Genomic DNA, 55,219 nt, shown 5'->3' with positions numbered 1-55,219 from the left:
CAGGATCGCGCCGTCCATCTGGGCAGCACCGGTGATCATGTTTTTAACGTAGTCGGCGTGACCCGGGCAGTCTACGTGGGCGTAGTGACGGGTAGCGGTGTCGTATTCTACGTGGGAGGTGTTGATGGTGATACCACGCTCACGCTCTTCCGGTGCCTTGTCGATCTGGTCGAAGGCGAAAGCTTTACCACCGAAGTGCTTGGCCAGCACGTTGGTGATAGCTGCAGTCAGGGTGGTTTTACCGTGGTCAACGTGGCCGATGGTGCCGACGTTTACGTGCGGTTTATTACGCTCAAATTTTTCTTTAGACACGACGTAGTCCTTCTAGGTTAAACCCGCCTACCGTCGTAGGCGGGGAATCTTAAATTACTTGGATTTGCGCTCTTCGATCACAGCCTGAGCAATGTTGTTCGGGGCATCAGCGTACTTACCGAATTCCATTGCGTAGGAGGCGCGACCCTGAGTGGCAGAACGCAGGTCAGTGGCGTAACCGAACATCTCGGCCAACGGAACCATGGCACGAACAATCTTGCCAGACGGACCGTCTTCCATACCTTCGATCAGGCCGCGACGACGGTTCAGGTCACCGATAACGTCGCCCATGTAATCTTCCGGAGTTTCGACTTCTACTTTCATGATCGGTTCCAGCAGAACCGGGTTGGCCTTCATGAAGCCAGCCTTGAATGCCATGGAAGCAGCGATCTTGAACGCCAGTTCGGAAGAGTCGACATCGTGGTAAGAACCGAAGTGCAGACGCACGCCCAGATCCATAACCGGGTAACCAGCCAGCGGACCAGTCTTGAGCTGCTCCTGGATACCTTTGTCAACGCCCGGGATGAATTCGCCAGGAATGACACCGCCTTTGATGTCGTTGACGAACTCGTAACCCTTGCCTTCTTCCAACGGGTACATGTCGATCACAACGTGACCGTACTGACCACGACCACCAGACTGCTTGGCATGCTTGCCTTCGATGTCTTTAACGGTGGCGCGGATGGTTTCACGGTAGGCAACCTGCGGCTTACCTACGTTGGCTTCAACCTTGAACTCGCGACGCATACGGTCAACGATGATGTCCAGGTGCAGCTCACCCATACCGGCGATGATGGTTTGACCTGACTCTTCGTCAGTCCATACGCGGAAGGACGGGTCTTCCTGAGCCAGACGGCCCAGTGCCAGGCCCATCTTCTCCTGGTCAGCCTTGGTTTTCGGCTCAACCGCGATGGAGATTACCGGCTCCGGGAATTCCATACGCTCGAGGATGATCGGCGCTTTTTCGTCACACAGGGTGTCACCAGTGGTCACGTCTTTCAGACCGATGGCAGCAGCGATGTCACCTGCGCGAACTTCTTTGATCTCTTCACGTTTGTTGGCGTGCATCTGAACGATACGGCCGAAACGCTCGCGCTTGTCCTTAACGGAGTTCAGCACGGAGTCACCGGAGTTAACAACACCGGAGTAGACGCGGAAGAAGGTCAGGTTACCAACGAACGGGTCGGTGGCAATCTTGAACGCCAGAGCAGAGAACGGCTCGTCATCAGAAGCATGACGCTCGTCTTTGGTCTCGCCGTCCATCTTCAGGCCGTCGATAGCAGCTACGTCGGTCGGAGCCGGCAGGTACTCAACAACCGCATCCAGCATCGCCTGTACGCCCTTGTTCTTGAACGCGGAGCCACAGGTTACCAGGATGATTTCGTTGTTCAGCACGCGCTGACGCAGAGCTTTCTTGATCTCTTCCTCGGTCAGCTCTTCGCCGCCCAAGTATTTTTCCATCAGGTCTTCAGACGCTTCAGCAGCGGCTTCAACCAGATTCATGCGCATTTCTTGCGCCTGTTCCAGCAGCTCGGCCGGCACATCTTCGTAGTCGAAGGTGACGCCCTGATCAGCTTCATTCCAGTTGATGGCCTTCATCTTGATCAGGTCAACAACACCCTTGAAGTTCTCTTCAGAGCCGATGTTCAGCTGAAGCGGAACCGGGTTGCCTTTCAGACGGGTCTTGATGTGCTCAACACAACGCAGGAAGTTGGCACCGGTACGGTCCATCTTGTTGACGAACGCGATACGGGGAACCTTGTACTTGTTAGCCTGACGCCATACGGTTTCAGACTGTGGCTGTACGCCACCTACGGCACAGTAAACCATCACGGCACCGTCCAGAACACGCATGGAGCGCTCTACTTCGATAGTAAAGTCAACGTGGCCGGGGGTATCGATGATGTTGATACGGTGCGGTTGGAACTGTTTACCCATACCGGACCAGAAAGCAGTGGTCGCGGCGGAGGTGATGGTGATACCACGCTCTTGTTCCTGTTCCATCCAGTCCATGGTGGCAGCGCCATCGTGAACTTCACCGATTTTGTGGCTTACACCGGTGTAAAACAGTACACGCTCGGTAGTAGTAGTCTTACCGGCGTCAATGTGAGCGGAGATACCGATGTTACGATAACGCTCAATGGGGGTTGTACGAGCCATTGTCATCCTCTTACTAAGGCGCTTGTCCCTAGATAATTAAAGGTGCGCAGAGCCCAAAGACCCTGCGCAAGCGGATTACCAGCGGAAGTGAGCGAAAGCCTTGTTCGCTTCAGCCATACGGTGTACGTCTTCACGTTTCTTGACAGACGAACCCTTGTTCTCAGCGGCATCCAGCAGCTCGCCAGCCAAACGCTGAGCCATTGATTTTTCACCACGTTTACGAGCGGCATCAACCAACCAGCGCATTGCCAGGGCATTGCGACGTACCGGACGAACTTCTACCGGCACCTGATAGGTTGCACCACCGACGCGACGAGATTTAACCTCGACCGCCGGACGAATGTTATCCAGAGCTTCTTCGAATACGGCCAGGTGCTCTTTGCCAGATTTGGTGGCAATGATGTCCAGGGCGCCATAAACAATGGCTTCTGCAACAGATTTCTTACCGTCAACCATTACTACGTTGACAAATTTAGCCAGCAGCTCTGATCCGAACTTGGGATCTGGCAGGATTTTACGCTGACCAACAACACGACGTCTTGGCATTTCAAATTCTCCGTAACTTCAGGGATTACCCAAAACTAGAAAGCTATCTAACTAGAAACGAATTAACGTTTGGCCTTACTTAACGGAGAACCATTAAGCTTTAGGACGCTTCACGCCATACTTGGAGCGAGCCTGCTTACGGTCTTTAACACCGGCACAGTCCAACGCACCACGAACGGTGTGATAACGAACACCTGGCAAGTCTTTTACACGACCGCCACGGATCAGAACAACAGAGTGCTCTTGCAGGTTGTGACCTTCACCGCCGATGTAGGAGGTGACTTCGAAGCCGTTGGTCAGACGTACACGGCACACTTTACGCAGTGCAGAGTTAGGCTTCTTCGGGGTGGTGGTATATACACGAGTGCATACGCCACGCTTCTGAGGGCACGCTTCCAGCGCCGGCACGTTGCTTTTCACAACGAGCTTGATGCGTGGCTTGCGAACCAACTGGTTAATAGTTGCCATCAAAAGGCTCCTGATAATGACTTCATAAACGTGTGGAAAATCCTCCCCGCAGATACGGGGACGCGAAATTTTATGCCCTGTTGTCTGGGGAGTCAAGATTTATACAATTTGCGTCACAAAAGGGCAATTCGGATCCGTTTGATTTCACGACATCACCTTGAATTTTCTTGGAAATGTGCTTCTCAACCACCCCAGGTGCGCGGGGAACCTTTTTGCGCAATCAGTGCCACCAGACCCGCCATATCGAGCACATTGCCCACCCGATGCAGCAAACCGCGGGCTTGCAGATCTTCCTGCATCACATACAGCGGGATACCCGCCAACCGCTCTATCCACTGGGGAGCCGATGCCGCAATCACGGCATCCTGCATCAGTACCAGCTCATCCTCGGGCTGAAGGTATGAGAGCGCCTCTGCCAGAGCCTGACTCTGAAAGGGAGAGTTCAATATCAGATGCAACATGGAGACCTCAAAAGCTGATGTGAGTCGAACATTGTGCCCAGCGCCGAGCCAGTTCCTGGCGCGGCAGACTCTCGACGGGGATCAGCAGATCATCCACTGTCACGCCACGCTCTGCCAGCGAGTCAGCACAAACATAGACCTCTTCGATGTCGTAGAGTTCCAGCATTTTGAAGGTGGGGGCGTAGTGGCGCTGCAAAATGGCGGCAGGCTGCTGCTCCTTGAGCAGTTGCAGCACACCGTCCCCAATCAGGAAGAGGGCCAGCTCATCGGTCATGGCTGAGGTGGCCAGCAGGGCATCCAGTCCTTCCCGGCCGGCGGCATGGCCATGGGGACCACGACTGCATATAAAGGCGATTTTCTTGCTCATGACTCCCCCTAGAACTGAACCAGTCGATCGGCAGTGAGCGCAGCCTCGGCCAACTGGCCCAGACCACTCAGACAAAATGGCGGTTGCAGATTGAAGTGCACCAGCCCCGCCCCCTTGGCCTCCTGCTCATCGAGCACACCGCGCCGCATGGCGGCGGCGACACAGACGTCGATACGGATCCCCTGCTCTTCTGCCAGCTCTCGCCACAGACGCACCAGGTTAGTCTCATCGGATGCAGGCAGATGCAAACCGTTGCCGTTGCAGACCCCGTCCTGATAGAAGAACAGGTGGGACAAGGTATGTCCCTGCGCCAACAGGGTGCGGGCAAAACGATAGGCGGTGCTGGCCGATTGGGTGCCATAGGCAGGCCCCGTGACCAGGATGGCAAAACTCAGACTCATAGCAGGACTCCTGTGCTGACCCAGTCCATTTTACGCCAAAAACAAAAAAGCCCCTGCCAGGAGGGGCTTGATTCGATCTGTTGATCAGAGATGGGCAATCGCCTCGACCTCGACCAGCACATCTTTCGGCAGACGAGCCACCTCCACGCAGGAGCGGGCTGGCGCCGCATCGCCAAAGTAGCGGGCATAGACCTGGTTGAAGGCAACGAAGTTGTTCATGTCGCTCAGGAAGCAGGTGGTCTTGACCACTTTGCTGGCATCGGCACCGGCAGCGTGCAACACGGCAACCAGATTCTTCATCACCCGTTCGGCCTGCTCTTCGATGCCGCCGGCCACGATCTCCATGGTGGCAGGATCGAGCGGGATCTGCCCGGAGGTGAAGATCATCTCGCCAACCTTGGTAGCCTGAACATACGGACCAATCGCGGCAGGCGCCTTGTCGGTTGCAATCACTTCTTTAGCCATTCATCTATCCCCTTCTGGAATGAGTTACTCGTTCTCGTCTTCACCCTGCTTGCGCTGTCGGATGTAAAGATAAACGGTATGTTTTGAAATATTGAGTTTGTCCGCCACCAGATTGATCGAATCCTTGATGTCGAAAATGCCCTTCTCGAACAGCTGGGTCACGATGAAGCGGTTCTTGGCATTGTTGGCCACGGTGGGATCGCGATTGATCTCGTCGATGGTGTTATCCACCGTCTGGGCAACCAGCTCTTCCACGCTGTTGGCGAAGGTCTCTGGTGACTGACGCGCCGCCTGCTGGGGCGTCGGGAAAAATTCGGCCACGAACTCGTGGAAAGGCGCATTGATGTGCAGGTTGATGCAGATCAGCCCCACCACTTGCCGCTCGCTGTTGCGAATGGCGATGGTGCTCGACTTCATCAACGCACCGGTACGGCTGCGAGCGAAATAGCTCTGGGTGTAATCCTGGCCGGTGCTCTCGATGTCCTTGAGCATGCGCAGGGCGAGATCGGTGATGGGCGCCCCGAGGGTGCGTCCGGTATTGAAGCCGTTGGCGATCTTGATCACCGACTCGTGCAGATTTTCCAGGGAGTGGAGTACCACTTCACAATGCTTGCCGAACAGCTCGGCCAAACCATCGATGAGCCCATCGTATGAGCGCAACAATTCCCTGTCTTCATCTGTAAAAGTGCGGCTGATCAGCTGTTCTTCGGGAAGCATGGCTTCCTCGATACCGACAGTCATGTTCTACCCCTGTAATAACCATTCAACTTTCCCGAGTTTTAAATTGCAGGGGAGTAAAGTCAACTTTTTTTGATTTTTTACTCTACAACTTTGCTCTGGATCATCCTGAAACCCGCGCTGCGTCTACCTTTGCCGAGGAATTGGCCAACAAAAAGGGCTCCTTGAAGGAGCCCTTTTCAATCACGGATGACGAGTTACTCTTCGTCGAAGCTACCGGCTGCGTTCAGCAGATCCGCCAGGTTCTGCTCCGCTTCATCAGCGGTCACCTGCGGGGTACCAACAGCACGAGCTGCGGCAGCACGCTGGTTGATCCGGCTATGGTGGTAGGCAAAGCCGGTACCAGCCGGGATCAGACGACCCACGATGACGTTCTCTTTCAGACCACGCAGTTCATCACGCTTGCCACCTACGGCGGCTTCGGTCAGAACGCGAGTGGTTTCCTGGAAGGAAGCCGCGGAGATGAAGGACTCGGTGCTCAGAGATGCCTTGGTAATACCCATCAGTACATGACGGTAGGTCGCAGGGGTCTTGCCCTCGGCAACCAGCTTACGGTTGGCAATCTTCACACGAGCCACTTCGACCTGTTCGCCTTCGATCAGATCGGTATCGCCAGCGCTCAGGATCTCGCACTTGCGCAGCATCTGACGAACGATGACTTCGATGTGCTTGTCGTTGATCTTAACGCCTTGCAGACGGTAAACGTCCTGCACTTCGTTGGCGATGTAGTTGGCGACCGGGCTGATACCGCGCAGACGCAGGATGTCGTGAGCAGACTCAGGACCGTCCGCCAGCACTTCACCCTTCTCAACTTTTTCACCTTCGAACACGTTCAGGTTACGCCACTTCGGAATCATCTCTTCGTAGACGTTGCCACCATCGGTCGGGGTGATGACCAGACGGCGTTTGCCCTTGGTCTCTTTCCCGAAGGAGATGGTACCGGAGATCTCGGCCAGAATTGCCGGTTCCTTCGGTTGACGTGCTTCGAACAGATCCGCAACGCGCGGCAGACCACCGGTGATGTCCTTGGTACCGCCGGACTCTTGCGGGATACGCGCTACCGCGTCACCCACTCCCACGTTGGCACCATCTTCCAGGTTCACGATCGCCTTGCCCGGCAGGAAGTACTGGGCGGCTACATCGGTACCCGGGATCATCACGTCTTTGCCGTTCAGGTCGACCAGTTTAACGGTCGGACGCATCTCTTTACCGGCGCTCGGACGCTCGTTGACGTCCAGAACAACGATAGAAGAGAGACCGGTCAGCTCGTCGGTCTGACGAGTGATGGTCACACCATCGATCATGTGTTCGAACTGCAGGCGACCTGCCACTTCGGTGATGATCGGGTGGGTGTGCGGATCCCAGTTGGCAACGGTCTCGCCAGCACTCACGGCCTGGCCGTCCTTCACTTCCAGCACGGAACCGTAAGGCAGCTTGTGGCTTTCCTTGGTACGGCCCATGTCGTCCATGATGGTCAGTTCGGTAGAACGTGAGGTGATAACCAGTTTGTCATCGCTGTTGTGAACGAACTTGGCGTTCTGCAGCTTGATGGTACCTGTGTTCTTGACCTGGATGCTGCTTTCAGCAGCGGCACGAGATGCAGCACCACCGATGTGGAACGTACGCATCGTCAGCTGGGTACCCGGTTCACCGATGGACTGGGCGGCGATAACACCGACAGCCTCACCCTTGTTAACCAGGTGACCACGGGCCAGATCACGGCCGTAGCAGTGAGCACAGTTACCGAAGTCGGTTTCACAGGTGATGGCAGAACGTACCTTCACACGGTCAACGGAGTTACGCTCCAGCAGGTCACACAGCTGCTCGTCGAGCAGGGTGTTGCGAGCAACCAGGATCTCGTCCTCGGTACCCGGCTTGATGACATCTTCTGCCACCACACGACCCAGCACGCGCTCACGCAGCGGCTCGACCACGTCGCCACCCTCGATCAGCGGAGTCATCCACAGACCGTCGGTAGTGCCGCAATCGTCCTCGGTGATCACCATGTCCTGCGCCACGTCTACCAGACGACGAGTCAGGTAACCGGAGTTCGCAGTCTTCAGTGCAGTATCCGCCAGACCCTTACGAGCACCGTGGGTAGAGATAAAGTACTGCAGTACGTTCAGACCTTCGCGGAAGTTCGCGATGATCGGGGTCTCGATGATGGAGCCATCCGGCTTGGCCATCAGGCCACGCATACCGGCCAGCTGACGGATCTGGGCGGCGGAACCACGCGCACCAGAGTCGGCCATCATAAAGATGCTGTTGAACGAGGCCTGCTCTTCTTCTTCACCCAGCGAGTTGACGTTACGCTCTTTGGACAAGTTCTCCATCATGGCCTTGGAGACGCGCTCGTTGGCGCTGGCCCAGATATCGATAACCTTGTTGTAACGCTCGCCCGCAGTTACCAGACCTGACAGGAACTGGTCCTGGATCTCGGCAACTTCGGCTTCGGCTGCTGCAATGATGTCTTTCTTGGCATCCGGGATGACCATGTCATCGATACCAACGGAAGCACCGGACAGGGCCGCGTAGTGGAAACCGGTATACATCAGCTGGTCAGCGAAGATAACGGTGTCCTTCAGGCCCTGCTTGCGATAGCAGGTGTTCAGCAGACGGGAGATGAGCTTTTTGCCCAGCGCCTTGTTGGATACGCACTTGATCCAGTTCTGCGGATTGGCATCCAGATCAGCCTGCTCGGCAGCAGTCAGCACCTTCGGCTCGTCGATCAGGGCGTATTCCATGCCTTTCGGCAGGATCAGGCTCAGGATCGCACGACCAACGGTGGTGTTCTTCATCTCGGTGTGTTCACGCAGAGAACCGTCTTCCTGACGCAGGTATTCGGTAATACGTACTTTCACACGAGCATGCAGATCGGCCAGGCCGGCGCGATATACTTTCTCGGCTTCTTTCGGGCCGGCCAGCACCATACCTTCGCCTTTGGCGTTGATACGGGCACGGGTCATGTAGTACAGACCCAAGACCACGTCCTGAGAAGGAACGATGATCGGCTCACCAGAGGCAGGCGACAGGATGTTGTTGGTAGACATCATCAGCGCACGCGCTTCCAGCTGGGCTTCCAGGGTCAGCGGTACGTGGACCGCCATCTGGTCACCATCGAAGTCCGCGTTATACGCAGCACAAACCAGCGGGTGCAGCTGGATTGCCTTGCCTTCGACCAGAGTCGGTTCGAATGCCTGGATACCCAGACGGTGCAGAGTCGGTGCACGGTTCAGCAGAACCGGGTGTTCGCGGATCACTTCGTCCAGGATATCCCAAACGACAGCTTCCTCGCGCTCCACCATCTTCTTGGCGGCCTTGATAGTGGTCGCCAGACCGCGGGTTTCCAGCTTGCCATAGATGAACGGCTTGAACAGTTCCAGAGCCATCTTCTTCGGCAGACCGCACTGATGCAGACGCAGAGTCGGGCCTACGGTGATAACGGAACGACCGGAGTAGTCGACACGCTTACCGAGCAGGTTCTGACGGAAACGACCCTGCTTACCCTTGATCATGTCGGCCAGGGATTTCAGCGGGCGCTTGTTGGAACCGGTGATGGCACGACCACGACGGCCGTTATCCAGCAGGGCATCGACGGACTCTTGCAGCATACGCTTTTCGTTGCGCACGATGATGTCCGGAGCAGCCAGATCCAGCAGACGCTTCAAGCGGTTGTTACGGTTGATCACGCGACGGTACAGATCGTTCAGATCGGAAGTCGCGAAACGGCCGCCGTCCAGCGGTACCAGCGGACGCAGGTCCGGCGGCAGCACAGGCAGCACTGTCATGATCATCCACTCCGGCTTGTTGCCGGACTGCAGGAAAGCTTCCATCAGCTTCAGACGCTTGGTGGTCTTCTTGCGCTTGGTCTCGGAGTTGGTTTGATCCAGCTCCTCACGCATGGTTTTGACTTCACCTTCCAGATCGATAGCGCGCAGCAATGCCAGGATTGCTTCGGCCCCCATCTTGGCGTCAAATTCGTCGCCCCACTCTTCCAGCGCATCCAGGTACTGCTCTTCAGAGAGCATCTGGCTGCGTTCGAGGTTGGTCATGCCCGGCTCGATTACGACGAAAGATTCGAAGTAGAGCACGCGCTCAATGTCGCGCAGGGTCATGTCCAGCAGCAGACCGATACGGGACGGCAGGGACTTCAGGAACCAGATGTGGGCAGTCGGGCTGGCCAGCTCGATGTGGCCCATACGCTCACGACGGACCTTGGTCTGGGTCACTTCAACGCCGCACTTCTCACAGATCACACCACGGTGTTTCAGGCGCTTGTACTTGCCGCACAGACACTCGTAGTCCTTCACCGGTCCGAAGATACGGGCGCAGAACAGACCATCACGCTCCGGCTTGAAAGTCCGGTAGTTGATGGTCTCAGGCTTTTTGACCTCACCGAATGACCAGGAGCGGATCATGTCAGGAGAGGCCAGACCGATCTTGATACTGTCAAACTCTTCGGTCTTGGTCTGAGCCTTCAAAAACTTGAGTAAGTCTTTCACGTGTTTCCCCTGTCAGGAGTCTAACCTCGGCGCCCCGGCTGCCAAAACAGCGGGGCGCCCACGTCAATTCTCGAACAATAAGAGCGAGCTCTTACTCTTCGTCCAGCTCGATGTTGATACCCAGAGAGCGGATTTCCTTCAGCAATACGTTGAAGGATTCGGGCATGCCCGGCTCCATACGGTGGTCGCCATCCACGATGTTCTTATACATCTTGGTACGGCCATTCACATCGTCAGACTTGACGGTCAGCATTTCCTGCAGGGTATATGCCGCACCGTAAGCCTCCAGGGCCCACACTTCCATCTCACCGAAACGCTGACCACCGAACTGAGCCTTACCACCCAGCGGCTGCTGGGTAACCAGGCTGTAAGAACCGGTAGAACGCGCGTGCATCTTGTCGTCGACCAAGTGGTTCAGCTTGAGCATGTACATGTAACCAACGGTTACTTTACGCTCGAAGCGGTTACCGGTACGGCCATCGAACAGATCAATCTGACCTGATTCCGGCAGATCGGCCAGCTTCAGCAGGGCTTTGATTTCGCGCTCTTTGGCACCATCAAAGACCGGAGTAGCAACCGGCAGACCCTTACGCAGGTTACCCACCAGGGTACGTACGTCGTCGTCAGACAGTTCGGCGATGTTCACTTGCTGGGTGTCCTTCTCGCCCAGGTCATAGACCTGTTGCAGGAAGTTGCGCATCTCGTGCAGCTCGCGCTGCTCTTTGACCATGCGATCGATCTTCTCGCCGATCCCCTTGGCCGCAAGGCCCAGGTGCACTTCGAGGATCTGACCGATGTTCATACGGGATGGTACGCCCAGCGGGTTCAGTACGATGTCGACCGGACGGCCGAACTCGTCATGAGGCATATCCTCGACCGGACAGATCTTGGAGATAACACCCTTGTTACCGTGACGGCCCGCCATCTTGTCACCCGGCTGGATGCGACGCTTGACTGCCAGATAAACCTTGACGATTTTCAGTACGCCCGGCGCCAGATCATCACCCTGGATAATCTTGCGACGCTTGTTCTCGAACTTCTTGTCGAACTCGGCTTTCAGCTCAACGTGCTGTTCAGCGATCTGCTCCAGTTCGGTCTGCTTGGCTTCATCTTCGATGGCCAGTTCAAACCACTTGGAACGATCGAGCTTGTTCAGACGATCTTCGCTGTAACCGGCGGCCAGCAGCAGGTTGCGGGAGCGGCCGAAAATACCGTCTTCCAGGATCTTGAACTCTTCGGTCAAGTCCTTCTTCGCTTCCTTCAGCTGCATCTCTTCGATTTCTTTGGCGCGCTTGTCTTTTTCCACGCCATCGCGGGTAAAGACTTGCACGTCAACCACGGTACCGTACACACCGTTCGGTACACGCAGGGAGGAGTCCTTCACATCGGACGCCTTCTCACCGAAGATGGCGCGCAGCAGCTTTTCTTCCGGCGTCAGCTGGGTTTCACCTTTCGGGGTTACCTTACCGACCAGAATATCGCCGCCCTTCACTTCGGCACCCACGTAGACGATACCGGACTCGTCCAGCTTGGACAGAGCGGCTTCACCCACGTTCGGGATGTCAGCAGTGATCTCTTCCGGACCCAGCTTGGTGTCACGGGAGATACAGGCCAGTTCCTGGATATGGATGGTGGTCAGGCGATCTTCCTGAACAACACGCTCGTTCACCAGGATCGAGTCTTCGAAGTTGTAACCGTTCCACGGCATGAACGCGACGCGCATGTTCTGACCCAGCGCCAGTTCACCCAGATCGGTGGACGGGCCGTCAGCCAGTACGTCGCCAGCCATGACCGGCTCACCCAACATCACGCAAGGACGCTGGTTGATACAGGTGTTCTGGTTGGAACGGGTGTATTTGGTCAGGTTGTAGATGTCGATACCGGCTTCGCCTGGCATCAGCTCATCTTCATTGACCTTCAGGACGATACGGGAGGCATCGACATAGTCGATTACGCCGCCACGCTTGGCCACTACGGTTACACCGGAGTCAACGGCCACAGCGCGTTCCATACCGGTACCGACCAGCGGCTTGTCAGCACGCAGAGTCGGTACAGCCTGACGTTGCATGTTTGAACCCATCAATGCGCGGTTCGCGTCATCGTGTTCCAAGAACGGGATCAGAGCAGCGGCCACAGATACGATCTGCTGCGGGCTCACGTCCATATACTGGATCTGGTCGGCGTTCATAAAGGTGGATTCACCTTTGTGACGGCACGGGATCAATTCATCTTTCAGACGGCCATCTTCGGTGGTCGCAGCGTTAGCCTGTGCGATCACGTACTTGCCTTCTTCAATAGCAGACAGGTAGTCCACTTCGTCGGTGATCACACCGTCAATGACCTTACGGTACGGGGTCTCGAGGAAACCGTACTCGTTGGTACGAGAGTACACGGACAGAGAGTTGATCAGACCGATGTTCGGACCTTCAGGAGTCTCGATAGGGCACAGACGACCGTAGTGGGTCGGGTGTACGTCTCGGACTTCAAAGCCGGCACGCTCACGAGTCAAACCGCCCGGGCCCAGCGCGGAAATACGACGCTTGTGGGTCACTTCGGAGAGCGGGTTGTTCTGGTCCATAAACTGGGACAGCTGGCTGGAACCAAAGAACTCTTTGACTGCGGCGGAGATCGGCTTGGCGTTGATCAGATCCTGCGGCATCAGGGTGTCTAGGTCGCCCAGGGAGAGACGCTCCTTGACCGCACGCTCGACACGCACCAGACCGACGCGGAACTGGTTTTCAGCCATTTCACCGACAGAACGGATACGACGGTTACCCAAGTGGTCGATATCGTCCACTTCGTCGTTACCGTTACGGATGTCGATCAGGCGCTTCATCACATCGACGATGTCGTCTTTGGTCAGTACACCAGCGCCAGTCTCGTCTTCACGACCCAGACGGCGGTTGAACTTCATCCGACCTACGGTAGACAGGTCGTAACGCTCGGCGGAGAAGAACAGGTTTTCGAACAGCTGTTCTGCAGCTTCGCGAGTAGGCGGCTCGCCCGGACGCATCATGCGATAGATCTCGACCAGCGCTTCCAAACGGTTGGAGCTGGAGTCGACACGCAGGGTCTCGGACATGTAAGCACCGTGATCCAGTTCGTTGGTGAACAGAACCTCGAAATGCTTGAAGCCGGCTTGGGACAGGTTGGCGATCGCTTCCAGGCTCAGCGCCTGGTTGGCGGTCACGACCATCTCGCCAGTTTGCGGATGTGCGTAGTCCTTGGCAGCAACTTTGCCAACAACATACTCAACCGGTACCTCAATCTGGGTAACGGCATCTTTTTCCAACTGACGGATGTGACGCGCAGTCACACGACGACCGGTCTCAACCACCACGGCGCCATTGGCCACGATGTCAAAGGTCGCAGTTTCACCACGCAGACGCTCCGGCACCAGATCCATCATCAACTTGCCATCTTTTACTTCAAAACCGATGGTCTCGAAGAAGGTGGCCAGGATTTGTTCGGAAGTGAAGTCCAGGGCGCGCAGAATAATGGATGCTGGCAGTTTGCGACGACGGTCGATACGGACAAACAGGTTGTCTTTCGCATCAAACTCGAAGTCCAGCCAGGAGCCACGGTAGGGGATAACGCGAGCGTTATACAGTACCTTACCGGATGAATGAGTTTTGCCTTTATCGTGGTCGAAGAAGACGCCCGGGCTGCGGTGCAGCTGGGAGACGATAACCCGCTCGGTACCATTGATAACAAAGGTGCCGTTCTCGGTCATGAGCGGAATTTCGCCCATGTATACTTCTTGTTCCTTGATGTCTTTGACGGTGCCGGCAGCTGCTTCACGGTCGTACAGAACCATACGAAGCTTGACACGCAGCGGCGCGGAGTAGGTCACTCCACGGATCTGGCATTCTTTTACGTCAAATACCGGCTCACCCAGGCGATAGCTGACATACTGAAGCTCAGCACTACCGGAGTAACTGGTGATCGGGAAAACGCTACGGAAAGCGGCCTCTAGGCCATATTCACCTTCCGGGTCAGCCTCGATGAACTGCTTGAAGGAGTCCAGCTGAATGGACAACAGATAAGGCGTGTCCAGTACCTGGTCTCGCTTACCGAAGTCCTTACGAATGCGTTTTTTTTCGGTATAAGAGTAAACCATAGGGTTCCTCAGCTCGCTGATAAGTGACCCACTCTGTCCCGCGGGACAGCTCTGTCTCAACACCGTTTTGTGTTGGCCCGGACGAAAGAAGACAGTCCGGATTGCTGGTGCACCGAGAGTCGTAAACGGTGTGAAATGCTCTCAGTCTACAGCGCAAAAAGGCTGGTGAACAAAAATTCACCAGCCCTAGCCTGTTTTATCAGGCTAATCTACATAAATGCAGATTATTTGATCTCAACAGAAGCACCGGCAGCTTCCAGCTCTTTCTTCAGAGCTTCAGCTTCGTCCTTGGACACGCCTTCCTTCAGGTTAGCCGGAGCAGCTTCTACCAGATCTTTGGCTTCTTTCAGGCCCAGACCGGTAGCGCCACGAACGGCTTTGATAACGGCAACTTTGTTGGCGCCAGCAGCAGTCAGAACTACGTCGAACTCGGTCTTCTCTTCTACTGCTTCAGCAGCAGCCGGGCCAGCCATTACGGCAGCAGCGGCAGAAACACCGAACTTCTCTTCCATAGCTTCGATCAGCTCAACAACTTCCATTACGGACATGGAAGCAACGGCTTCGATGATTTGGTCTTTAGTGATAGACATGACAAAAATTCCTGATGTTGAATAAACTCAAACAGCCTAAATAGGCGAGAATCAAGCAGCAGCTTGTTTCTGGTCGCGAACAGCAGCGATAGTACGAACCAGCTTGCCAGCAGAGGCTTCTTTCATAGTCGCCATCAACTTCGCAATTGCTTCTTCGTAAGTCGGCAGCGTGGCCAGACGATCAATTTGTGCTGCGGCGATAAACTCACCGTTAAAAGCGCCAGCCTTGATTTCGAACTTTTGGTTCGCTTTGGCAAACTCTTTGAACAGACGAGCAGCAGCGCCCGGGTGTTCGTTAGAGAAAGCAATCAAGGTAGGACCGGTAAATGCGTCGTTCAGGCACTCGTATTCGGTACCTTCTACCGCGCGACGCAGCAGGGTGTTACGCACAACGCGCATGTACACACCGGCTTCACGAGCGGTTTTACGCAGGACGGTCATCTTGTCTACAGTTACACCGCGAGAATCGGCAACAACTGCAGAAAGAGCGCCTTTGGCAGCTTCGTTGACTTCAGCAACAATTGCCTTTTTGTCTTCGAGTCCCAATGCCATTGGCTTAACTCCTGGATTGAATCCGGGTCTATTGACCCAGTACTGACACATCCCCCCTACCTTTACAACAGAGGGGAACGATGCGGTAGCAGGATTCCAGAAGAGAAAGAATCTTTCTCGCTGGGTTTCCGGCACCGTCTACGCAGGAAACATTAAGGCTTTGCAGCCTCCTGCGGTCTTGGACGGAGGTCGAAACCCCCAACCAATCAAGGCGCAAAATTATAGATTAAATTTTGCGCCTTGTAAAACCCATCAATTAGGCCTGAGCTTCCAGAGAAGCTTGGTCTACGGCAACACCGGCACCCATGGTGGTGGAGATGCTGACTTTCTTGATGAATTGACCTTTGGCGGAAGAGGGCTTGCCTTTTTTCAGGGCAACCAGCAGAGCTTCCAAGTTTTCTTTCAGCTGAACTTCGTTGAAAGAAACCTTACCCAGAGTGGTATGGATGATACCATTCTTGTCGTTACGGTAACGAACCTGACCAGCCTTGGCGTTCTTGACAGCTTCGGCAACGTTAGGAGTTACAGTACCAACTTTCGGGTTCGGCATCAGGCCGCGCGGGCCCAGGATTTGACCCAGTTGACCAACAACGCGCATGGCATCCGGGGATGCGATAACTACGTCGAAGTTCATCTCGCCTTTCTTAACCAGATCGGCCAGGTCATCCATACCTACCAGGTCAGCACCGGCAGCTTTAGCTGCTTCGGCGTTGGCACCTTGGGTAAATACGGCAACGCGTACATCACGACCGGTACCGTGCGGCAGTACAGTAGCACCACGTACGTTCTGGTCAGATTTACGAGCGTCGATACCCAGGTTGACAGCAACGTCAACGCTTTCAACGAACTTGGCGGTAGCCAGTTCTTTCAGCAGGGCAATGGCTTCGTTGATGGAGTACTCTTTGGTACCGTCAACTTTTTCGCGAATAACGCGCATACGCTTGGAAAGTTTAGCCATTGTCTTAATCCTCCACTACCAGACCCATGGAACGAGCGGAGCCTGCGATGCAACGTACTTTTGCATCCAGATCGGCACCAGTCATATCCGGCTCTTTGGTCTTGGCGATTTCTTGCAGCTGGGCAACGGTCACCTTACCAACCTTGTCTTTGTTCGGCTTGGAAGAACCAGACTTGATGCCAGCAGCTTTCTTCAGCAGGAAGGAAGCAGGCGGAGTCTTGGTTTCGAAGGTGAAGGAACGGTCGCTGTAAACGGTGATCACGACCGGAGTCGGTGAACCTTTTTCCAGCTTCTCTGTACGAGCGTTGAACGCCTTACAGAATTCCATGATGTTAACACCGTGTTGACCCAGTGCAGGACCAACGGGAGGAGACGGGTTGGCTGCACCAGCAGCAACCTGCAGCTTGATATAAGCTGTGACTTTCTTAGCCATTAGGAAAATACCTCAAAAATGGGTTCTAGCGCCTCGGAGACTTGCTCCTGCAAACGGCTCCCCAACTAATAAAGGGGCAGCGAATTATAGAGATATTCGCTGCCCCTGACAACCGTTAAACGTACAGAATTCAATCAGCCCTTTTCAACCTGACCAAAATCCAGTTCAACAGGAGTAGAACGACCGAAGATCAGTACAGAGACCTTCACGCGGCTCTTCTCATAATCGACCTCTTCAACGGTACCGTTGAAGTCGGCAAACGGACCATCGGCAACCCGCACCATTTCACCCGGTTCAAACAGGGTTTTCGGACGCGGCTTGTCGTGGGCATCCTGCAGACGGTTCAGGATGGCATCGGCCTCTTTGTCGGAGATCGGTGCCGGACGGTCGGAAGTACCGCCGATGAAGCCCATTACGCGCGGTACGTTACGCACCAGGTGCCATGTGGTTTCATCCATGATCATCTGGACCAGGACATAACCCGGGAAAAACTTGCGCTCACTCTTGCGCTTCTGGCCAGCACGCATCTCGACCACTTCTTCGGTCGGGACCAGTACCTCACCGAACATGTCTTCCATGCCATGCATCTTGATATGTTCGCGCAGGGACTTGGCTACACGGCCTTCATAGCCGGAAAAAGCCTGCACGACATACCATCTCATACGTTGTTCACGTTGTTCAGTCATGGCTTATCCTTACACACCGGTAATCAGGTTGACCAACCAGACCAAGGCACCGTCCAGAACGAACAGCAGCAGCCCCATCACGGCGGTCACCGCCAGCACAATCAGGGTTGTCTGAATGGCTTCCTGACGGGTCGGCCATACGACCTTGCGGACTTCCAGGCGAGACTCACGGGCGAATGCCAGTGTTGCCTTTCCCTTGGTGGTTTGCAGGGCTACTGCACCAGCAGCAGCAATGACAACGACCACACCCAGGGCGCGGACGGCAGCGACAACATCGTTGAGCAGGTAATTACCCACTACAGCGGCCGCCAGGATAATGAAAACCAGGCCCCAAAGCAGGGTATCCTTGCTTCCGCCCTGGCTCTCAGAACTAACACTCATACAACCCACCTGTATCTGACGTAACCAAAGACACAAAAGCCCCGTACGAGACGAGGTATATGGCAGGGGCGGCAGGACTCGAACCCGCAACCATCGGTTTTGGAGACCGCTGTTCTACCAATTCGAACTACGCCCCTGCATAAGAAAGCCCCTATTATAGGGGCTTTGCTTTATTTATGTAAGCCAAAGATTAAGCGATAACTTTAGCTACAACACCAGCACCTACGGTACGGCCACCTTCACGGATAGCGAAACGCAGGCCGTCGTCCATCGCGATCGGCGCAATCAGGGTAACAACCATCTTGATGTTGTCGCCCGGCATTACCATCTCTACGCCTTCCGGCAGTTCGATGGTACCGGTCACGTCGGTAGTACGGAAGTAGAACTGCGGACGGTAGCCTTTGAAGAACGGGGTATGACGACCACCTTCTTCTTTGGACAGCACGTACACTTCAGATTCAAACTTGGTGTGCGGCTTGATGGTGCCAGGCTTGGCCAGTACCTGACCACGCTCTACGTCTTCACGCTTCACGCCACGCAGCAGTGCACCGATGTTCTCGCCTGCACGACCTTCATCCAGCAGCTTGCGGAACATTTCAACGCCGGTACAGGTGGTCTTGGTGGTATCTTTGATACCCACGATTTCCACTTCTTCACCAACTTTGACGATACCGCGCTCTACACGACCGGTAACTACAGTACCACGGCCAGCGATAGAGAATACGTCTTCGATCGGCATCAGGAACGGCTGGTCAATCGCACGCTCCGGCTCCGGAATGTAGCTGTCCAGGTGGCCAGCCAGTTCCAGGATCTTCTCTTCCCACTGAGCTTCGCCTTCCAGCGCTTTCAGTGCAGAACCACGGACTACCGGCAGGTCATCACCCGGGAAGTCGTACTCGGACAGCAGTTCACGAACTTCCATCTCGACCAGTTCCAGCAGCTCTTCGTCATCTACCATGTCACACTTGTTCATGAACACGATGATGTACGGAACGCCTACCTGACGACCCAGCAGGATGTGCTCACGAGTCTGCGGCATCGGGCCGTCAGTCGCTGCTACTACCAGGATCGCGCCGTCCATCTGGGCAGCACCGGTGATCATGTTTTTAACGTAGTCGGCGTGACCCGGGCAGTCTACGTGCGCGTAGTGGCGGGTAGCAGTGTCGTATTCTACGTGGGAGGTGTTGATGGTGATACCACGCTCACGCTCTTCCGGTGCCTTGTCGATCTGGTCGAAGGCGAAAGCTTTACCACCGAAGTGCTTGGCCAGCACGTTGGTGATAGCTGCAGTCAGGGTGGTTTTACCGTGGTCAACGTGGCCGATGGTACCCACGTTAACGTGCGGTTTATTACGCTCAAATTTTTCTTTAGACATGATCGTCCCTCTAAACTAACGCTGAGTACGCGGTGGCAAGCTAACCACAGAACAGTTTATATGATGGATTTGAATCTGGTGGGAAAGAGAGAGGTACTGATGGCTGGTTCGCTTGCCGAACTCACCCTAGGGTGCGGCTCTGCTAACGCCTGAGCCATATCAGCATCTTGGAGCGGGCAGCGGGAATCGAACCCGCATCATCAGCTTGGAAGGCTGAGGTAATAGCCATTATACGATGCCCGCATTTCTCTAACCCAAAGAACTCAAACCGCAGAGAAATATGGTGGAGGGAGAAGGATTCGAACCTTCGAAGGCAGAGCCGTCAGATTTACAGTCTGATCCCTTTGGCCGCTCGGGAACCCCTCCAGATGCCAGATTGTCACAACGGTAATTCTGCTTGCACCCGTTGTGTTTATCGCTTTTGCACGGCAAATAGACGACAGACAGTCAAGCGTCGCGCATTTTATTGTAAGGTTTTGGGGGATGCAACCATTGAACCCGGCAAAATATGCTTTATTGCTGGGAAGTTTGCAAAAAAGCGGGGGCAAACAAGCCAATCCTGCTGCGTCCCTTGTCGCTCCCCCACCCTTGGTGTATGGTCGCCGTGCCCAAGAAACAGTGATGACACCATGACGACAGAGCATAACCCCTATCTGCAATTCACCCGCGAACAATGGGCGTTATTGCGCGATTCGGTCCCCCTGACCCTGACCGAACACGATCTGCAGACCCTGCGCGGGATCAACGAGAAGGTGTCATTGCGGGAAGTGGAAGAGATCTATCTGCCTCTCTCCCGCCTGCTCAATCTCTATGTCAAAGCCAAACAGCGTCGCAGCCGGGTGCTGGAGCAGTTCCTCGGCCAGTCCCGCGGCAAGGGCACCTATATCATCAGCATTGCCGGCAGCGTGGCGGGGGGCAAAAGTACCACGGCCCGTATTCTGCAGGCCCTGCTGGAGCGCTGGCCGGAACATCCGCGGGTGGAGCTGGTCACCACCGACGGCTTCCTCTATCCCAACAAGGTACTGGAAGAGCGCGGCCTGATGCGCCGCAAGGGGTTCCCGGAATCCTACGATATCCGCCATCTGGTGGAATTTGTCGCCAATATCCGCGCCGGTCACGAGAAGGTCGAAGCGCCGGTTTACTCCCACCTTATCTACGACATCATTCCCGATGAGAAGAAGGTGGTGGAGCAGCCGGACATCCTGATCCTGGAAGGGCTCAATGTGCTGCAAAGCGGCATGGATTACCCTCAGGAGCCCCATCGGGTCTTCGTGTCGGACTTCGTCGACTTCTCCATCTATGTGGATGCCGATGCCGAACTGCTGCGTACCTGGTATATCGAACGCTTCCTGAAATTCCGCAGCGGCGCCTTCTCGGATCCCGACTCCTACTTCCATAACTACGCCAAACTGGCGGAGAGTGAGGCGACCCAGATCGCCAGCAACATCTGGCAAGACATCAACTATCTGAATTTGCAAGAAAATATCCTGCCAACGCGTGAGCGAGCCAACCTGATCATGACCAAGGGCCATGAGCACGCCATCGAGCAGATCAAACTGCGCAAATGATGACAGCCATTGCCGGATAACGAAGAGGGGGCCCGCAGGCCCCCTCTTCTGTTTGGCATCATGAGCGGCCTTGCTGACCCTCAATCCCCCCGGCGCAGGGAGAGTTCGCCACCCAGATAGAACTTGGTGCCCTCCTCCGTCTCCAGCCGCAGGGCGCCGCGATCGTCGATGCCACGGGCGATGCCGCGGATCTCCTGATCTCCCATCAGCAGGCGCACCGGGCGACCGGCAAAGTGATCGAGCCGATTCCACTCATCGACAACGCTTGCCAACCCCTGTTGCTCAAAGGTGTGCAGCGCCCGCTGCAGATGGACGATCATCCGGGCCGCCAACTGATTGCGATCGACCAGCTCGGGATTGATGTGGCGCAGCTCGGCCCAGGCCTGATCGATCTTCTCACCTTCGCGGGCAGGCATCGCCAGATTGAGACCGATGCCGATCACCAGATGACAGCTGGCCCCGGCGCTACCGCTCATCTCTACCAGAATGCCCGCCAGCTTGCGGCCCTGATAGTAGAGGTCGTTCGGCCACTTGAGCTCGACCCCCTGATAACCAAGGGACTCCAGCGCTTCAACCACTGCTACGCCGACCGCCAGACTGAGCCCCATGGCCGCCGCCATGCCTTGTTCGAGTCGCCAGTACATGCTGAGGATCAGCTGGCAACCAAACGGAGAAATCCAGGGTTTGCCACGACGACCGCGCCCAGCTGTCTGACACTCGGCCAGACAACTCTCGCCGGAGCGCAGCTCATTAACCCGATCCAGCAGGTGTTGGTTGGTCGAGCCAATGACCGGAAAACAGTGCACCGGCGCCATCGGGGCCAGTGCCTGCAGTTGCGCCTCGTCATAGAGCTCCATCGGCACCGCCAGCCGGTAACCCTTGCCGGTCAGGCTAAAGAGATCCAGCCCAAGCTCCTTGAGCGCCGCCATGTGTTTGCTCACCGCCGCCCGGCTGATGCCGAGCTGCTCGCCCAGCTGTTCGCCGGAGTGAAACTGGCCGTCACTGAGCAGGGTGATCAGGGTCTGTCTGATGGGAGTCAACGTCATGAGAGCACCTCATCGAGCCAGGTTTCACCGTGCGCCCCCATAAATCGCACCTCGTGCTCCAGCACCACGCCAAACGTCTGCTCCACGCTGTCGCGGACATGGGCCGCTAGCGCGATCAGCTCCATGGCACTGGCGCCCCCCAGATTGACCAGCACCAGCGCCTGCTCCTGATGAACAGCGGCGCGGCCGATGGCGAAACCTTTCAGACCACACTGATCGATGAGCCAGCCTGCCGCCAGCTTGGCCTGCCCTTCTCCGGCCGGATAGCAGGGCATCTGCGGATAGCGCGACTTGAGCGACTCCGCCAGCGCGGCAGGCACCACCGGATTTTTGAAGAAGCTGCCGGCATTGCCGAGCACGGCGGGATCCGGCAGCTTGGCCATGCGGGTAGCACAGACGGTATCGAAGATGGCCTGCGCCGAAGGCGCGTCACCGAGCGCCGCCAGCGGGCCATAACCCAGCACCGGTTGCCACGCCTTGGGCAGTTTGAGCCCGACGGCGGTGATCAGGTGGGAATCCTGATACTCGTGTTTGAAGATGCTGTCGCGATAACCGAAGCGGCACTCTGCCGCCGCGATCCGTTCAATCTCGCCACTCTGCCAGTTGAACGCCTCGACATAGGCGCAGAAGTCGGCCAGCTCAACGCCATACGCACCGATGTTCTGCACCGGCGCTGCACCGACCGTACCGGGAATGAGCGCCAGATTCTCCAGCCCGAACCAGCCCTGTTGCAAGGTATGGCGCACCAGCTGATGCCAATCTTCACCGGCCGCCACATGGAGCAACCAGTGATCGCCACCATCTTCAGCGGTAATCCCCTTGAGCCGGTTGAGCACCACCAGACCGAGAAAATCGGTGGTGAAGAGCATGTTGCTGCCGCCGCCCAGATTGAGGCGCGGCAGCTGGTTGAGCTGCGGATCGGCACGCAGGGTCGCCAGATCGGCAACCTGCTCCACCTCGGCCAGCCAGAGGCAGTACGCATCGAGGGCAAGGGTGTTGAGCTTCAACAAGGAGGCGTTGGCATTCAGTTTCATCGGTCTATCCCGGCTTGGTGCAAGGGCGCAGTCTACCTCAAGTTACCCCATGACGAAAAACCCGAGCCCTTTTCGGGGGAATAGCAGTGGTTTAGAGTAAGCGACTTCAACTGCTGAGGAACAACTCATGAACAACCAGTTTGCCGTCATCGGCCTGGGCCTGTTTGGCAGCGCCCTGTGCGAAGAGCTGCAACGGCAAGATGCCGAAGTACTGGCCATCGATATCGACGAGAGCAAGACCCGGCAAATAGCCGCCCTCTGCAATCACGTTATCGTGGCGGATGCCACTGACGAGGCCACCGTGGCCGAGCTGGGACTGGCCAATTTCGATATCGTCTTCGTTGCCATCGGTGACAACCTGGAGACCAGCATCCTCACCACCCTCGTCTTGAAAGAGGCGGGCGTGAAGAAGGTGTGGGTCAAGGCGCGCGACAAGTTCCACGCCAAGATCCTGCAGAAAGTGGGCGCCGACAAGGTGATCAACCCGGAGTGGGACATGGGCCGCCGGGTCGCCCAGAGCATGCTGGACAACCGGCTGTTCGACTATCTGGAGCTGGGCCACGACATGGTGCTGACCGAGTTCGTGATCGGCCTGCAACAGAACGGCCGGGAACTGGGCGACTTCCACCTGCTGCAACAGAGCGATTTCCAGCTGCTCGCCATCAAGCGTGGTGATGTGCTGCACAACGTGCTGACCGGCAAGATGGAGCTGCAACTGGGCGACATCCTGATCCTGGCGGGCAACAAGCACGCTATCGACCACTGGCTCGAAACCCTATGATCAACTGGCGCAGCAGCTACGCCTTCGCCCTCCATCGGGAGCAGGACTCTCGCTGGAGCGAAGCCCGGCTGATCCTCGGCAGCTTTCTGATCATTCTGCTGATTGGCACCATCTTTCTGGTGCAACCCTCCAGCCACAATGGCGAGGTCACCTTCGTCAACGCCCTGTTTACCGCCACCTCGGCCATCAGCGTGACAGGTCTTGGCGTGGTGGATACCGGCACCGCCTTCACCCTGCAGGGACAGATTTTCCTGCTGATGCTGATGGAGATCGGCGGTCTGGGCCAGATGACCATGACCCTGCTGCTGATCGCCATCTTCAGCAAGCGGGTCGGTCTGCGCCAGCAGGTTCTGGCCAAGGAGGCGCTGGGACAAGAGGGCTCGGTCAACATCATTCAGCTGGTCAAACGGATCGTCCTGTTCGCCTTTATTGCCCAGCTGATCGGCACCGGCATCATGGCGATCCGCTGGGTGCCCGAGATGGGGTGGGTGCACGGCCTCTATGTCAGCTTCTTCCACGCGGTATCAGCCTTCAACAACGCCGGTTTTTCGCTGTTTGCCAACAACCTCATGGACTATAGGGACGACCCCATCATCAGCCTGACCATCGCCGGCCTGCTGATCCTGGGGGGGATCGGCTTTACCGTCATCGTCGATCTGGTGCGCAACCGCCGCTGGCGCAAGCTGAAGCTGCACAGCAAGCTGATGTTGCTGATGACCCCGGCGCTGCTGCTGGCCGGTACCCTGATGTTCTGGCTGCTGGAACACAACAACCCGGGCACCCTCGGCAAGGCCGGTATCGGTGGCCAGCTGCTGGCTGCCTTCTTCCAGTCTGCCAGTGCCCGTACCGCCGGTTTCAATACCATAGATATCGGGCTGATGACCCCGGCGGCGCTGCTGTTTCTGATGATGCTGATGTTTATCGGTGCCGGTGCCACCTCCACCGGTGGCGGTATCAAAGTCACCACTTTCGCGGTTGTGCTGCTGGCGACCAAGGCGTTTCTGACCAAACGACCCCATGTCACCGCTTTTGGCCGCACCCTGTCGCCCCAGATCGTGACCCGATCGCTGGCCATCATCATCGTCAGCACCATGGTGCTGATGCTGGCGATGTTCCTGCTGATGGTGACCGAGGATCTGCCGTTCGACAAAATCATGTTCGAGACCATCTCGGCATTTGCCACCGTCGGCCTCTCCACCGGCATCACCGCCTCCCTGAGCGAGCCGGGCAAGCTGATCCTGGTGCTGGTGATGATCTGCGGCCGTCTCGGCCCCCTGACCCTGGCCTTTATGCTGGCCCGCCCGGTCGAGACCCGCATCCGTTATCCGGAAGAGAACGTCTATACCGGCTGACCAGCCATGAACACGGGGCAGCCACTGGCTGCCCCGTTTTTTTATTCGGCTTGTTGCTGCGCCTTGAGCCAGCGCCCCGGGCTCACCCCCAGCTCCCGCTCGAATGCCCGACCAAAGGCAACACTGCTGCTGTATCCCGCACCCAGCGCCACCTGCACCATGGGCTCCCCCGCCAGCAGTTGCTGGCAGGCGCGCGCCATACGCCAGCGGGTCAGATAACCCAGCGGCGCTTGACCGACCCGCTCCTGAAACCTCGCGGCAAAGCGGGCCCGCGACATGCCGGCCTCCCGCGCCAGCGTGGCCACCGTCCAGGGTTCATCCCCACGCTGATGCATCACCGAGATTGCCTTGGCCAACTGGGGATCGGAAATACCTGCCAGCATCCCCTGCTGACACACCCCTTGCTCGACCAGATGACGCAGCAGCAGGATCAACAGTACCTCCAGCAAGCGGGAGATCAGCGGATCCTGCCCGTAGCGGGGGTGAAACACCTCGTCAAACAGCTGACTCAGCACCGGCGTCAGGGCAGGCAACTCACGTAGCGGCAGCACCAGCGAGCCCGGTAATGCCAGTTGCAACGGCGATGCGCCCCCCTTGCCGAATGCGACATTGGCGCACACCAAATCACAACCCCCCAGCGTTCTGGGTTCAAGCTTGTGGGGACGTTCCCGAGGGAACAGGATCAGGGTCGGCTCCTCGAGCAGCAAGCTGGTTCCCCCCTCTTCACGCAGCATGACGGCACCGCTGCGCAGCAGATGAAGATGTCCGCCACTCGGATAATCATCACTGGAGGAGTTCTGGCACAGGTTGCCGGCGAAGAAGATCTTGGCTTCGGGGGAGGCATGAACCAACAGGGCAGAGAGCGGATCCATATTTGAGACGAATGGTATTTATTTGCAGACGATGAGTGATAAACCGTATCACGAATGACGGCACATTGTCTCCCGTACCTTCACTACCACAGGAGAAGATCATGAGCCGTATCCAACCAGTATCCCAACCGCAACCCGCAGCCGCCCAGACCCTGACCACCCTGCGCCGCAATCTGGGCATGGTGCCCAACCTCTACGCCACCCTGGCCCACTCGCCAGCCCTGCTCAATGGCTTCCTGGCCTTTGCCGAGGCGCTTGGCAAGGGGCGCCTCACTGCCCCACAACGGGAGTTGCTGGCACTGGCCATAGGTCAAGCCAACGCCTGCCAATACTGTTTGTCTGCCCACACACTACTGGCGGGCAAGGCCGGATTCTCGGCCCAGGAGATCCGGGCTGCCCGGCTCGGCCAGGCCTCGGCTCCCCTTGATCACGCCCTGCTGCAACTGGCAACGGCGCTGGTCAGTCAGCGCGGAGTGATCAGTGACGAGCAGCTTGCTAGCGCCCGTGCCGCAGGCGTAGATGACGAGCTGCTGCTGGAGGTGCTCGGCCAGGTGGTCGTCAATACCCTGACCAACTATGGCAACCACCTGGCAGCGACCGAGATCGACTTCCCGCCCGTCACTCTGACCCCTTAAACAAGGAGCCCCCCATGCAGCAACATGACAAAGGCTTTCTGGTCGCCCTGGCGGGCGTGGTATTGACCCTGCTCTGGATCGGCGTCTTCAAGTTTACCCCGACAGAGGCAGCCGCCATCAAACCACTGGTAGCCAGCCACCCCTTGATGAGCTGGCTCTATGGCCCCCTGTCGGAACAGAGCGTATCGAACCTGATCGGGGTGGTCGAGATAGTGATCGCCATCGGGCTGGTCGTGGGTCTGTGGCAACCTCGCATCGGTTACTGGTGCAGCATGGGGGCTATCGTCACCTTCCTGGCGACGCTGAGCTTCCTGCTGACTCTGACAGGTGTCTGGAAGATGGTTGACGGCGTGCCAGTCACCGAGTTCTTCCTGTTCAAGGACCTGGTGTTTCTCGGTGTGGTTCTGCACTACCAGCACAGGATCCGTGCCAGCTTGTCCACTCAGGCAGCCTGACAACAATGCCTTTGGCGCCCAGGATGGGCGCCTTTTTTCGTTATGCAGCCCTGGTCTGGCGCTTGCTGGTCGTCTTGCGCGGTCGGGGCCCGCCAGTCGTGCTGGCTGCCGGACTCTTGCGTTTGGTAAAACGCCGCTTGCCGGCACCCGGCGCCTCCTTGGGCAGGGTGCTGAAGCTGGCGCCGGAGTCCTGCCGCGCCCTCTCGATCAAGCCGTTGAGCTGCTCGGTGAGCGGCCCCATAAACTGCTGGTAGCTGCCGTGACGCTCGGCGATCTGGGCGAGGCTCTGCTCCCATAGCGCCGTCATATCCGGCGTGGTGGCGGTGGCTGGCAACGCCTGCACCAGCGCCCGCCCGGTCGGGGTCGCCTTGATGCTCTTGCCCTGGCGCACCAGAAAGCGGCGCTTGAACAGCAGGTCGATAATGCCCGCCCGGGTCGCTTCTGTGCCGAGACCATCGGTGTCGCGCAGGGTCTTGCGGATCTCGGGATCCTGTACATAACGAGCGATGCCGGTCATAGCCGCCAGCAGGGTGGCATCGGTGAACGACTTGGGCGGCTGGGTCATCTTCTCCTGCAGTTCGCCCCGCTCGCACAGCAGTTGCTCTCCCTCTTTCAGGGCAGGCAGCGTGCCCGCCTTCTCTTCGTCGTCATCCTCCTCCACCCCGAGCAGCGCCTTCCAGCCCGCCTTGAGAATGCGCCGCGCCTTGGCCTGAAACAGGCCACCGGCGATGCGCAGCAGCACCTTGCTGTCGTTGTATTCGAACGGGGGATAGAACTGCAGCAGATACTGGCGGGCAATCAGGCCATAGAGCTTCGCCTCGTCGGCCCCCAGCGTGGCGGGGTTGCCCTGCTTCTCGGTGGGGATGATGGCGTGGTGGGCATCCACCTTGCTGTCGTTCCACGCCTTGCTGCGGATCTTGCCATCAGCCTCGCTCACCGCCTTGGCCAGTGCAGGCGCTGTAGCGGCGATGGCACCGCGCACCTGCTCGGACCGCTTGAAGTGGTCGGTCGGCAGATAGCGGCTATCGGAGCGCGGATAGGTGATGAGCTTGTGGCGCTCGTAGAGGCTCTGGCAGATGTCGAGCACTCGCTTGGCATCCATGCCGAAGCGCTTGGCGGCATCGATCTGCAGGCTGGAGAGGTTGTAGGGCAGCGGCGCCGCCTGCTTGCGGGCCTGCTCCTCCACCGATTCGACCTGAGCGGGCTGGCCGTTGATCCGGCTCACCACCTTGTCGGCCAGCGCCCGATTGAGAACCCGCCCCTCCTCATCCTGCCACGGCAGGCAGGCTTCCGATGGCAGCCACTTGGCGGTGAAGCGCTCGTTACTATCGGTCAGAAGATGGGCCAGCACCTCGTAGAAGGGTTTGGGGACGAAGGCCTCGATCTCGAGATCCCGCCGCACCACCAGCCCCAGCAGCGGGGTCTGCACCCGACCGACCGAGAGCAGCTCGCTGCAACCTGCCTTGCGCCCGAGCAAGGTATAGGCGCGGGTCATGTTGATGCCGTAGAGCCAGTCGGCCCGACTGCGGGCCAGCGCCGAGACCGCCAGCGGCACGAACTCCTTGTTGTCCCGCAGCTTCTCGAGGGCACGGCGCACCGCAGGCGGGTTGAGATCGCTGATGAGGCAGCGCTGCACCGGCTTGGTTTTCGGGTAGCCGAGAAAGTCGATCACCTCGTCCACCAGCAACTGCCCTTCCCGGTCCGGGTCACCGGCGTTGACCACGCAGTCCGCCTGCTTGATCAGCCGTTTTATGACGGTGAGCTGGGTTTTGGTCTTGGGTTTGGCCACCAGCTGCCACTGGGCGGGGATGATGGGGAGATGCTCCATCCGCCACTGCTTGAAGGCGGCGTCATAGGCATCGGGCTCGGCCTGCTCCAGCAGATGGCCGATACACCAGGTGACCACATCCCCTTGGGCTGTTTCGATAAAACCGTCGCCCTTCTTGTGGGGCTTGGGCAGGGCATCGGCAATGGCGCGGCCCAGCGTGGGCTTCTCGGCGATAAAGAGTCGCATCGGTGGCTACCTGCAATACTGTATATGCAGACAGTATACAACTGCCACCGCGAAAGCCCAACTGCCCCTACTCGTCGAACGGGTGATCGTGGATGGCGGCAAACAGCCGCGCCTGATTGAGCAGCGGCGCATAGTGGAAGGCATTTTCGCCATCTTCCGCCAGCAGGTAGTCGGTCAGCTGTTCGCGCACCGCCTCTTGCAGGGTCTCCAGCTTCCACGGCTTGGCGAGGTAGTAGTGCAACCCACCGCGATTGACCGCTTCGACGGTGGCCTCCAGCCCGGCTTGTCCGGTCAGCAGCAATTTGCGGCTGGCACGGGTGGAGGCTCGCCGGTTCAGCTCTACCAGAAAATCGACCCCCAGGGTTCCCGGCATGATGTGGTCACAGAGGATCAGCGCCAGCTTGTTGCCGTCGCGCTCCCACTCCTCCACCACCGCACGCGCCTCATCGACGCTCTCAGCCGCCTCCAGCTCGAAGTGGGAACGGAACGGGGCGAGATCATGGATCACCGCATCCAGCACCTCCCGCTCATCGTCCACACACAGGATCAGATAGTGTTTGTTCATTGCTCCTCCTTGGCGACATGGTTTGGCACGCCGCGCGATTGATGCTGGCCACCGCTCAGGCCGCATGCTCCTTGTTGTGATGAGGTTCGCCCCCGTAACCGGCCTGCCCCATGCCATCCAGCGGCAGACAGACCCGCATCCGGGTGTAGCGGCCCGGCGCCGAGTCCACCTCAATCCGGCCGTGGTGCTGCTGAACTATCTGCAGCGAGACGCTCAGACCGATACCGAGGCCGAAATGGCCCTCCCGCTTGGTGGTGAAGTTGAGATCGAAGATCCGCTGCCACAGCTCGGGCTCGATGCCGCAACCGCTATCCTCGATCTCCACCATGACCCACTCGGGATCCAGCAGCCCGGTGCGGATGGTGAGTCGCCCCGAGCAGCTCATGGCATCCAGACTGTTGGCGATCAGGTTGGTCCACACCTGTTGCAGGGCGATGGGGTGACAGCGCACCAGCGGCAACGGCTGGTACTCCTTGCAGAGCTCATGATGCTTGAGGCGGTTTTCGAAAATCATCAAGGTATCTTCCAGCCCCTCGTGCAGGTCTACCAGCGAGGGCTCGGCCCGATCCTGCCGGGCATACTGCTTGAGGCTCTTGACCAGATCGCCGATGCGACGGGCACACACTTCGATATTGCGCAGGAAGCTGCCGGTCTGCTGGAACAGCTCCAGCCGGGAAAGCAGCGCCTCCCGCTCGTCGGCAGTGCGGCTGGCAAACCAGCGCTGCCAGTTCAGCTCGTCATCCAGATTCATCTGCACCGCCAGCCGTGCCTGCTGACGATCGCCAAAGCGCCCCTCCGCCAGCCGGGTCTTGTCACGGATCTCGCTGGTCGAGACCGGCTGGGAGGAGAGCGCCTGACAGAGGGTCTGGTTGCCCAGACCCTTGATGGGGGCAGGTAGTTCGAGATTGACCAGATCGGGGATGGCGGCCCGCAGGGTCTCGCTACCGCGGATAATGGCCGCCACCGGGTTGTTCAGCTCGTGGGCGACACCTGCCACCAGCTGACCCAGCATCGCCATCTTTTCGCTCTCCACCAGCTGGGCGTGAGCGGCATCAAGGGAGTTGAGGGTCTGTTGCAGCCGCATCTCGGTACGGATGCTGTTTTGCAGGCGACGGTTGAAGTGACGCAGCAGCAGGTTGGTAAAGGAGGGGAGCAGTTCGCTGCGCGCCTGCATCACCCGGGAGAATTGCAGCTTGTCGAGCTTGATAACCTCGGCACCGGTCAGAGTCACGCCGGTGGTGAAGGCGGGTTCGCCGGTCACGAAGGACATGCCCCCCACCAGCGAGCCGGTACGGTAGTGCACCACCTCCTGATCGATCCCCTGCTCGTCCCGCTTGCGCAGCACCACCTCCCCCTTGGCGATAAACCAGAGGAAGCTGTTGGGCTCCCCCTCGCGGGTCAACACATGGCCCGGGCTGTAGTGGCGGCAGACCCGCTCCTCGTCATTGCCCTCGAAAAACTGGTAGAGGCCGTCGATCACCACCCGCGACAGCTCTTCATCGCTGCAGTGGGTGTAATCCATAAAGCCCTGCCGATAGGCTGCCAACTGGCGATCGACATGGGCTCGCAGCAGCTTCTGGTTGTCGAGCACGGCAGCATAGCTCAGCAGGTCAGCCTCGGGACGCTGCAATACAAAGTGGCTCGCCTGCTCGATCACCGCCCGGCGCAGGCTGCCATCGCGCCAGGGGCGTTGCAGGTAGTAGTCGAGACGACCGAGGTTGACCGCCTCGATGATCGATTTCATCTCCGGCTGGCTGCCGAGCAGGATCTTGCGGCACGCCTCGTGACGGCTGCCGAGGCGGATCAGAAAATCAGCCCCTCGCCCATCCCCCAGCTCGCTGTCACACACCACCACGGCGGGTGGCTGCCCCTTGCGATCCAGCTCGTCCAAGGCCAGCTCCGCCGACCCCTGACCGACCACCACCACCAGCGCGAAATGGCCGAGCAGCGGAGCCAACTCCTGTTCGAATTCGGCCAGCAGTTGCACGTTGGCGGCGACACACAGCAGCGAGAAAGGGCTCATCAGCGACACTCCGTTGAGGCTCACTGCTCACTATATCAGCGAATCTTGTGGGGTTTTGCGAGGGGGCTAACAGCTGTCGCGGAAAGTGCACAAATAGATAAAACAGAAAACAACTGAATTTAATTCGACAATTAAATCAATAACAAAACAAAAGACAAAATGTGACAACAATCAAAAATATAAACCATGATGGAGGTCAACGCCTTATCCCTATCATTACTACTACTATTGGACTAGTACTATGTAGGTAATTATTGACCGTAGGAAAACGCCGCCATGATTGGAAAACTGATAAGAAAAACCTGGTTCTGGCTCCTGCTGCTCGGGGCCCTGCTGGGTGTCGCGGCACTGGGTGTCACCGTGACCGTGCTGCACAAGACCAGCTCCACCGAATTCTGCGTCTCCTGCCACTCCATGCAGACTCCACTCGCCGAGTATCAGGGCAGTGTCCACTTCCAGAATACCAAGGGGATCCGCGCCGAGTGCGCCGACTGCCACATCCCGGGCGACCCCACCTCCTACCTGTGGACCAAGATCCGCGCCGTGAAGGATATCTATCACGAGGCGATCGGCACGCTGGATACCCCGGAAAAGTATGAAGCCCACAAGCTGCGGATGGCCCAATCCGTCTGGGACGAGCTGAAAGCCAACGACTCCGCCACCTGCCGCAGCTGCCACAGCTACGAGGCGATGGACATTCTGGCCCAGCGCCCCAATGCCCGCGCCGAGCACCCGGTCGCCATCAAGGAGGGTCAGACCTGTATCGACTGCCACCGCGGTGTCGCCCACATCATGCCTGACATGAGCGGCCTGGCTGCCGCCGGTGCCAGCGAGCTGGCGCAGGCTGCGGCCCAGACTCCGGCCAACGTCACCACCCGCTACGCCATCGCCACCACCCCACTGTTCCTCGATGCCGCCGCCAAGACCGACGAAGGCACCCTGATGCCCTCCACCAAGGTGGAAGTGCTGGCCAACGAAAACGGCCGCGCCAAGGTGCAGATCGAAGGCTGGCAACAGGATGGTGTGAGCGAAGTATTCTACGCCGCACCGGGCAAACGGATCCTTAGCGTACTGGTCGGCGATGCCGCCAAGAAAGCGCTGGTCACCGGCCAGAGCGAAACCGACAGCGCCACCAACCTCACCTGGCATCAGGTCAAGCTGACCGCCTGGGTAGACCAGAGCCAGCTTATCGGCGATCAGGGCAAGCTGTGGCAATACGCCTCCACCCTGATGTCCAACAACTGTACCGGCTGCCACGGCCTCACCGCACTGGATCACTTCAATGCCAACCAGTGGATCGGCGTCATCAAGGGGATGGAATCTCGTACCTCCCTGACCCCGGAACAGGCTCGCATGTTGACCCAGTATGTCCAGAAACACGCCAGTGACATGAGCGCGGCCCACTAAGGCTGGCACAGAGGAAAACCGTTATGACTTTTTTCAATGACAAGAAGACCAATCTGTCCCGCCGCAACCTGCTCAAGGGGCTCGGCGCCTGCGCAGCCCTGCCCCTGCTCGGCGGCATTTTTCCCAAGAGTGCGCTGGCGCAAGCCATCAGCACCGCATTGAGTCAGTTCCCGACCCTGGTGCCCGCCCAGAAGGGCATTCTGACCGGCGCCCACTGGGGGGCTTTCGAGGCGATCGTCGAAGATGGCCGCATGGTGCGCGTCCAGCCGGTGGCCGATGATCCGGCGCCGAACGATCTCATCGACATGGCGCCGTTCCAGGTGCACGCCAAGAACCGCATCAAATACCCCATGGTACGCAAGAGCTGGCTGGAGCATGGCCCGGGCGCCAAGCCGGAGCTGCGCGGTGCCGACGAGTGGGTGCGAGTGAGCTGGGACAAGGCGATCGAACTGGTGGCCGGTGAAATCCAGCGCGTGCAGAGTGACTTCGGCCCGCAGGCGATCCACGCCGGTTCCTACGGCTGGAAGAGCGTCGGCATGTTCCACAACAGCCGCACCCTGCTGCACCGCCTGATGAACCTCTCCGGCGGCTTCACCGGTTATGCCGGTGACTACTCCACCGGTGCGGCTCAGGTGATCATGTCCCACGTGATGGGCTCCATCGAGGTGTACGAGCAGCAGACCGCCTGGCCCAACGTGGTGGAGAACGCCGAACTGGTGGTGCTGTGGGGGGTCAACGCTCAGGTCACCCTGAAGAACAGCTGGAACATACCGGACCACGAAGGTCAGGCCGGTTTCATGGCGCTGAAAGAGAAGGGCACCCGCGTCATCAGCATCGACCCCATCTACAACGAGACCGCCAAGCTGGTCGGCGCCGAGTGGATTGCCCCGAACGCCTACACCGACGTGGCCATGATGCTGGGTGTAGCTCACACCCTCTACAGCGAGAAGAAGCACGATCAAGCCTTCCTCGATCGCTACACCGTCGGCTTCGACAAGTTCCTGAACTACCTGCTCGGCAAGGATGACGGCCAACCGAAGAGCGCCGAATGGGCGAGCAGCGTCTGCGGCGTCGATGCCAAGGTGATCCGCCAGCTGGCTCTCGACATGGCCACCAAGCGCACCATGATCATGGCCGGTTGGGGGATGCAGCGTCAGCAGCACGGCGAACAGCCGAACTGGATGCTGGTGACGCTGGCCTCCATGCTGGGCCAGATCGGCCTGCCGGGCGGCGGCTACGGCTTCAGCTACCACTACTCCTCCGGTGGCAGCCCCACCGCCAAGGGCGGCATTCTGGCGGGTATCTCCGCCGGTAACGCACCGAAGAACAGCCCGGCACCGATCCCGGTGGCCCGCATCGCCGACTGTCTCGCCAACCCGGGCAAAACCATCGACTTCAACGGCCGCAAGGTGACCTATCCGGACATCAAGCTGGTCTACGTGGCGGGCGGCAACCCCTTCCACCACCATCAGGACACCAACAACCTGCTGCAGGCGTGGCGCAAACCGCAGACCGTGATCGTTCACGAGCCCTACTGGACCGCCACCGCCAAGCACGCCGATATCGTGCTGCCGGTCACCACCAGCTACGAGCGCAATGATCTGGAGATGGGGGGCGACTACTCCCAGCGCTATGTGTTCCCGATGCACCAGTGCGTGCCGCCGCAGTTTGAAGCCCGCAACGACTTCGACATCTTCAGCGCCATCGCCGCCAAGCTGGGCGTGCAGGAGCAGTACACCGAAGGCAAAGACGAGATGCTGTGGCTCAAGCAGATGTACGACGGCATGGCAGCGCAGGCCCGCGGCGCCCGCGTGGCGCTGCCGCCGTTCAACATGTTCTGGGAATCCAACAACTACATCCGCTTCCCAATCCCCGAAGCGAACCGCCAGTGGATCCGTCACGCCGATTTTCGCGAGAACCCGCTGCTCAACCCGCTCGGCACCCCGTCCGGCAAGATCGAGATCTTCTCCAACACGGTAGCCGGGATGGGTTACGCCGACTGCGCCGGCCATCCCAAGTGGTATGAGCCCAAGGAGTGGGTGAAGAGCGAGGTGGCGGCGCGCTATCCTCTGTCGCTCAACACCTCCCACCCGACCCAGCGGCTGCACTCCCAGCTCGACAACACTCCGCTGCGAGACAAGTTCGCCATCGCCGACCGCGAGGCGATCATGATCCATCCGCTGGATGCCAAGGCTCGTGGCATCGCCCAGGGGGATCTGGTGCGTGCCTTCAATGAGCGCGGCCAGATCCTGGTGGGCGCCCTGCTCTCAGAGGATGTGCGCCAAGGGGTGGTGCGGATCTGTGAAGGGGCCTGGTACGACCCGGCCAAGCCGGGCGAAGCGGGCAGCATCTGCAAGAACGGCAACGTCAACTGCCTCACCTTCGACGAAGGCTCGTCCAGTCTGGCGCAAGGCAACTGCGGCCACATGGCCCAGCTGCAGATCGAGAAGTACACAGGCCCTGTGCTGGCCAACACTGCCCACGCGGTACCGGCCAACGGCTAAGGCGATTGCCACCCAATAAAAACGGCGCCATCAAGGCGCCGTTTCTTTATCTGTCTGCCAAAGCGCAGGCATGGTCGGGACGGGTTTAGAACTCCCCTTCCTCCATATACTCCTGCGCGCACTCCACCAGTTGTGGCCACAGCTCTTCCGGCACCCAGGCGTCCGGGTCATCTTCGTCCCCGTCGTACTGGCTCCAGAAATAGCGGCGCAGGCCGGAGGCAAACTCGTCGCTGATCTCGGCCAGCTCCGAGAGCGGCCCCAACCAGGCGATGCGACGCAGGCCGGAGGCGAGATCGTTGATGGCATCCATCAGGGTGCGATCGTCGAAGCTCTGCTCCACCAGCAGGGTGAAGCGCTCGCGCGCCTGCTCGGTCTGCTCCTCGTCCAGCTCGCCCACATCGGCCAGCAGGTCGACAAAATCTTCCAGAAGGAACGCGATCAGGCCATCCCTGTCTTCAAACCACTGGATCTGGGCGCCCTTGACACCCAGCACAGAGGCATCAAACGAATCGTCAAGGTGACACAGTGCCCACGGATCGTCGGTCATGCTTCTCTTCCTCAGGCTAAAACAAATGCCATATGTTATGCCTAGCTCTCGACTCTTGCCACCTTGGGCAACGAGAGGGAGGCGGCCAGACCGCCCAGTTCGGCGCGGCCCATGATGAAACTGCCCCGATAGGCTTCCGCCAGATCGGAGACGATGTTGAGACCCAGGCCCGAGCCCGGCACCTTCTCGTCGAGCCGCACCCCGCGCAGCACCGCCTTGGCGATCTGATCCTCGCTCATGCCGGGGCCGTCATCCTCGATACGCAAGGTGATCCAGCCCCCCAGCTCGGCGCTGGAGATGCGCAGCTCGCTGGCAGACCACTTGAAGGCGTTCTCCAGCAGGTTGCCCACCATCTCGTCGAAATCCTGCTCTTCTACCCCGACCGCCAGATTGGCGGGCACTTGCAGATCCACTGTCTTGCCCGGATAGAGGCGGGAGAAGGCGCGGCAGATATACTCCACCCGCGCCCGCACCGGGGTCGAGACCCCGAGGATCTTGGCGGCGCCAGTCACCCGCGCCTTGCCGAGGTGGTAATCGATATGGCGCTGGATCTGGTCGAGCTGCTCGCCGATGGCGGCCTGATCCTCCGGCGGCAATTGAGCCACCTGATTGCGCATGATGCTGAGCGGCGTCTTGAGGGCGTGGGCCAGATTGCCGGTGTGGGAGCGCGCCCGCTGCAGCAGCTCGCCGTAGTGGTGCAGCAGCCGGTTGATATCCTCCACCAGCGGCTGGATCTCCAGCGGATAGCGCAACCGGAACCCCTCCTGATGACCCTCGTGAACCCGCCCCAGTTCGCGGCGCAGCAGGTGCAGCGGCCGCAAACCGTAGACGATCTGGAACATGAAGCCGAGCACCAGACCGGCGGCGGCAAAGCCGAGACCGAGGAACAGGCTAATCCGGGTCTTGTTGAGGGTCTGGGTCAGGGCGCTACTGTCCTTGGCCATCACCAGAGTGAACACCCGATCCGAACCGGGCAGCAGCACGGTGCGGGTCATGATCAGCAGCGGCTCCTTGTTGGGCCCCTTGCCGACGAAAAGGTCAGGATCGCCAAACGCCGACTTGAGGCCGTCGCTCTTCAGGTTGGTATCCCACAGGGAACGGGAGCGCCCCACCACATCGCGGCCCAGCTCCAGCTGCCAGTAGTAGCCGGAGTAGGGTTGATTGAAGCGGGGATCGGAGAGGGAGCCGGTGACCACCGGCAGGCCGGTTTTGGCCACTTCCAGCCGGGAGAGCAGATCATAGAGCTGCAGGCGTAAACCGTCGGCCTCCGCCTCCTGCCAGTAGTTGCGCATCATGGTCTGCAAGCTGAAACCGGTGGCGAACAGAAACAGCCCGCACCACACCAGCGCGATGGCGACCAGTCGCCCCCGGAGGGTTCTGACCAGCCTCATTCGTTGATCCGGTACCCGAGGCCGCGCACTGTCTCAATCAGATCGGGGTTGGTTTTCTTGCGGATCCGGCCGATGAACACCTCCACGGTATTGGAGTCGCGGTCAAAATCCTGAGCGTAGATGTGGTCGATCAGCTCGCTGCGCGACACCACCTTGCCCCTGTGCTGCATCAGGTAACCCAGCACCCGGAACTCGTGGGCAGTCAGCTTGATGGGAGTCCCTTCGTACCACACCTGCGACGCCGCCATGTCGAGCCGCACTCCGCCGATCTCCAGAATGGAGCTGGCGTTGCCTGCCGCCCGGCGCACCAGCGCATGGACTCGCGCCACCAGCTCGGCCACCTGGAACGGCTTGGTGAGGTAGTCATCGGCACCGGCGTTGAGCCCCTCGATCTTCTCGTGCAGCTGGCCACGGGCGGTCAGCACCAGCACCGGGGTATCGATCCCCTTGCTGCGCCACTCTTTCAGCACGCTCAGGCCATCGCGCCCCGGCAGGCCGAGGTCGAGAATGATGGCATCGTAAGGTTCGGTCTCGCCGAGAAAACCGGCCTCGTTGCCATCGTGGCAGAGGTCGGTGACAAAGCCGGAGAGGCGCAGCTGTTCGGCCAGCTGACCAGCCAGAATTTTTTCGTCTTCAACAATCAGAATTCGCATGAACAGGCTTCCACACAGGGGTTATTCATCATCCTCGACCGGGGGCTTTGGCGGTTCGAACAACCGCTCCAGATGGTGGCCCTTGGCCCACACCAGCTCAAGGTTGTCAGCCCGATAGGCCACCTTGATCACGCTGTTTTCCCGATCGATGACTCGCAGTTCATAGAGCCAGATACCATCCTCTTCCCCCAGATCCACCCGCAACACCCGCACCGGCAATCTGGCCGCCACCTCCATCATTTCATGGAAGGGCCGAACCCGTCCCTCATGGACAGCTTGCTGCAGCATGGCTTCATCAGGCGTGACCGCCTGTGCCAGCAACGGCAGCAATAACCCAAGCAGAGGGAGCGCTCTATTCATGGATGATTCATCTCCAAAAACCTAACATAATGGCGTTTATAGTCTGCCAGCCATGAATCCGGAATGAATATGATCCCGCGCAGTTTCCTGCTAATCCTTTGTCTGTTGAGTGCCACAAGCTGGGCGGCCCAGAGCCGTCTCGACATGGCCGGGCTGGTCAAACTCCTGCTGGCGCAAGGGTATCACGACATTCGGGAAGTGGAGCTGGAAGGGGACAAATTCGAGGTCAAAACCCTCAATCGCCAGGATCAGAAGGTGCATCTCATCGTCGATGCCTACACCGGCGAGATCAAACAACAAGAGGCCGATTAGGCCTCTTTTGCATTCCAGCGTCCCCGCATGGGGCGCAGCAGCTTCTCCCGTCTCGGCCAGAGCAGGGCGCAGGCCAGCAGCAGGTAGATGAGGGGCTCCCCCCAACCACTCTTGAGCGACCACCAGTAGTGCACCGGCACCAGCAGGGCGATGGCATAGACCCAGTTGTGCAGCTTCTGCCATGCGGCACCCATGCGGCGCTGCAATGCGGGCAGCGAGGTGATGCTGAGGGCGGCCAGCAGCAACAACGCTACCATCCCCACTACTATGTAGCTGCGCTTGACCAGCTCGCCGCCAATCAGGCCCCAGTCAAACTGCAGATCCAGCCCCAGCCACGCCATGAAGTGGAGCAGCGCCCAGGCAAAACACCAGAGCCCGAGGGGGCGGCGCAGCTTGATGAGCTGCCCCTGCCGCCAGCGCTTGGCCAGCGGCGACACCAGCAGGGTGAGCAGCAGCAGGTTGAGCGCCCCCTTGCCGAGGTAGTGGATAAGCTCGGGCACCGGATCGCCCCCCAGCAGACCTGCCGGAATGGCAAAAACCAGCCAAAGCAGGAAGCCGAGGGAGCCCAGATGCACCAGCGCCCGCAAACCGCTGATATGGGCTGGTTTCAATCTCAGTACCATTGGCGCAGATCCATCCCCTGATAGAGCGAGGCGACTTCGTCACCATAGCCGTTGAACATCAGGGTCGGCTGACGCTTGGCGCCAAACACTCCGCCCTCACCGATGAAACGCTCGCTTGCCTGACTCCAGCGCGGGTGATCCACCTGCGGATTGACGTTGGCATAGAAGCCATATTCGTTGGGAGCCAGCAGGTTCCAGGTGGTCGGCGGCATCTCCTCTACCAGCCGGATCGAGACGATGCTCTTGATGCTCTTGAAGCCGTACTTCCACGGCACCACCAAGCGAATCGGCGCGCCATTCTGGGCGGGCAGGGTCTTGCCATAGAGCCCCATCGCAAGGAAAGAGAGAGGGTGCATCGCCTCGTCGATACGCAACCCCTCCACATAGGGATACTCGATGCCGCCTCCCAGACTGGAGGCCTGCCCCGGCAGCTGTTTCGGATCAAACAGGGTTTCGAAGGCAACAAACTTGGCACGACTGGTGGGCTCGGCACGGCGGATGATCTCCGCCAGCGAGATGCCATTCCAGGGCAGTACCATGGACCAGGCTTCGACGCAGCGCAGCCGGTAGATCCGCTCCTCCAGCTCGCTCTTGTTGATGAGGTCCCACACATCGAGGGTAAAGGGCTTGGCCACCTCCCCCTCCACCTTGAGGGTCCAGGGTTCGGGCTTGAGGTAATGGCCGTTGCGAGCCGGGTCGGACTTGTCGGTGCCGAGCTCATAGAAGTTGTTGTAACTGGTGGCCTTCTCTTCCGGTGTCAGCACCAGATTGGCCGGGCGCTCGGCAGGCTTGCTGTTGAGCGGCTTGGTGGCTAACTGGGGAGCATCCTCTTTACCGCGCAGCAGGTCGAGTACACCGGCCTGAGTGGGGAAAGCGAGGGTGGCGGCGCCCAGACCCAGTCCCTTGAGAATAAGGCGGCGGTCCTGATAGACGGCTTCCGGGGTGACATCCTGTTCGGTGAGGGGGTGGACGGTACGACGCTTGATCAACATGAAAAACTCCCGGGGCTGAGTGAGGCAGTATGGATAAGACCCGCCCCGGCAGATTTTTATTTCACACAAATTTACATCATGTGGTGCAGGGGCAGTGCCTTGGCCATGGTGCCGACCAGAAACAGGACTACGAACACCAGCAGGGGAACGATCACATTTGGCGCCATCAGACTCACTCCATGAGCAGGACAGGGCCTTCAACTATGGCCGACTGTCAGGCCGGTCACCAATGAATTTTTTTCGCGAGCGCAAGCGTATTCCTGAGTTGAAAAGGGTGATGAAGATCACACACAATTCGGCCCCCGCTTGCCGCCCCGATTGCCGGGGGTAGGCTGCCCATTTTGCGAAGCCAACTGAAGAGTCGCCCCATGAGCCCACTGATCGCCATCGCCATCACCACTGGAATTCTCTCCGCCGTCTGGGGCTGGATTGCCGTCGCGTTCGGCCTTATCTCCTGGGTCGGCTTTCTCGGCTGCACCAGCTATTTCGCGTCAAGCGGCGGCTACAAGGCACTGCTGCAGACCATCTTCTGCAACACCAGCGGCATGCTGTGGGCACTGCTGCTGATCCATGGCGACAGTCTATGGGGAGCGGGTGTGGCGGGTTATGTGATGACGGGGGTGGTCGCCACCCTGATGTGCGTACAGGCCAAGCAGCAGTGGCTCGGCTACATTCCCGGCACCTTTGCCGGTTGCTGTGCCACCTTCGGGGCGGCTGGCGAGTGGCGGCTGATCCTGCCCTCCCTCATCATTGGCGCCTTGTTCGGTTACCTGATGAAGGCGAGCGGCCTCTGGCTCTCCCATAAAACTCAAAAAGCCGATGCCGCTCCGGCGGTGGTTGATCCCGCCTGATTTATCCCTTCGATTTGAAGTTTGCAGCTTCGATACCGTGCCGATTCAATAACTTGTAAAAATCGGTACGGTTTCTGCCCGCCATGTTGGCCGCCAGGGTCACGTTGCCCTCGGTGGTGCGCAGCAAACGGATCAGATACTCCTTCTCGAATTCGGCCCGCGCCTCGTTGAACGAGGGGATGCCGCCGCCACCGCCGCTCAGGGCGGACTCCACCATGGAGACCCCGATCACCGGGCTGCAACAAAGGCTGGCGAGCTGCTCCACCACGTTGCAGAGCTGGCGCACGTTGCCGGGCCAGGCCGCGGCAGCCAGCATCGCCAGCGACTCGGGCGAAAATCCCATGGCGGCGCAGTCACTGTGGCGGCTACGGTAATCGTCTAGCGCCTGACGGGCCAGCAGGGGGATATCCTCGCTGCGGGCACTGAGAGACGGCAAGGTGATATTGGCAACGTTGAGACGGTAGAAGAGATCTTCCCGAAAACGCCCCTCCTCCATCGCCCTGACCAGATCCTGATGGCTGGAGCTAAGCACCCGCACCTCCGGCGTGCCCTGACCATACTCCTCCATCACCTGCAGCAGCTTGGCCTGCAGGGATTCGGAGAGGCTGCCAATCTCGTCGAGAAACAGGGTCGCCCCCTTGGCCTGCTCGAACAACCCTGACTGGCCATCTTCACCAAACAGCTGCAAGTCGAGTGACGCCCACGGAATGGCGGCACAGTTGATGGTATGGAGCGGCTTGTCGCGCCGCTGGCTGGCCTGATGCAGCGCCTGCGCCATCGCCCCCTTGCCGGAGCCTGACGGCCCCATGATCAGCACCGGTACCTCCATGGTGGCAATGCTGTGAGCCTGGATCAGCAGCTGCTCCAGCTGGGGATTGCGGGTCAGGATCAGCGACTGCCACTCCTGCTGCTGTTTCGGCCGGGTCAGGCTCAGCGCATGTTCGATGGTGGCGAACAGCTCATCCTTGTTGATGGGTTTGGTCAGAAAGCTGAAGACCCCGGAGCGGGTCGCCTGAATGGCGTCCGGGATAGTGCCGTGGGCGGTCATGATGATCACCGGCAAACCCAGCCACTGGGCCTGGATCCGCTCGAACAGCGCCAGACCGTCCATGCCGGCCATCCGCAGATCGCTCAGCACCAGATCGGCCCGTTGCTGACGCAACCGGTCGAGGGCTCCTTCCGCGCTGTCGGCGGTATCCACTTCATAACCCTGACTGCGCAGCCGCATGCTCATCAGTTTGAGCAGGCTGACGTCGTCATCCACCAACAGGATCCGGCTCATGGTATTACCTCACGATTCTCGTTCAGCTTGCGCTGGTTGAGCTGGTCGTCGATAGCGGTCAGCTGCTCGATCTGGCGGCGCAGCCGCTGGATCTCCTGACTCTGGTCATCGCGACGGCTGTCGCGAGCCAGCAGCTGTTCGCCGAGGGCGATCCAGCTGCGTAAAAATGCCTGCGCATCGAGACCCAGTTCGGGCAGCATCTGCTTCAGGCGCGCCAGACCGGCGGTGCGATTGGCCACCGATTCGGCGGGGTGGGAGTACACCATGGCCAGACTGACCCGGCTCTCCAGATCGTCAGCCCCTTTCAGACGCTGACGCTCCTGCACCCGTTGCTGGGGGTGACTGGCCAGCAGCCAGTCGGAGTATTGCAGACGCACCTGCATCTCCTTGTTGGCAAACTCCATCCGCTTGGCAAAAGCGATATCGGAGGACTCCCGCTCTACCTGTTGCGGCAGCAAGGAGCAACCCGCGAGCAGCCCTGCCATCAGAGCTGGAAATACGCGTTGTATCTTCATAGTCCTCATTTCAACGTCAACCTGAAACAGACATCAGCCTGTTCATCCTCTACCAGAACCAGTTCCCCCCCCAGGCTGTTGGCAGACTCGCGGGCGATGGAGAGGCCCATGCCCGAGCCTTTCAAGAGACCTTGCCGCACAGTACTGCCCTGCTCGAAGGGTTCAAAAATACGTTGCTGATCGGCCACGGGGATCTTGGGCCCCTCGTTGGCCACTTCCAGCCAGCTTATCTGTTCATTCTGCCCTGCCCTGATCCAGATATTGCCCCCGCTGGCGCCGTAACTGACGGCGTTGGAGAAGAGGTTATCGAGGATCAGCCGTAGCCGGTAGGGCTCCGCCCACAGGGTAACCGGCACGGTCGGCAAGTGTACACGGATCTGCTTGGACTCCAATGCCAGCCGGTACTCTGCAGAAAGTTCCGACAACATCGGCAGCAGGGGGACGGGCTCCAGTTCGAAGGCCTCCTGCTGACTGAGCCGGTTGAAGTCGAGCAGCCGCTCGATCAGGGTCTGCAAACGCCGACTGTTCTCGTCGAGCATCTGGCAGATCTCCAGCTGATCCGGCGTCAAAGGCCCGACCAGCTGCTCGCAGAGCAGATCCGTCCCCTCCCGCAGCACCGCCAGCGGGGTCTTGAGCTCGTGAGAAACATGACGCAGGAACTGGTATTTCTGCAGCTCCAGCTCCTTGAGTTTGTCGTGCAGCCAGACGATCCGCTCCCCCAGCAATACCAGCTCGGCAGGGCCGTCAACCGGCTTGGGATCGGGTTCGACCCCGGCACCCAGACTCAAGATGCGCGACTCAATCTGTCGTACCGGGTGGATGATAAGGTAGGTGAAGATAAAGACCATCAGCAGGCTGAGCGCCGCGACCGCTCCGCTCACCCACCAGAGCTCGCTGGTCAGTCCGGCGATGGTGAGCTGCACCCGATCCATGTGTTCGTCAACCCGGCTGCGGGTGACTATTTCGAGCTGCTTGTTGGCATCGTTGAACTGCTCGAGCTTGTCCCCCGCTGCCGCCGCCCGGGCCAGCGCGGCATCCTGCAGGCTGTCGAGCCAGGCCAGCCCCTGATCGAGCCCGCTGTAAAGCTGGCCGTCGGTGATGGAGTTGCGGTGTTCCGCCAGCAACACCCGATAACCATCGAGTTGCTGCTGGTAGCTGGTGAGACTGCGGCGATCCCCCAGCACCGCGAAACGGCGCAAGGTGCGTTCGATATCGATGGCTTGCGCCGTCAGCAGGGTGGCGCGGCGGGTATCCTTGACCGCCCGCTCCATCTCGTCGCTGGTGAGCTGACTGAGGTGGGCAAGGGAAGTGCTGTTGTGCCAGATCATGCCGCCCAACGGCATCAATACCAGCACAAATCCCATCAATACCACCTGCAGCAGGGAGCGTGGGCGAACCTTGGTCATCATCTCTTCTCTTGCATTCTCACCGGTGCGCCAGCATAGCCGCACAGCCCCAAAAAACAAAACCGGCCAACAGGCCGGTTTGTATTATCTGGATTGTGGTGATTCACGCCAACGCGACAGAGGCCAGACAGATAATCATGATCATCGCCAGCGCGCCCGAGGCGGTCAACAGCGCCCATTTCAGCTCCACACTCATGCAAACCTCCTTTCTGCCAATCAGTGCCGGATCACAATAGATAAGACAATGTTAAGCCATAGTTAATCCGATAACCGTGAGCTGCGTATACATTTCAGATGAGCCCAACCCCGGGAAGGTGAGCATGTTCTATCTGTGTAGCATTGGATCCAATATTGACCCGCACATCCATGTCAGCCGGGTGCTGGCCGAGCTGCTTGCGAACGTCGGCCCCCTGCGGCTGAGTTCGGTGATCCGCACCAAGCCGGTGGGAATGCACTCCAGCCACGACTTTCTCAACTGCCTGCTGGTGGTGGAGAGCCCGCTCGATGCCGCCAGCCTCAAGCAGTACTTTGTCGCCCTTGAAGTGGCTCACGGCCGGGATCGCAGCGATCCGCTCTGCAAGGTGCACGACCGGCCGCTCGACATCGATATTCTGGCCAGCAACAGGAGCGGTGACTTTGCCTCGGCAGAGGTCGATTCCTATCTGGCGGAGCTGCTGGCCGAGCTGTACGGTCATGGCGAGGTGCATGACCCCAAGGTGGCGCTGCAAGTGACGCTCCCCGCCCCGTCGGGCAAGCTCAAACCCGGCAAAGGCTTGCTGACCCGGCAGGTCGGGCTGGAGCCGCTGGTGCTTGGCAAACTTTCAGAGAGTGGCCAGCGCGCGCCCGCCATCTACCTTGATGCTGGCCCCCGTCATATAACTGTTCCCCATCAGTAACTGCACCGCCTGCCAGATGGGCTCCAGCCCTCCCTCCCGCGCCAGCGGTGTTTTCGCCAACACCTGCTGGCGCCATGCCTCGTCATGCTCGTCGAGAAACAGAATGGGGCCCGGCTCTATGGTGTTGACCCGCACCGCAGGCGCCAGCTCTCGGGCAAAGCTCATGGCCAGCGAATGGGCTCCCGCCTTGGTGGCCACATAGCTGGCAAAACGGGGGGCCGGGGCATGGATATAGATATCGGTGATGTGAATGATGCTGGCGTTGGGATTGCTGGCCAGCCGGGGGGCCAGCGCCCGGTTTAGCTGGAAGGGGGCCGCCATGTGTACCCGGTAGAACTGCTCGAACTGGGCCAGTTGCGCCGCCGGATCAGTTGCCTGCGGCTCGAAGGCCGAGGCGTTGTGGATCACCAGCGTCAGATCCTGATGCGCAGCCAGCACATCGATCAGCTTGCCAACGTCCTCTTCCCGGCCAAAATCCGCCTGCACCAGCTCGACCCCCAATGCAGCCAGCGTGGCCAGCTCCGGCCGCTCTCTGCGATAACTGCCCGTCACCTGCCAACCCGCTGCCACCAGCTGTTCACAGAGATAAAATCCGAGTCGACGGCCGCAGCCCGTAACCAATGCACGCATACGATCTCCTTTCCCTTTCATGGTCTTGCATGAACGAAGCCCGCCTGCCAGCGGATCACCGCCGATGGCTTGTGCCTATCAATCCCTGCGGCACAAGCCATTGGTCGCGGGCCACCCACCCGCGTCATAGTGGCGGCATCCCCCTCTTGCGGAGTCACCACCATGCTGAAAGTACACCACCACATGGGTCGCCTGACCCACACCCTCACTGCCGGACTCGGCCTGGCCGAGGCGCTGGATCGCCTGCATCAATCGGGTCTTGGCGGCCTGCCGGTGCTGGATGAGCAGAAACGGCTGATCGGCTTTCTCTCTGAACAAGACTGCATTCCCAGCCTGCTCACCGGCAGCTACCACTGCGATACCCGCACCAGGGTGGAGGATCTGATGAACCGCTCGCCCCTCTCGGTCGGGCCGGATGAGAGCATTCTGGATCTGGCTCGCCAGATGGCCGATGCCAAGCCCAAGATCTACCCGGTGCTGCAACAGGGCAAGGTGATCGGCATCATCAGCCGCCGTCAGGTGATGCAGGCCCTCAACCAGCAGATGAAGGTGTGCCAGCAGACCTAGATCTGGTAACGCCCCTTGTCACCGATATCGAAGTGCAGGGGCATCCGCCACTTGGCCAGCGCCAGCAAGGTCAACAGGGCCCCGCATACCAGCGCCACCAGTGCGGCGGCCCACTCCACCCGCAACCACTCCAGCAGCCATAACGCCGGCAGCAATACAGGCACCAGCTTGATGCCGGGAATGGCGAAACAAAACTGCTCCTTGAACGCCAGCCCGGAGAGGGTCGCCAACGCCGCCCCCAGCACCAGCGCATCCGGCGCCCCTACCGCAGCCAGGGCCAGTGCGCCCCAACCAAACCCCTGCAGAATCAGGCGAATCCGCTTGTCGTAGATATGCAGCGAGAAGCCGCAGATTGCGCTTGCCACTGCAAGTGACATCAACCATTGTGCCGACGGGAGCAGTGCCATCCCGCTCAGCAGCGCCGCACCGCGGTAAAGCAGCAACAAGGCTGCCGCACTCAAGCCAAGGCGGTAGAGCGAGACGATCAACTTGTCGATCCCGTCCAGCGGGCTCTCGATTTCAGGATTTGCCATAAACAGTCGCTTCTAACGGATCAGGTGCCATCCAATATACTGGAATCAGGTCTTGGAATATCTTCAAACGGGCTCAGGAGACGTAGTTTGCGTGTGATCCCCCTGTTTTGGTTGCTGTTTCCACTCGGATTGCCCGCCAAAGAGCTGGTGATCTGCGGCACCATGGAGCCCCCGCTCAAGTTTCTCGATGCCGATCAGAAACCCCGCGGACTCGATATAGATATCGTCACCGCCATCTTCGACAAGCTGGAGACGCCCTTTCGGATCGAGCTGGCCGACTCCGGTGCCCGCCTCACCCGCAATGCCGAAACCGGCGCCTGCGATCTGGTGATGACCCACTCCTACAAGGCAGAGCGGGAGAGTTATCTCATCTATCCCCAACAGGCCCATCTTCGCCACAGCTGGCACTTCTTCGTGCGCAAGGCGGACCTGATGAAGATCCGCTACGAAACGCTGGCCGATCTCAAACCCTGGCGCATCGGCGTGACCAAGGATTTCTCCTACACCCCTGAACTGGCAGCGGCCATGACCGACCCGGCCTATCAGTTCCAGGAGATCACCATGAACCAGCTGCAACTGCGCAAACTGCTGGCCGGACGGATCGATACCGTGCCGATGCCGCTGGTCACCGCCTTCACCCAGATCAAGGAAGAGGGGCTGACGGGAAAGATCGATTACCTGCCCAAACCGCTCAAGAGCAGCCCCTACTTCAACACCTGGGCCCGCGCACGGGCGGATGCACAGACCCCAGCCCTGATGGCCGCCTACGATGCCGAACTGCTGCGCATGAAGCGAAACGGCAGCCTCAAGGCCCTCTACGACAAGTACGCCATCCCCTATATCGAACCCTGATCAGGGGTCAGGGTTTCGCACGGGAGATGGATCTCTACACCCTACCCCTTATACAACCCACCTCAAGGCTTCACGTCCCGCAGGATCGGATTCTGCAGCGAAATCAGGGTTTCAGTGGACTGGATCTCGTCGATGGTCTGGATCTTGTTGATCAGCACTATCTGCAGCTCGTCGATGGAGCGGGTCATCACCTTCATGAAGATGCTGTAGTGGCCCGTGGTGTAGTAGGCCTCCACCACTTCGTCCAGCGCCTGCAGCTTGGCCAGTGCCGAGGGGTAATCCTTGGCACTCTTCAGATTAATCCCGATAAAGCAGCAGACGTCGTAACCCAGCTTCTTGGGGTTAACCTGCACCCGTGTCCCCTCGATGATCCCCGCCTGTTTCATCTTCTCCACCCGCACATGGATGGTGCCCGGGCTGACCGCCAGTTGTTTCGCAAGTTCGGCGTAAGGGATTCGCGCATTCTCCATCAGGGCGGTGAGGATGGCCTGATCGAGATTATCGATCCGGTAATTTTCCGGCATTTTTTTGCCCTCCCGTTGACGATACCTCATTAAATAACGGCTTATTTTGAAGAAAAAAACACATAAAGCCTATTTCTATTATCGAATATTGAATTTGGTTGGCAATCTGTTGAAGAATCACCACATCCAACGGGGTTTGAAACAGGAATTCAGCATGAAACAGCACTACATTCGCAGCCAACAGCAGATCAGCTTCGTCAAAGAGATGTTCTCCCGCCAACTCGCCCAGCAACTGGGTCTGATGGAGGTACAAGCCCCCATCCTGAGCCGGGTCGGTGATGGCACTCAGGACAACCTCTCTGGCCACGAGAATGCAGTGCAGGTCAAAGTAAAAACCCTGCCGGAGCACAGCTACGAAGTGGTCCATTCACTGGCCAAATGGAAGCGCCAGACCCTGGGTCGCTTCGGGTTCGGCCCGGGTGAAGGGATCTACACCCACATGAAGGCACTGCGTCCGGACGAGGATCGCCTCACCCCCATCCACTCCGTCTACGTGGATCAGTGGGACTGGGAGAAGGTGATGCCGAGCGAGCGCCGCGATCTCGCCTATCTGCAAGAAACCGTGCGCGGCATCTGGGCCGCCATCAAGGCCACCGAGCGCGCGGTCTGCGCCGAGCACGAGCTGACCCCCTTCCTGCCGGCGGAGATCCAGTTCCTGCATAGCGAAGAGCTGCTGGCCCGTTACCCGGACCTCGATGCCAAGGGGCGCGAGCGCGCCATCGCCAAAGAGCTGGGCGCCGTGTTCCTGATCGGCATCGGCGGTGCCCTCTCCCACGGTGAGCGTCACGATGTGCGTGCCCCGGACTACGACGACTGGAGCAGCCACAGCGAGCTGGGTCTGGCGGGTCTGAACGGTGACATTCTGGTGTGGAACCCGGTGCTGCAAGACAGCTTCGAGATCTCCTCCATGGGGATCCGGGTCGATGCCGAGGCACTGCGCCGCCAGCTCGCCATCACCGGCGACGAGGATCGCCTGCAGTATGACTGGCATCAGGATCTGCTGGCCGCACGGATGCCGCAAACCATCGGTGGCGGCATCGGCCAATCCCGTCTGGCCATGCTGTTACTGCAAAAAGAGCATATCGGGCAGGTTCAGGTTGGTGTGTGGCCAGCCGAGATGAAAGCCGCCATCCCGGGCATGCTGTAAACGCGTTGATTTCATCGGTCTGGCCTGCGCGCAGTGGCTCGCGAGTCAGCCCTGAAGGTGTGTGGCGGTGCGGACTGAACGAGCGCAGTCCGGACATGCTGTAAGTCGCGTGGTCATCCCTGATGACCCGCGGCGAAACCGGGGCTTGCCCCTGCGACCCGCTCAACCCACGCAAGGTCGCGTCACTACATTCCTCCCGGCAATCTTCGGATTGCCGTTTTTTTTGCGCCCGAATCCCCGCAACCAGATATGACAACGCCAGCCCGAGGGCTGGCGTTGCAAACATCGACACGAGATCGGTTACTGGGTCATGGTCAGGCCGTTGCTGTCGGCCCCCAGCACCAGTTTTTTGCCCGGCACGATGCGGCCGGAGAGCAGGGCCTGCGCCAGCGGGTTCTCTACCTTCTGCTGGATTGCCCGCTTGAGGGGGCGTGCCCCGTAGACGGGGTCGAACCCTGCGTGAACCAGCTTCTCGAGCAGCGCTTCGCTCACCTCCACCTCGTAGCCCTGAGCCTCCAGACGGCCCATCAGGCTCTTGAGCTGGATGCGGGCAATGGACTTGATGTGCTCCTCGCCGAGGGGGTGGAACACCACTGTCTCGTCGATCCGGTTGATAAATTCCGGCCGGAAACTGCGGGTCAGCACATCCATCAGCATGGCCTTCATCTCGTCGTAATCCTTCTCGGAGTGGTGCTCCTGAATCAGATCCGACCCGAGGTTGGAGGTCATGATCACCACCGAGTTACGGAAATCGACGGTCCGACCCTGGCCATCGGTCAGGCGGCCATCATCGAGCACCTGCAACAGGATGTTGAACACATCCGGATGCGCCTTCTCCACCTCGTCCAGCAGGATCACCGAGTAGGGACGACGGCGTACCGCCTCGGTCAGATAACCGCCCTCTTCATAACCCACGTATCCGGGAGGCGCCCCCACCAGACGGGCCACGCTGTGTTTCTCCATGAACTCGGACATATCGATCCGCACCATGGCATCCTGGGTATCGAACAGGAACTCCGCCAGCGCCTTGCACAGCTCGGTCTTGCCCACCCCGGTGGGCCCCAGGAACAGGAAGGAGCCGATGGGGCGATTCGGATCGGAGAGACCGGCACGGGAGCGACGAATGGCGTTGGAGACCGCATCGACCGCCTCTTCCTGACCAATCACCCGGCTGTGCAGCTGCTCTTCCATCCGCAGCAGCTTGTCGCGCTCCCCTTCCAGCATGCGGGCGACCGGAATACCGGTCCAGCGGGCCAGGACGTCTGCAATCTCCACGTCAGTGACCCGGTTGCGCAGCAGGCTGGTCTCCTGCATCTCGGCTTGAGTGGCGAGATCCAGCTGTTTCTCCAGCTCGGGAATGCGGCCATATTGCAGCTCGGACATCCGGCCCAGATCGCCTGCGCGGCGCGCCACGTCAAGATCCTGACGGGCCTGCTCCAGCGCCGCCTTGATATGCTGGGTACCGGCGAGGGCAGCCTTCTCGGCCTTCCACACCTCATCCAGCTCGTTGTATTCCCGATCTTTTTCGCCAATCTCCTGATTGATCAGCTCCAACCGTTTGCGGCTGGCGTCATCGTCCTCCTTCATCAGCGCCTGCTGCTCCAGCTTGAGCTGGATGATGCGCCGCTCGAGGCGATCGAGCGCCTCGGGCTTGGAGTCGATCTGCAGCCGGATGCTGGCCGCCGCCTCGTCGATGAGATCGATGGCCTTATCCGGCAACTGGCGATCCGCGATATAGCGGTGTGACAGCTGGGCCGCCGCCACGATGGCAGGGTCGGTGATCTGCACATGGTGGTGTAGCTCGTAACGCTCCTTCAGACCGCGCAGGATGGCAATGGTGTCTTCGACTGTCGGCTCTTCCACCAGCACCTTCTGGAAACGGCGCTCCAGCGCGGCATCCTTCTCGATGAACTGGCGATACTCATCCAAAGTAGTGGCGCCGACGCAGTGCAGCTCGCCCCGCGCCAGCGCAGGCTTGAGCATGTTGCCCGCATCCATGGCCCCTTCGCCCTTGCCGGCGCCGACCATGGTGTGCAGCTCGTCGATAAAGAGGATGACGTTGCCCTCCTCCTTGGCGAGATCGCTCAGCACGGCCTTGAGCCGCTCTTCAAACTCGCCGCGATACTTGGCCCCGGCCACCAGCGCCCCCATGTCCAGCGACAGCACCCGCTTGTTTTTGAGCCCTTCCGGCACTTCGCCGTTGATAATGCGCTGAGCCAGCCCCTCGACGATGGCGGTCTTGCCGACGCCGGGGGCACCGATCAACACGGGGTTGTTCTTGGTGCGGCGTTGCAGCACCTGAATGGTACGGCGGATCTCGTCATCGCGGCCGATCACCGGGTCGAGTTTGCCGATTTCGGCCCGCTCGGTCAGATCGATGGTGTACTTCTCCAGCGCCTGACGGTTCTCCTCGGCGTTGGCATCTTCCACCTTCTTGCCGCCACGCACCTTGTCGATGGCCGCTTCCAGTTTCTCTTTGGTCAGCCCCTGGGCGCGCAGCAGCTCACCCAGCGTTCCCTTGTCGTCGAGGGCAGCCAGCACGAACAGCTCGGAGGAGATGAACTGATCCTTGCGCTGCTGGGCCAGTTTGTCGCAGACGTTGAGCAGGCGGCCGAGGCCGTTGGAGAGCTGCACGTCCCCTTCCACGCCGCTGACGCGCGGCAGGCGATCCAGCTCCTCACCGAGACGGGAGCGCAGGGCGTTGATATCCATCCCGGTCAGAGTGAGCAACGGACGGATGGAGCCGCCATCCTGATTGACCAACGCGGTCATCAGGTGAACGGGTTCGATAAATTGGTGGTCACGACCCAGCGCAAGAGACTGGGCATCGGAAATAGCAATCTGGAATTTGCTGGTAAGGCGATCGAGGCGCATTGCACTCCCCCTTCAAACAGGCAGACGCCGCTTGCGCGGCAAACAACATAACTTTCTGAGATGAAAGATGAGGCCCGCACGGGCTATTTCAAGGGCTGTGACTGGTTATTTTTTCTGCAAGACGGGACAAGAACAGGATCCCCGCCTCTCTCATACGGATCTGTTCTTGAGAGAGACGGGCTATTACTTGGCGGGTGATTGCTTAGCGGGCCAACCAGATGAGGGAGGCCATCCGGCCGGTCTGACCGTCGCGACGATAGGAGTAGAACTGCTCGCTATCGCTGAAGGTGCAGTATTCGCCGCCATAGACGGCGGTAACGCCGGCACGGGCGAGGCGCAACCGCGCCAGCTGGTAGATATCCGCCAACCATTTGCCGTCGTTGGGCGAAGGGACGAACGCCGCTTCTGCTTCAGCCTGCTCCGCCATAAAGGCCTCACGCACCTCGCCACCCACTTCAAATGCAGTGGGGCCGATGGCCGGGCCAAGCCAGGCCAGGATCTCGCCCGGCTCGCAACCCATGGCAGCGATGCTCGCCTCCAGCACGCCCTCTTTCAGGCCACGCCAGCCAGCATGGGCGGCGGCCACCACGGTACCGGCCCGATCGCAAAACAACACTGGCAGACAGTCGGCGGTCATCACGATGCAGGCCAGCTCCGCCTCATGGGCGCAGGCGGCATCGGCATCCGGTGCTTGCAGATAATGGCTGCTGACCGGATGAACCACGGTGCCGTGCACCTGATTAAGCCAGTTGAGGGGCCCCGGGATGGCGGCCGCCTGCTGCAAGCGGGCGCGATTGGCCTCGACTCGCGCCGGTTCGTCACCCACGTGGGCGCCCAGATTGAGACCGGCAAAGACCCCTTCACTGACGCCGCCATCCCGGGTGGTCGACAACGCCCTGACACACGCCGGGGCTGGCCAGTCGGGTTCGATCCATTTCATCTGTGACTCCTTCAATTCACCGATATAAAAACGGGGCTCCTGTAAGGGAACCCCGATTGGCATCTATTCGGGCCGGATGACGCCAGAAACCGACGCAGCAGGCCCTATCACTTCAGTTCCAGACTAAATCATCCGGATTGGCGAGAGTATCCGCGCGCAGCACTTCCATCAGCTCCACCATGTCTTGCGGTGTAGCTGAGTGCCACTGCATCACTTCCCCCGTGATGGGGTGAGCCAGTTGCAGCATGGTGGCATGCAGCGCCTGACGGTTGAAGTTACGCAGTGCCTGGGTCAGCTCGGGGGTCGCGTTGCGCAGCGGGCGCAGACGACCACCATAAGCGGGATCGCCCACCAGCGGGTGCTTGATATGCGCCATGTGGACACGGATCTGGTGAGTACGACCGGTCTCAAGACGCAGACGCAGACGGGTGTGGCCACGGAACTTCTCGTGAACCCGGTAGTGAGTCACGGAAGGACGACCATTGGGCACCACGGCCATATGGGTACGCTGGGTCGGGTGACGGCCGATGGGCGCATCAACGGTGCCGCCGGCGGTCATGTGACCGATGGCGATCGCTTCGTACTCACGGGTGATCTGGCGCGCCTGCAGCGCTTCCACCAGATGGGTCTGGGCCGGAACGGTCTTGGCAACCACCATCAGACCTGTGGTGTCTTTATCCAGACGGTGCACGATACCGGCACGGGGCACCTCGGCAATGCCGGGGTAGCGGTGCAGCAGGGCGTTGAGAATGGTGCCATCCGGCGTACCGGCGCCCGGGTGAACCACCAGTCCGGCCGGTTTGTCGATCACCAGAATGTGTTCATCTTCATAAACGATGTTGAGCTCGATATCCTGGGCATCCCAGCGAGTATCATCTTCCAGCTCGACATTCACATGCACCTGCTGCCCGGCCAGAATCTTCTCGCGCGGGGTGTTGGCAACCTGACCGTCCAGGGTCACTCTGTCCTGTAAAATCCACTCCTTGATGCGGGTGCGGGAGTAGTCTGGAAACAATTCGGCCAGGGCCTGGTCGAGTCGCTGCCCGAATTGGTGATCCTGGAATTCGCCTGTCAGTTCAATATGCTGGCTCATGTATGGTCTCTTGAGCGGGGGGTATCAATTCGAAATAATCCGGGTATTCTAGCTTTTCTTTTAGCCAAGCATAACGGATACTTTGCCAATTTCGTGGAAATGGACCGGATGTTGTTGATGGGAAAGAAGTCTCACCTGCTGATGTCGCTCGCCTTGGTCGCTACCTTGATCACAGGCTGTTCCAGCACCAAACCCAAGGTACCCGACGAACCGCCGGAGACCCTGTACCAGAAAGCACGCCTCAAACTGGACGTTGGCAATTACGTGCAAGCCACTGAATTGCTGGAGGCTTTGGACTCTCGCTACCCGTTCGGCGCCTACTCCAACCAGGTGCAACTTGACCTCATCTATGCCTACTACAAGCAGGATGATACCGCTCAGGCGATCGCCAATATCGACCGATTTATCCGCCTCAATCCGGCGCATAAAAATATCGATTACGTCTTCTATATGCGCGGCC

Annotated in this window: 54 protein-coding genes and 3 tRNA genes (2 of these 57 only partly in view); 14 read left to right on the top strand and 43 right to left on the bottom strand. The window is 59.2% G+C overall.

Features of this window, described 5'->3' with window-relative positions:
- From tuf (I6L46_RS18510) to I6L46_RS18410, 21 genes are all read right to left on the bottom strand, one after another.
- Positions 1-312, bottom strand: the 5' portion of a protein-coding gene (tuf, locus tag I6L46_RS18510) for an elongation factor Tu (protein WP_074042664.1). 873 nt of this gene lie to the left of the window's left edge; the window shows 312 of its 1,185 coding nt (coding positions 1-312); its start codon is at positions 310-312; its stop codon lies beyond the left edge, outside the window.
- 54 nt (positions 313-366) lie between these two features.
- Positions 367-2,472 carry an elongation factor G gene (gene fusA / locus I6L46_RS18505; RefSeq protein ID WP_216976656.1) on the bottom strand — a complete coding sequence of 702 codons (2,106 nt, stop codon included), beginning with the start codon at positions 2,470-2,472 and terminating at the stop codon, positions 367-369.
- 75 nt (positions 2,473-2,547) lie between these two features.
- The gene (gene rpsG / locus I6L46_RS18500) at positions 2,548-3,018 is read right to left on the bottom strand and encodes a 30S ribosomal protein S7 (protein WP_040067654.1); all 471 of its coding nucleotides are present in this window, start codon (positions 3,016-3,018) and stop codon (positions 2,548-2,550) included.
- A 93-nt stretch (positions 3,019-3,111) separates the two neighbouring features.
- Entirely contained in the window at positions 3,112-3,486 is a 375-nt protein-coding gene (gene rpsL, locus I6L46_RS18495) for a 30S ribosomal protein S12 (RefSeq protein ID WP_005306278.1), read from the bottom strand.
- 182 nt (positions 3,487-3,668) lie between these two features.
- The gene (gene tusB / locus I6L46_RS18490) at positions 3,669-3,947 is read right to left on the bottom strand and encodes a sulfurtransferase complex subunit TusB (protein ID WP_204384624.1); all 279 of its coding nucleotides are present in this window, start codon (positions 3,945-3,947) and stop codon (positions 3,669-3,671) included.
- 7 nt (positions 3,948-3,954) lie between these two features.
- Entirely contained in the window at positions 3,955-4,314 is a 360-nt protein-coding gene (gene tusC, locus I6L46_RS18485; RefSeq protein WP_005341830.1) for a sulfurtransferase complex subunit TusC, read from the bottom strand.
- An 8-nt stretch (positions 4,315-4,322) separates the two neighbouring features.
- Positions 4,323-4,715 (bottom strand): sulfurtransferase complex subunit TusD, encoded by a 393-nt coding sequence (gene tusD / locus I6L46_RS18480; protein ID WP_216976654.1) that lies wholly within the window; start codon positions 4,713-4,715, stop codon positions 4,323-4,325.
- Positions 4,716-4,799: 84 nt separating this feature from the next.
- Positions 4,800-5,180, bottom strand: a complete 381-nt coding sequence (locus I6L46_RS18475; protein WP_005339904.1) for a RidA family protein — start codon at positions 5,178-5,180, stop codon at positions 4,800-4,802.
- A gap of 24 nt (positions 5,181-5,204) precedes the next feature.
- Entirely contained in the window at positions 5,205-5,921 is a 717-nt protein-coding gene (locus I6L46_RS18470; protein ID WP_005339902.1) for a transcriptional regulator, read from the bottom strand.
- A gap of 194 nt (positions 5,922-6,115) precedes the next feature.
- Positions 6,116-10,420: a DNA-directed RNA polymerase subunit beta' gene (gene rpoC, locus I6L46_RS18465; protein ID WP_005339899.1), complete on the bottom strand. Its 4,305-nt coding sequence runs from the start codon at positions 10,418-10,420 to the stop codon at positions 6,116-6,118.
- Between the two features lie 91 nt (positions 10,421-10,511).
- Positions 10,512-14,540 (bottom strand): DNA-directed RNA polymerase subunit beta, encoded by a 4,029-nt coding sequence (rpoB, locus tag I6L46_RS18460; protein ID WP_128816133.1) that lies wholly within the window; start codon positions 14,538-14,540, stop codon positions 10,512-10,514.
- Between the two features lie 224 nt (positions 14,541-14,764).
- Positions 14,765-15,130: a 50S ribosomal protein L7/L12 gene (rplL, locus tag I6L46_RS18455; protein WP_005306304.1), complete on the bottom strand. Its 366-nt coding sequence runs from the start codon at positions 15,128-15,130 to the stop codon at positions 14,765-14,767.
- A 51-nt stretch (positions 15,131-15,181) separates the two neighbouring features.
- Positions 15,182-15,682, bottom strand: coding sequence for a 50S ribosomal protein L10 (rplJ, locus tag I6L46_RS18450; protein WP_005339895.1), 501 nt, complete (start codon positions 15,680-15,682; stop codon positions 15,182-15,184).
- Positions 15,683-15,938: 256 nt separating this feature from the next.
- Positions 15,939-16,640 carry a 50S ribosomal protein L1 gene (gene rplA / locus I6L46_RS18445; protein WP_005339888.1) on the bottom strand — a complete coding sequence of 234 codons (702 nt, stop codon included), beginning with the start codon at positions 16,638-16,640 and terminating at the stop codon, positions 15,939-15,941.
- A gap of 4 nt (positions 16,641-16,644) precedes the next feature.
- Positions 16,645-17,073, bottom strand: a complete 429-nt coding sequence (rplK, locus tag I6L46_RS18440; protein ID WP_005339887.1) for a 50S ribosomal protein L11 — start codon at positions 17,071-17,073, stop codon at positions 16,645-16,647.
- A 134-nt stretch (positions 17,074-17,207) separates the two neighbouring features.
- Entirely contained in the window at positions 17,208-17,759 is a 552-nt protein-coding gene (gene nusG / locus I6L46_RS18435) for a transcription termination/antitermination protein NusG (RefSeq protein WP_005306318.1), read from the bottom strand.
- A gap of 9 nt (positions 17,760-17,768) precedes the next feature.
- Positions 17,769-18,140 (bottom strand): preprotein translocase subunit SecE, encoded by a 372-nt coding sequence (secE, locus tag I6L46_RS18430; protein ID WP_005306322.1) that lies wholly within the window; start codon positions 18,138-18,140, stop codon positions 17,769-17,771.
- 60 nt (positions 18,141-18,200) lie between these two features.
- A tRNA-Trp gene (locus I6L46_RS18425) sits at positions 18,201-18,277 on the bottom strand.
- Positions 18,278-18,330: 53 nt separating this feature from the next.
- Positions 18,331-19,515 (bottom strand): elongation factor Tu, encoded by a 1,185-nt coding sequence (gene tuf, locus I6L46_RS18420; RefSeq protein WP_074042664.1) that lies wholly within the window; start codon positions 19,513-19,515, stop codon positions 18,331-18,333.
- 168 nt (positions 19,516-19,683) lie between these two features.
- A tRNA-Gly gene (locus I6L46_RS18415) sits at positions 19,684-19,758 on the bottom strand.
- A 38-nt stretch (positions 19,759-19,796) separates the two neighbouring features.
- Positions 19,797-19,881: transfer RNA gene (locus tag I6L46_RS18410), tRNA-Tyr, on the bottom strand.
- 263 nt (positions 19,882-20,144) lie between these two features.
- Here I6L46_RS18410 and coaA point away from each other — a divergent pair.
- Entirely contained in the window at positions 20,145-21,083 is a 939-nt protein-coding gene (gene coaA / locus I6L46_RS18405) for a type I pantothenate kinase (protein ID WP_005339877.1), read from the top strand.
- A gap of 80 nt (positions 21,084-21,163) precedes the next feature.
- Here the strand turns inward: coaA and birA are convergent, their stop codons facing one another.
- Both birA and murB read right to left on the bottom strand, forming a co-directional pair.
- Positions 21,164-22,129 carry a bifunctional biotin--[acetyl-CoA-carboxylase] ligase/biotin operon repressor BirA gene (gene birA / locus I6L46_RS18400; RefSeq protein WP_216976652.1) on the bottom strand — a complete coding sequence of 322 codons (966 nt, stop codon included), beginning with the start codon at positions 22,127-22,129 and terminating at the stop codon, positions 21,164-21,166.
- Complete coding sequence (gene murB, locus I6L46_RS18395; protein ID WP_216959735.1) at positions 22,126-23,163, bottom strand: UDP-N-acetylmuramate dehydrogenase; 1,038 nt, start codon at positions 23,161-23,163, stop codon at positions 22,126-22,128. The genes birA and murB overlap by 4 nt, the downstream gene beginning before the upstream one ends.
- A gap of 127 nt (positions 23,164-23,290) precedes the next feature.
- On the opposite strand from murB, the gene I6L46_RS18390 reads away from it, so the two are divergent.
- Together I6L46_RS18390 and I6L46_RS18385 are read left to right on the top strand one after the other, a co-directional pair.
- Positions 23,291-23,944, top strand: a complete 654-nt coding sequence (locus I6L46_RS18390; protein WP_005339863.1) for a TrkA family potassium uptake protein — start codon at positions 23,291-23,293, stop codon at positions 23,942-23,944.
- Positions 23,941-25,296 (top strand): TrkH family potassium uptake protein, encoded by a 1,356-nt coding sequence (locus I6L46_RS18385; RefSeq protein ID WP_005356363.1) that lies wholly within the window; start codon positions 23,941-23,943, stop codon positions 25,294-25,296. The genes I6L46_RS18390 and I6L46_RS18385 overlap by 4 nt, the downstream gene beginning before the upstream one ends.
- Positions 25,297-25,337: 41 nt before the next feature.
- Here the strand turns inward: I6L46_RS18385 and I6L46_RS18380 are convergent, their stop codons facing one another.
- Positions 25,338-26,168: an AraC family transcriptional regulator gene (locus I6L46_RS18380; RefSeq protein ID WP_216976650.1), complete on the bottom strand. Its 831-nt coding sequence runs from the start codon at positions 26,166-26,168 to the stop codon at positions 25,338-25,340.
- 101 nt (positions 26,169-26,269) lie between these two features.
- On the opposite strand from I6L46_RS18380, the gene I6L46_RS18375 reads away from it, so the two are divergent.
- Both I6L46_RS18375 and I6L46_RS18370 read left to right on the top strand, forming a co-directional pair.
- A complete protein-coding gene (locus I6L46_RS18375) occupies positions 26,270-26,803 on the top strand; it encodes a carboxymuconolactone decarboxylase family protein (RefSeq protein ID WP_064338932.1) in 534 nt (177 codons plus the stop codon).
- A 14-nt stretch (positions 26,804-26,817) separates the two neighbouring features.
- Positions 26,818-27,258: a DUF417 family protein gene (locus tag I6L46_RS18370; protein WP_005357613.1), complete on the top strand. Its 441-nt coding sequence runs from the start codon at positions 26,818-26,820 to the stop codon at positions 27,256-27,258.
- A 40-nt stretch (positions 27,259-27,298) separates the two neighbouring features.
- Here the strand turns inward: I6L46_RS18370 and I6L46_RS18365 are convergent, their stop codons facing one another.
- From I6L46_RS18365 to I6L46_RS18355, 3 genes are all read right to left on the bottom strand, one after another.
- The gene (locus I6L46_RS18365; protein ID WP_216952234.1) at positions 27,299-29,272 is read right to left on the bottom strand and encodes a DNA topoisomerase III; all 1,974 of its coding nucleotides are present in this window, start codon (positions 29,270-29,272) and stop codon (positions 27,299-27,301) included.
- Between the two features lie 67 nt (positions 29,273-29,339).
- Entirely contained in the window at positions 29,340-29,837 is a 498-nt protein-coding gene (locus I6L46_RS18360; protein WP_005341867.1) for a response regulator, read from the bottom strand.
- A 55-nt stretch (positions 29,838-29,892) separates the two neighbouring features.
- Positions 29,893-31,860 (bottom strand): ATP-binding protein, encoded by a 1,968-nt coding sequence (locus tag I6L46_RS18355; RefSeq protein WP_216952235.1) that lies wholly within the window; start codon positions 31,858-31,860, stop codon positions 29,893-29,895.
- Positions 31,861-32,136: 276 nt separating this feature from the next.
- On the opposite strand from I6L46_RS18355, the gene I6L46_RS18350 reads away from it, so the two are divergent.
- Together I6L46_RS18350 and torA are read left to right on the top strand one after the other, a co-directional pair.
- Entirely contained in the window at positions 32,137-33,267 is a 1,131-nt protein-coding gene (locus I6L46_RS18350) for a NapC/NirT family cytochrome c (RefSeq protein ID WP_005339847.1), read from the top strand.
- Between the two features lie 23 nt (positions 33,268-33,290).
- Positions 33,291-35,771 (top strand): trimethylamine-N-oxide reductase TorA, encoded by a 2,481-nt coding sequence (torA, locus tag I6L46_RS18345; RefSeq protein WP_216976648.1) that lies wholly within the window; start codon positions 33,291-33,293, stop codon positions 35,769-35,771.
- A gap of 85 nt (positions 35,772-35,856) precedes the next feature.
- Here torA and I6L46_RS18340 read toward each other — a convergent pair whose 3' ends face one another.
- The 4 genes from I6L46_RS18340 to I6L46_RS18325 are packed head-to-tail and all read right to left on the bottom strand — an operon-like array spanning position 35,857 to position 38,722.
- Positions 35,857-36,318, bottom strand: a complete 462-nt coding sequence (locus tag I6L46_RS18340; protein WP_005339830.1) for a hypothetical protein — start codon at positions 36,316-36,318, stop codon at positions 35,857-35,859.
- A gap of 41 nt (positions 36,319-36,359) precedes the next feature.
- Positions 36,360-37,709, bottom strand: a complete 1,350-nt coding sequence (locus I6L46_RS18335) for a sensor histidine kinase (RefSeq protein WP_005339828.1) — start codon at positions 37,707-37,709, stop codon at positions 36,360-36,362.
- Positions 37,706-38,362 carry a response regulator transcription factor gene (locus I6L46_RS18330; RefSeq protein ID WP_005339826.1) on the bottom strand — a complete coding sequence of 219 codons (657 nt, stop codon included), beginning with the start codon at positions 38,360-38,362 and terminating at the stop codon, positions 37,706-37,708. The genes I6L46_RS18335 and I6L46_RS18330 overlap by 4 nt, the downstream gene beginning before the upstream one ends.
- A 21-nt stretch (positions 38,363-38,383) precedes the next feature.
- Positions 38,384-38,722 carry a PepSY domain-containing protein gene (locus tag I6L46_RS18325; RefSeq protein WP_005339825.1) on the bottom strand — a complete coding sequence of 113 codons (339 nt, stop codon included), beginning with the start codon at positions 38,720-38,722 and terminating at the stop codon, positions 38,384-38,386.
- Positions 38,723-38,785: 63 nt separating this feature from the next.
- Between I6L46_RS18325 and I6L46_RS18320 the strand changes: the two genes are divergently transcribed.
- Complete coding sequence (locus I6L46_RS18320) at positions 38,786-39,034, top strand: PepSY domain-containing protein (RefSeq protein ID WP_013724184.1); 249 nt, start codon at positions 38,786-38,788, stop codon at positions 39,032-39,034.
- Here I6L46_RS18320 and msrQ read toward each other — a convergent pair.
- Positions 39,031-39,657, bottom strand: a complete 627-nt coding sequence (msrQ, locus tag I6L46_RS18315; protein ID WP_005339821.1) for a protein-methionine-sulfoxide reductase heme-binding subunit MsrQ — start codon at positions 39,655-39,657, stop codon at positions 39,031-39,033. The genes I6L46_RS18320 and msrQ overlap by 4 nt on opposite strands.
- Complete coding sequence (gene msrP / locus I6L46_RS18310; RefSeq protein ID WP_216976646.1) at positions 39,648-40,649, bottom strand: protein-methionine-sulfoxide reductase catalytic subunit MsrP; 1,002 nt, start codon at positions 40,647-40,649, stop codon at positions 39,648-39,650. Before msrP ends, msrQ begins: the two co-directional genes overlap by 10 nt.
- A gap of 368 nt (positions 40,650-41,017) precedes the next feature.
- On the opposite strand from msrP, the gene I6L46_RS18305 reads away from it, so the two are divergent.
- Positions 41,018-41,500, top strand: coding sequence for a DUF1097 domain-containing protein (locus tag I6L46_RS18305; RefSeq protein ID WP_005339809.1), 483 nt, complete (start codon positions 41,018-41,020; stop codon positions 41,498-41,500).
- Position 41,501: 1 nt separating this feature from the next.
- Here I6L46_RS18305 and I6L46_RS18300 read toward each other — a convergent pair whose 3' ends face one another.
- From I6L46_RS18300 to I6L46_RS18285, 4 genes are all read right to left on the bottom strand, one after another.
- Positions 41,502-42,782: a sigma 54-interacting transcriptional regulator gene (locus I6L46_RS18300; protein WP_129504896.1), complete on the bottom strand. Its 1,281-nt coding sequence runs from the start codon at positions 42,780-42,782 to the stop codon at positions 41,502-41,504.
- Entirely contained in the window at positions 42,779-43,297 is a 519-nt protein-coding gene (locus I6L46_RS18295; protein WP_216976644.1) for a hypothetical protein, read from the bottom strand. Before I6L46_RS18295 ends, I6L46_RS18300 begins: the two co-directional genes overlap by 4 nt.
- 5 nt (positions 43,298-43,302) lie before the next feature.
- Positions 43,303-44,703 (bottom strand): HAMP domain-containing sensor histidine kinase, encoded by a 1,401-nt coding sequence (locus tag I6L46_RS18290; protein ID WP_031227888.1) that lies wholly within the window; start codon positions 44,701-44,703, stop codon positions 43,303-43,305.
- Positions 44,704-44,806: 103 nt separating this feature from the next.
- A complete protein-coding gene (locus tag I6L46_RS18285) occupies positions 44,807-44,899 on the bottom strand; it encodes a YnhF family membrane protein (protein WP_005339800.1) in 93 nt (30 codons plus the stop codon).
- A 124-nt stretch (positions 44,900-45,023) separates the two neighbouring features.
- Here I6L46_RS18285 and I6L46_RS18280 point away from each other — a divergent pair, with 124 nt between their 5' ends.
- Positions 45,024-45,599 (top strand): 2-amino-4-hydroxy-6-hydroxymethyldihydropteridine diphosphokinase, encoded by a 576-nt coding sequence (locus I6L46_RS18280; RefSeq protein WP_216976642.1) that lies wholly within the window; start codon positions 45,024-45,026, stop codon positions 45,597-45,599.
- Here the strand turns inward: I6L46_RS18280 and I6L46_RS18275 are convergent.
- Positions 45,525-46,229, bottom strand: a complete 705-nt coding sequence (locus I6L46_RS18275) for an SDR family oxidoreductase (protein ID WP_216976640.1) — start codon at positions 46,227-46,229, stop codon at positions 45,525-45,527. The two genes, I6L46_RS18280 and I6L46_RS18275, sit on opposite strands and share 75 nt — an antisense overlap.
- Positions 46,230-46,391: 162 nt before the next feature.
- Between I6L46_RS18275 and I6L46_RS18270 the strand changes: the two genes are divergently transcribed.
- Positions 46,392-46,796 (top strand): CBS domain-containing protein, encoded by a 405-nt coding sequence (locus I6L46_RS18270; protein ID WP_021231463.1) that lies wholly within the window; start codon positions 46,392-46,394, stop codon positions 46,794-46,796.
- On the opposite strand, the gene I6L46_RS18265 is transcribed toward I6L46_RS18270, so the two are convergent.
- Entirely contained in the window at positions 46,793-47,329 is a 537-nt protein-coding gene (locus I6L46_RS18265) for a DUF2301 domain-containing membrane protein (RefSeq protein ID WP_216976638.1), read from the bottom strand. The genes I6L46_RS18270 and I6L46_RS18265 overlap by 4 nt on opposite strands.
- 87 nt (positions 47,330-47,416) lie before the next feature.
- Between I6L46_RS18265 and I6L46_RS18260 the strand changes: the two genes are divergently transcribed.
- Positions 47,417-48,181 carry an ABC transporter substrate-binding protein gene (locus tag I6L46_RS18260; protein WP_123173967.1) on the top strand — a complete coding sequence of 255 codons (765 nt, stop codon included), beginning with the start codon at positions 47,417-47,419 and terminating at the stop codon, positions 48,179-48,181.
- Positions 48,182-48,243: 62 nt separating this feature from the next.
- Here I6L46_RS18260 and asnC read toward each other — a convergent pair whose 3' ends face one another.
- Complete coding sequence (asnC, locus tag I6L46_RS18255) at positions 48,244-48,705, bottom strand: transcriptional regulator AsnC (protein WP_005339783.1); 462 nt, start codon at positions 48,703-48,705, stop codon at positions 48,244-48,246.
- A gap of 154 nt (positions 48,706-48,859) precedes the next feature.
- On the opposite strand from asnC, the gene asnA reads away from it, so the two are divergent.
- A complete protein-coding gene (gene asnA, locus I6L46_RS18250; protein WP_216976636.1) occupies positions 48,860-49,852 on the top strand; it encodes an aspartate--ammonia ligase in 993 nt (330 codons plus the stop codon).
- 300 nt (positions 49,853-50,152) lie between these two features.
- Here the strand turns inward: asnA and clpB are convergent, their stop codons facing one another.
- From clpB to rluD, 3 genes are all read right to left on the bottom strand, one after another.
- Positions 50,153-52,726 carry an ATP-dependent chaperone ClpB gene (clpB, locus tag I6L46_RS18245; protein WP_216976634.1) on the bottom strand — a complete coding sequence of 858 codons (2,574 nt, stop codon included), beginning with the start codon at positions 52,724-52,726 and terminating at the stop codon, positions 50,153-50,155.
- A gap of 202 nt (positions 52,727-52,928) precedes the next feature.
- Complete coding sequence (gene pgeF, locus I6L46_RS18240; RefSeq protein ID WP_216976632.1) at positions 52,929-53,666, bottom strand: peptidoglycan editing factor PgeF; 738 nt, start codon at positions 53,664-53,666, stop codon at positions 52,929-52,931.
- Between the two features lie 112 nt (positions 53,667-53,778).
- Positions 53,779-54,759 (bottom strand): 23S rRNA pseudouridine(1911/1915/1917) synthase RluD, encoded by a 981-nt coding sequence (gene rluD / locus I6L46_RS18235; RefSeq protein WP_005339771.1) that lies wholly within the window; start codon positions 54,757-54,759, stop codon positions 53,779-53,781.
- Positions 54,760-54,876: 117 nt separating this feature from the next.
- Between rluD and I6L46_RS18230 the strand changes: the two genes are divergently transcribed.
- Positions 54,877-55,219 carry the 5' end (the start) of an outer membrane protein assembly factor BamD gene (locus tag I6L46_RS18230; RefSeq protein WP_101530913.1) on the top strand. The gene runs 413 nt beyond the window's last position, so the window shows 343 of its 756 coding nt (coding positions 1-343); its start codon is at positions 54,877-54,879; its stop codon lies off the right edge, out of view.

The sequence above is a fragment of the Aeromonas sp. FDAARGOS 1416 genome (genome assembly GCF_019048085.1).
Classification (GTDB): domain Bacteria; phylum Pseudomonadota; class Gammaproteobacteria; order Enterobacterales; family Aeromonadaceae; genus Aeromonas; species Aeromonas veronii.
Note: the sequence above shows the minus strand (reverse complement) of the source record. Positions and strands in the feature narration are given on the sequence as shown.

Excerpts from the sequence above, each read along its gene's own strand:
- fusA (WP_216976656.1), bottom strand. The coding sequence starts at position 2,472 with ATGGCTCGTACAACCCCCATTGAGCGTTATCGTAACATCGGTATCTCC.
- rpsG (WP_040067654.1), bottom strand. The coding sequence starts at position 3,018 with ATGCCAAGACGTCGTGTTGTTGGTCAGCGTAAAATCCTGCCAGATCCC.
- rpsL (WP_005306278.1), bottom strand. The coding sequence starts at position 3,486 with ATGGCAACTATTAACCAGTTGGTTCGCAAGCCACGCATCAAGCTCGTT.
- tusB (WP_204384624.1), bottom strand. The coding sequence starts at position 3,947 with ATGTTGCATCTGATATTGAACTCTCCCTTTCAGAGTCAGGCTCTGGCA.
- tusC (WP_005341830.1), bottom strand. The coding sequence starts at position 4,314 with ATGAGCAAGAAAATCGCCTTTATATGCAGTCGTGGTCCCCATGGCCAT.
- tusD (WP_216976654.1), bottom strand. The coding sequence starts at position 4,715 with ATGAGTCTGAGTTTTGCCATCCTGGTCACGGGGCCTGCCTATGGCACC.
- I6L46_RS18475 (WP_005339904.1), bottom strand. The coding sequence starts at position 5,180 with ATGGCTAAAGAAGTGATTGCAACCGACAAGGCGCCTGCCGCGATTGGT.
- I6L46_RS18470 (WP_005339902.1), bottom strand. The coding sequence starts at position 5,921 with ATGACTGTCGGTATCGAGGAAGCCATGCTTCCCGAAGAACAGCTGATC.
- rpoB (WP_128816133.1), bottom strand. The coding sequence starts at position 14,540 with ATGGTTTACTCTTATACCGAAAAAAAACGCATTCGTAAGGACTTCGGT.
- rplL (WP_005306304.1), bottom strand. The coding sequence starts at position 15,130 with ATGTCTATCACTAAAGACCAAATCATCGAAGCCGTTGCTTCCATGTCC.
- rplJ (WP_005339895.1), bottom strand. The coding sequence starts at position 15,682 with ATGGCATTGGGACTCGAAGACAAAAAGGCAATTGTTGCTGAAGTCAAC.
- rplA (WP_005339888.1), bottom strand. The coding sequence starts at position 16,640 with ATGGCTAAACTTTCCAAGCGTATGCGCGTTATTCGCGAAAAAGTTGAC.
- rplK (WP_005339887.1), bottom strand. The coding sequence starts at position 17,073 with ATGGCTAAGAAAGTCACAGCTTATATCAAGCTGCAGGTTGCTGCTGGT.
- nusG (WP_005306318.1), bottom strand. The coding sequence starts at position 17,759 with ATGACTGAACAACGTGAACAACGTATGAGATGGTATGTCGTGCAGGCT.
- secE (WP_005306322.1), bottom strand. The coding sequence starts at position 18,140 with ATGAGTGTTAGTTCTGAGAGCCAGGGCGGAAGCAAGGATACCCTGCTT.
- tuf (WP_074042664.1), bottom strand. The coding sequence starts at position 19,515 with ATGTCTAAAGAAAAATTTGAGCGTAATAAACCGCACGTTAACGTGGGT.
- coaA (WP_005339877.1), top strand. The coding sequence starts at position 20,145 with ATGACGACAGAGCATAACCCCTATCTGCAATTCACCCGCGAACAATGG.
- birA (WP_216976652.1), bottom strand. The coding sequence starts at position 22,129 with ATGACGTTGACTCCCATCAGACAGACCCTGATCACCCTGCTCAGTGAC.
- murB (WP_216959735.1), bottom strand. The coding sequence starts at position 23,163 with ATGAAACTGAATGCCAACGCCTCCTTGTTGAAGCTCAACACCCTTGCC.
- I6L46_RS18390 (WP_005339863.1), top strand. The coding sequence starts at position 23,291 with ATGAACAACCAGTTTGCCGTCATCGGCCTGGGCCTGTTTGGCAGCGCC.
- I6L46_RS18385 (WP_005356363.1), top strand. The coding sequence starts at position 23,941 with ATGATCAACTGGCGCAGCAGCTACGCCTTCGCCCTCCATCGGGAGCAG.
- I6L46_RS18380 (WP_216976650.1), bottom strand. The coding sequence starts at position 26,168 with ATGGATCCGCTCTCTGCCCTGTTGGTTCATGCCTCCCCCGAAGCCAAG.
- I6L46_RS18375 (WP_064338932.1), top strand. The coding sequence starts at position 26,270 with ATGAGCCGTATCCAACCAGTATCCCAACCGCAACCCGCAGCCGCCCAG.
- I6L46_RS18370 (WP_005357613.1), top strand. The coding sequence starts at position 26,818 with ATGCAGCAACATGACAAAGGCTTTCTGGTCGCCCTGGCGGGCGTGGTA.
- I6L46_RS18365 (WP_216952234.1), bottom strand. The coding sequence starts at position 29,272 with ATGCGACTCTTTATCGCCGAGAAGCCCACGCTGGGCCGCGCCATTGCC.
- I6L46_RS18360 (WP_005341867.1), bottom strand. The coding sequence starts at position 29,837 with ATGAACAAACACTATCTGATCCTGTGTGTGGACGATGAGCGGGAGGTG.
- I6L46_RS18355 (WP_216952235.1), bottom strand. The coding sequence starts at position 31,860 with ATGAGCCCTTTCTCGCTGCTGTGTGTCGCCGCCAACGTGCAACTGCTG.
- I6L46_RS18350 (WP_005339847.1), top strand. The coding sequence starts at position 32,137 with ATGATTGGAAAACTGATAAGAAAAACCTGGTTCTGGCTCCTGCTGCTC.
- torA (WP_216976648.1), top strand. The coding sequence starts at position 33,291 with ATGACTTTTTTCAATGACAAGAAGACCAATCTGTCCCGCCGCAACCTG.
- I6L46_RS18340 (WP_005339830.1), bottom strand. The coding sequence starts at position 36,318 with ATGACCGACGATCCGTGGGCACTGTGTCACCTTGACGATTCGTTTGAT.
- I6L46_RS18335 (WP_005339828.1), bottom strand. The coding sequence starts at position 37,709 with ATGAGGCTGGTCAGAACCCTCCGGGGGCGACTGGTCGCCATCGCGCTG.
- I6L46_RS18330 (WP_005339826.1), bottom strand. The coding sequence starts at position 38,362 with ATGCGAATTCTGATTGTTGAAGACGAAAAAATTCTGGCTGGTCAGCTG.
- I6L46_RS18325 (WP_005339825.1), bottom strand. The coding sequence starts at position 38,722 with ATGAATAGAGCGCTCCCTCTGCTTGGGTTATTGCTGCCGTTGCTGGCA.
- I6L46_RS18320 (WP_013724184.1), top strand. The coding sequence starts at position 38,786 with ATGAATATGATCCCGCGCAGTTTCCTGCTAATCCTTTGTCTGTTGAGT.
- msrQ (WP_005339821.1), bottom strand. The coding sequence starts at position 39,657 with ATGGTACTGAGATTGAAACCAGCCCATATCAGCGGTTTGCGGGCGCTG.
- msrP (WP_216976646.1), bottom strand. The coding sequence starts at position 40,649 with ATGTTGATCAAGCGTCGTACCGTCCACCCCCTCACCGAACAGGATGTC.
- I6L46_RS18305 (WP_005339809.1), top strand. The coding sequence starts at position 41,018 with ATGAGCCCACTGATCGCCATCGCCATCACCACTGGAATTCTCTCCGCC.
- I6L46_RS18300 (WP_129504896.1), bottom strand. The coding sequence starts at position 42,782 with ATGAGCCGGATCCTGTTGGTGGATGACGACGTCAGCCTGCTCAAACTG.
- I6L46_RS18295 (WP_216976644.1), bottom strand. The coding sequence starts at position 43,297 with ATGAAGATACAACGCGTATTTCCAGCTCTGATGGCAGGGCTGCTCGCG.
- I6L46_RS18290 (WP_031227888.1), bottom strand. The coding sequence starts at position 44,703 with ATGACCAAGGTTCGCCCACGCTCCCTGCTGCAGGTGGTATTGATGGGA.
- I6L46_RS18285 (WP_005339800.1), bottom strand. The coding sequence starts at position 44,899 with ATGAGTGTGGAGCTGAAATGGGCGCTGTTGACCGCCTCGGGCGCGCTG.
- I6L46_RS18280 (WP_216976642.1), top strand. The coding sequence starts at position 45,024 with ATGTTCTATCTGTGTAGCATTGGATCCAATATTGACCCGCACATCCAT.
- I6L46_RS18275 (WP_216976640.1), bottom strand. The coding sequence starts at position 46,229 with ATGCGTGCATTGGTTACGGGCTGCGGCCGTCGACTCGGATTTTATCTC.
- I6L46_RS18270 (WP_021231463.1), top strand. The coding sequence starts at position 46,392 with ATGCTGAAAGTACACCACCACATGGGTCGCCTGACCCACACCCTCACT.
- I6L46_RS18265 (WP_216976638.1), bottom strand. The coding sequence starts at position 47,329 with ATGGCAAATCCTGAAATCGAGAGCCCGCTGGACGGGATCGACAAGTTG.
- asnC (WP_005339783.1), bottom strand. The coding sequence starts at position 48,705 with ATGCCGGAAAATTACCGGATCGATAATCTCGATCAGGCCATCCTCACC.
- asnA (WP_216976636.1), top strand. The coding sequence starts at position 48,860 with ATGAAACAGCACTACATTCGCAGCCAACAGCAGATCAGCTTCGTCAAA.
- clpB (WP_216976634.1), bottom strand. The coding sequence starts at position 52,726 with ATGCGCCTCGATCGCCTTACCAGCAAATTCCAGATTGCTATTTCCGAT.
- pgeF (WP_216976632.1), bottom strand. The coding sequence starts at position 53,666 with ATGAAATGGATCGAACCCGACTGGCCAGCCCCGGCGTGTGTCAGGGCG.
- rluD (WP_005339771.1), bottom strand. The coding sequence starts at position 54,759 with ATGAGCCAGCATATTGAACTGACAGGCGAATTCCAGGATCACCAATTC.